46 protein-coding genes are annotated in these 41913 nt (G+C 65.2%); 13 read left to right on the forward strand and 33 right to left on the reverse strand.

Annotation, left to right across the window (positions count from 1 at the left end):
- On the forward strand, positions 1 to 1215 hold a 1215-nt coding region (locus Q0C59_RS06190; RefSeq protein ID WP_291213154.1), incomplete at its 5' end, for an ABC transporter ATP-binding protein/permease.
- Here the strand turns inward: Q0C59_RS06190 and queC are convergent.
- From queC to flgB, 13 genes are all read right to left on the reverse strand, one after another.
- A complete protein-coding gene (gene queC / locus Q0C59_RS06195) occupies positions 1188 to 1925 on the reverse strand; it encodes a 7-cyano-7-deazaguanine synthase QueC (RefSeq protein ID WP_291213157.1) in 738 nt (245 codons plus the stop codon). The genes Q0C59_RS06190 and queC overlap by 28 nt on opposite strands.
- Before the next feature lie 69 nt (positions 1926 to 1994).
- Positions 1995 to 3236 (reverse strand): HDOD domain-containing protein, encoded by a 1242-nt coding sequence (locus tag Q0C59_RS06200; protein ID WP_291213158.1) that lies wholly within the window; start codon positions 3234 to 3236, stop codon positions 1995 to 1997.
- A gap of 10 nt (positions 3237 to 3246) precedes the next feature.
- The gene (flgL, locus tag Q0C59_RS06205; RefSeq protein WP_291213160.1) at positions 3247 to 4467 is read right to left on the reverse strand and encodes a flagellar hook-associated protein FlgL; all 1221 of its coding nucleotides are present in this window, start codon (positions 4465 to 4467) and stop codon (positions 3247 to 3249) included.
- Between the two features lie 34 nt (positions 4468 to 4501).
- Positions 4502 to 6421: a flagellar hook-associated protein FlgK gene (gene flgK, locus Q0C59_RS06210; RefSeq protein ID WP_291213163.1), complete on the reverse strand. Its 1920-nt coding sequence runs from the start codon at positions 6419 to 6421 to the stop codon at positions 4502 to 4504.
- 10 nt (positions 6422 to 6431) lie between these two features.
- Positions 6432 to 7301 (reverse strand): flagellar assembly peptidoglycan hydrolase FlgJ, encoded by an 870-nt coding sequence (gene flgJ, locus Q0C59_RS06215; RefSeq protein ID WP_291213166.1) that lies wholly within the window; start codon positions 7299 to 7301, stop codon positions 6432 to 6434.
- Position 7302: 1 nt separating this feature from the next.
- Positions 7303 to 8460 carry a flagellar basal body P-ring protein FlgI gene (locus Q0C59_RS06220; RefSeq protein WP_370654249.1) on the reverse strand — a complete coding sequence of 386 codons (1158 nt, stop codon included), beginning with the start codon at positions 8458 to 8460 and terminating at the stop codon, positions 7303 to 7305.
- Positions 8461 to 8472: 12 nt separating this feature from the next.
- On the reverse strand, positions 8473 to 9162 hold the full coding sequence (locus Q0C59_RS06225) for a flagellar basal body L-ring protein FlgH (RefSeq protein WP_291213169.1): 690 nt from the start codon (positions 9160 to 9162) through the stop codon (positions 8473 to 8475).
- Positions 9163 to 9182: 20 nt separating this feature from the next.
- On the reverse strand, positions 9183 to 9965 hold the full coding sequence (gene flgG, locus Q0C59_RS06230) for a flagellar basal-body rod protein FlgG (RefSeq protein WP_069047602.1): 783 nt from the start codon (positions 9963 to 9965) through the stop codon (positions 9183 to 9185).
- 24 nt (positions 9966 to 9989) lie between these two features.
- On the reverse strand, positions 9990 to 10727 hold the full coding sequence (flgF, locus tag Q0C59_RS06235; protein WP_291213172.1) for a flagellar basal-body rod protein FlgF: 738 nt from the start codon (positions 10725 to 10727) through the stop codon (positions 9990 to 9992).
- 32 nt (positions 10728 to 10759) lie between these two features.
- Entirely contained in the window at positions 10760 to 11983 is a 1224-nt protein-coding gene (gene flgE / locus Q0C59_RS06240) for a flagellar hook protein FlgE (RefSeq protein ID WP_291213176.1), read from the reverse strand.
- Positions 11984 to 12038: 55 nt separating this feature from the next.
- On the reverse strand, positions 12039 to 12701 hold the full coding sequence (locus tag Q0C59_RS06245; protein ID WP_291213178.1) for a flagellar hook assembly protein FlgD: 663 nt from the start codon (positions 12699 to 12701) through the stop codon (positions 12039 to 12041).
- Between the two features lie 26 nt (positions 12702 to 12727).
- Complete coding sequence (gene flgC, locus Q0C59_RS06250; RefSeq protein WP_069047606.1) at positions 12728 to 13132, reverse strand: flagellar basal body rod protein FlgC; 405 nt, start codon at positions 13130 to 13132, stop codon at positions 12728 to 12730.
- A gap of 17 nt (positions 13133 to 13149) precedes the next feature.
- Positions 13150 to 13551, reverse strand: a complete 402-nt coding sequence (gene flgB, locus Q0C59_RS06255) for a flagellar basal body rod protein FlgB (RefSeq protein ID WP_291213183.1) — start codon at positions 13549 to 13551, stop codon at positions 13150 to 13152.
- 176 nt (positions 13552 to 13727) lie between these two features.
- On the opposite strand from flgB, the gene flgA reads away from it, so the two are divergent.
- The 4 genes from flgA (at position 13728) to Q0C59_RS06275 (ending at position 15684) form a co-directional block, all read left to right on the forward strand.
- Positions 13728 to 14465 carry a flagellar basal body P-ring formation chaperone FlgA gene (flgA, locus tag Q0C59_RS06260; RefSeq protein WP_291213186.1) on the forward strand — a complete coding sequence of 246 codons (738 nt, stop codon included), beginning with the start codon at positions 13728 to 13730 and terminating at the stop codon, positions 14463 to 14465.
- Positions 14466 to 14591: 126 nt separating this feature from the next.
- Positions 14592 to 14915: a flagellar biosynthesis anti-sigma factor FlgM gene (gene flgM, locus Q0C59_RS06265; RefSeq protein ID WP_069047608.1), complete on the forward strand. Its 324-nt coding sequence runs from the start codon at positions 14592 to 14594 to the stop codon at positions 14913 to 14915.
- A gap of 26 nt (positions 14916 to 14941) precedes the next feature.
- Positions 14942 to 15310, forward strand: a complete 369-nt coding sequence (locus Q0C59_RS06270) for a hypothetical protein (RefSeq protein WP_291213191.1) — start codon at positions 14942 to 14944, stop codon at positions 15308 to 15310.
- A gap of 155 nt (positions 15311 to 15465) precedes the next feature.
- Positions 15466 to 15684, forward strand: a complete 219-nt coding sequence (locus Q0C59_RS06275) for a bacterioferritin-associated ferredoxin (RefSeq protein ID WP_291213194.1) — start codon at positions 15466 to 15468, stop codon at positions 15682 to 15684.
- Positions 15685 to 15747: 63 nt separating this feature from the next.
- On the opposite strand, the gene Q0C59_RS06280 is transcribed toward Q0C59_RS06275, so the two are convergent.
- The 7 genes from Q0C59_RS06280 to Q0C59_RS06310 form a co-directional block, all read right to left on the reverse strand.
- Positions 15748 to 16674 carry a branched-chain amino acid ABC transporter permease gene (locus Q0C59_RS06280; RefSeq protein WP_291213196.1) on the reverse strand — a complete coding sequence of 309 codons (927 nt, stop codon included), beginning with the start codon at positions 16672 to 16674 and terminating at the stop codon, positions 15748 to 15750.
- Positions 16674 to 17561, reverse strand: a complete 888-nt coding sequence (locus tag Q0C59_RS06285; protein WP_291213199.1) for a branched-chain amino acid ABC transporter permease — start codon at positions 17559 to 17561, stop codon at positions 16674 to 16676. Before Q0C59_RS06285 ends, Q0C59_RS06280 begins: the two co-directional genes overlap by 1 nt.
- A gap of 72 nt (positions 17562 to 17633) precedes the next feature.
- Entirely contained in the window at positions 17634 to 18869 is a 1236-nt protein-coding gene (locus Q0C59_RS06290; protein WP_291213202.1) for an ABC transporter substrate-binding protein, read from the reverse strand.
- A gap of 29 nt (positions 18870 to 18898) precedes the next feature.
- Positions 18899 to 19603, reverse strand: coding sequence for an ABC transporter ATP-binding protein (locus Q0C59_RS06295; RefSeq protein ID WP_291213204.1), 705 nt, complete (start codon positions 19601 to 19603; stop codon positions 18899 to 18901).
- 61 nt (positions 19604 to 19664) lie between these two features.
- On the reverse strand, positions 19665 to 20426 hold the full coding sequence (locus Q0C59_RS06300) for an ABC transporter ATP-binding protein (protein ID WP_291213207.1): 762 nt from the start codon (positions 20424 to 20426) through the stop codon (positions 19665 to 19667).
- A gap of 226 nt (positions 20427 to 20652) precedes the next feature.
- Complete coding sequence (locus tag Q0C59_RS06305; RefSeq protein WP_291213210.1) at positions 20653 to 21627, reverse strand: tripartite tricarboxylate transporter substrate binding protein; 975 nt, start codon at positions 21625 to 21627, stop codon at positions 20653 to 20655.
- Positions 21628 to 21656: 29 nt separating this feature from the next.
- On the reverse strand, positions 21657 to 22526 hold the full coding sequence (locus tag Q0C59_RS06310; RefSeq protein ID WP_291213213.1) for a fumarylacetoacetate hydrolase family protein: 870 nt from the start codon (positions 22524 to 22526) through the stop codon (positions 21657 to 21659).
- A gap of 158 nt (positions 22527 to 22684) precedes the next feature.
- Between Q0C59_RS06310 and Q0C59_RS06315 the strand changes: the two genes are divergently transcribed.
- The 3 genes from Q0C59_RS06315 to Q0C59_RS06325 are packed head-to-tail and all read left to right on the forward strand — an operon-like array spanning position 22685 to position 24594.
- Complete coding sequence (locus Q0C59_RS06315; RefSeq protein ID WP_291213216.1) at positions 22685 to 23356, forward strand: FadR/GntR family transcriptional regulator; 672 nt, start codon at positions 22685 to 22687, stop codon at positions 23354 to 23356.
- Positions 23357 to 23389: 33 nt separating this feature from the next.
- Positions 23390 to 24142, forward strand: coding sequence for a YoaK family protein (locus tag Q0C59_RS06320; RefSeq protein WP_291213218.1), 753 nt, complete (start codon positions 23390 to 23392; stop codon positions 24140 to 24142).
- Positions 24143 to 24174: 32 nt separating this feature from the next.
- A complete protein-coding gene (locus Q0C59_RS06325) occupies positions 24175 to 24594 on the forward strand; it encodes a VOC family protein (RefSeq protein ID WP_291213221.1) in 420 nt (139 codons plus the stop codon).
- A 45-nt stretch (positions 24595 to 24639) separates the two neighbouring features.
- On the opposite strand, the gene Q0C59_RS06330 is transcribed toward Q0C59_RS06325, so the two are convergent.
- The 12 genes from Q0C59_RS06330 to flhD all read right to left on the reverse strand — a co-directional run bounded on the left by Q0C59_RS06330 (position 24640) and on the right by flhD (position 35714).
- A complete protein-coding gene (locus Q0C59_RS06330) occupies positions 24640 to 25269 on the reverse strand; it encodes a DUF6891 domain-containing protein (protein WP_291213223.1) in 630 nt (209 codons plus the stop codon).
- A gap of 109 nt (positions 25270 to 25378) precedes the next feature.
- Complete coding sequence (locus Q0C59_RS06335; protein WP_291213226.1) at positions 25379 to 26095, reverse strand: RNA polymerase sigma factor FliA; 717 nt, start codon at positions 26093 to 26095, stop codon at positions 25379 to 25381.
- Between the two features lie 2 nt (positions 26096 to 26097).
- Complete coding sequence (locus tag Q0C59_RS06340; RefSeq protein WP_291213229.1) at positions 26098 to 26871, reverse strand: hypothetical protein; 774 nt, start codon at positions 26869 to 26871, stop codon at positions 26098 to 26100.
- Complete coding sequence (gene flhF / locus Q0C59_RS06345) at positions 26864 to 28402, reverse strand: flagellar biosynthesis protein FlhF (protein WP_291213231.1); 1539 nt, start codon at positions 28400 to 28402, stop codon at positions 26864 to 26866. The genes Q0C59_RS06340 and flhF overlap by 8 nt, the downstream gene beginning before the upstream one ends.
- Positions 28399 to 30474 carry a flagellar biosynthesis protein FlhA gene (gene flhA / locus Q0C59_RS06350; RefSeq protein ID WP_291213234.1) on the reverse strand — a complete coding sequence of 692 codons (2076 nt, stop codon included), beginning with the start codon at positions 30472 to 30474 and terminating at the stop codon, positions 28399 to 28401. The genes flhF and flhA overlap by 4 nt, the downstream gene beginning before the upstream one ends.
- Positions 30471 to 31628, reverse strand: coding sequence for a flagellar biosynthesis protein FlhB (locus tag Q0C59_RS06355; protein ID WP_291213237.1), 1158 nt, complete (start codon positions 31626 to 31628; stop codon positions 30471 to 30473). The genes flhA and Q0C59_RS06355 overlap by 4 nt, the downstream gene beginning before the upstream one ends.
- Positions 31629 to 31724: 96 nt before the next feature.
- On the reverse strand, positions 31725 to 32336 hold the full coding sequence (locus Q0C59_RS06360; RefSeq protein WP_291213240.1) for a protein phosphatase CheZ: 612 nt from the start codon (positions 32334 to 32336) through the stop codon (positions 31725 to 31727).
- Positions 32337 to 32348: 12 nt separating this feature from the next.
- Complete coding sequence (gene cheY, locus Q0C59_RS06365; protein WP_056268580.1) at positions 32349 to 32735, reverse strand: chemotaxis response regulator CheY; 387 nt, start codon at positions 32733 to 32735, stop codon at positions 32349 to 32351.
- Positions 32736 to 32783: 48 nt separating this feature from the next.
- On the reverse strand, positions 32784 to 33761 hold the full coding sequence (motB, locus tag Q0C59_RS06370; RefSeq protein WP_291213245.1) for a flagellar motor protein MotB: 978 nt from the start codon (positions 33759 to 33761) through the stop codon (positions 32784 to 32786).
- An 18-nt stretch (positions 33762 to 33779) separates the two neighbouring features.
- Positions 33780 to 34640 carry a flagellar motor stator protein MotA gene (gene motA, locus Q0C59_RS06375; protein WP_291213248.1) on the reverse strand — a complete coding sequence of 287 codons (861 nt, stop codon included), beginning with the start codon at positions 34638 to 34640 and terminating at the stop codon, positions 33780 to 33782.
- Between the two features lie 154 nt (positions 34641 to 34794).
- Positions 34795 to 35331, reverse strand: coding sequence for a flagellar transcriptional regulator FlhC (gene flhC, locus Q0C59_RS06380; RefSeq protein ID WP_056268592.1), 537 nt, complete (start codon positions 35329 to 35331; stop codon positions 34795 to 34797).
- A 47-nt stretch (positions 35332 to 35378) separates the two neighbouring features.
- Positions 35379 to 35714, reverse strand: coding sequence for a flagellar transcriptional regulator FlhD (gene flhD / locus Q0C59_RS06385; protein WP_056268595.1), 336 nt, complete (start codon positions 35712 to 35714; stop codon positions 35379 to 35381).
- Positions 35715 to 36191: 477 nt separating this feature from the next.
- Here flhD and Q0C59_RS06390 point away from each other — a divergent pair, with 477 nt between their 5' ends.
- From Q0C59_RS06390 to Q0C59_RS06410, 5 genes are all read left to right on the forward strand, one after another.
- Positions 36192 to 37379, forward strand: coding sequence for a flagellin (locus Q0C59_RS06390; protein ID WP_291213252.1), 1188 nt, complete (start codon positions 36192 to 36194; stop codon positions 37377 to 37379).
- A gap of 165 nt (positions 37380 to 37544) precedes the next feature.
- A complete protein-coding gene (gene fliD / locus Q0C59_RS06395; RefSeq protein ID WP_291213255.1) occupies positions 37545 to 38954 on the forward strand; it encodes a flagellar filament capping protein FliD in 1410 nt (469 codons plus the stop codon).
- A 202-nt stretch (positions 38955 to 39156) separates the two neighbouring features.
- Complete coding sequence (locus tag Q0C59_RS06400) at positions 39157 to 40338, forward strand: flagellin (RefSeq protein ID WP_291213258.1); 1182 nt, start codon at positions 39157 to 39159, stop codon at positions 40336 to 40338.
- A 253-nt stretch (positions 40339 to 40591) separates the two neighbouring features.
- Positions 40592 to 41002 (forward strand): flagellar export chaperone FliS, encoded by a 411-nt coding sequence (gene fliS, locus Q0C59_RS06405; protein ID WP_291213261.1) that lies wholly within the window; start codon positions 40592 to 40594, stop codon positions 41000 to 41002.
- A 1-nt stretch (position 41003) separates the two neighbouring features.
- Complete coding sequence (locus tag Q0C59_RS06410) at positions 41004 to 41306, forward strand: flagellar protein FliT (protein ID WP_291213264.1); 303 nt, start codon at positions 41004 to 41006, stop codon at positions 41304 to 41306.
- Positions 41307 to 41316: 10 nt separating this feature from the next.
- Here Q0C59_RS06410 and fliE read toward each other — a convergent pair whose 3' ends face one another.
- Positions 41317 to 41631, reverse strand: coding sequence for a flagellar hook-basal body complex protein FliE (fliE, locus tag Q0C59_RS06415; RefSeq protein ID WP_291213266.1), 315 nt, complete (start codon positions 41629 to 41631; stop codon positions 41317 to 41319).
- Between the last annotated feature and the right edge of the window lie 282 nt (positions 41632 to 41913).

Genomic DNA, 41913 nt, shown 5'->3' on the forward strand with positions numbered 1-41913 from the left:
TTCAACGGCAGCGACTACACCATCCCCGGCTTCATGGTGTGGATGGCGGTGCTCTACTGCGCGTTCGGCAGCGTGATCACCCACTACATCGGCCGCCCGCAGATCGCGCTCAACTTCAAGCAGCAGCGCTATGAAGCCGACTTCCGCCACCACCTGGTGAGGGTGCGCGAGTACAGCGAATCGATCGCGCTCGACAAAGGAGAGCCGGTGGAACGCCAGCAGCTCGGCCTTCGTTTTGCCGACGTGCTGGCCAACTACTTCAAGCTCATCAACGCCCAGAAACGCCTGACCTGGTTCACCGTGGGCTTCGGCCAGGCCGCCGTGGTGTTCCCCTTTGTCGTGGCCGCGCCGCGTTTTTTCAGTGGCGCCATCCAGCTCGGCGAACTGATCCAGATCTCGTCGGCCTTCGGCCGTGTTCAGGACTCCCTGTCCTGGTTCGTCGACAACTACAGCAGCCTGGCCGCCTGGCGCGCCACCACCGACCGCATCACCAGCTTTGAGGAAAGCTTTCAGGCCCTGCAAGCCCCCGAAGCCGCCACCGCCGCCCAGACCAACACACAGGACGCGCTGGCCATCGACGACCTGCAGCTCGCGCTGCCCGGTGGCGTTGCCTTGCTCGCAGTGCACGGTCTGCAGGTGTCGCCGGGCGACACGGTGCTGGTCAAAGGCCCGTCGGGCAGTGGCAAGTCCACCCTATTCCGTGGTCTGGCGGGCATCTGGCCTTGGGCAGAGCGCAGCCTGCGCACGCCGGCGGGTTTTGCCGACAAGGTCATGTTCCTGCCGCAGCGGCCCTACTTCCCGCAAGGCTCGCTGCGCGACGCCCTGGCCTACCCCGAACCGGCCGACCGCTACAGCGACGCCGACCTGCAACAGGCTTTGCGACAAGCGTTGCTGCCCGCGCTGGCTGAGCGGCTCGATGAGCTCGACACCTGGGGCCAGAAGCTCTCGGGCGGCGAACAACAACGCCTGGCCATTGCCCGCGCCCTGCTCAAGAAACCGCGCTGGCTGTTCGTGGACGAAGCCACCAGCGCACTGGACGAAGCGGCAGAGGCCACGCTGTATGCACGGCTGCAGGAACTGGTGAAAGAGAGCAATGGCGCGCTGGTGTCCATCGCGCACCGGCCGGGGGTGGCTGCGTTTCACGAAACGCTTTGGACGTTCACGCCCGATGCGACGGGGCAGGCGCGCTACAGGTTGGCGGTTTCGCCCACGTAACCCACCCATCCCCGCGCCCGCAACTCACAAGCCGGGCAGCTTCCACACCCATAGCCCCACGCATGCCGGTGCTCGCGGTCGCCGAGGTAGCAGGTGTGGGTGTGTTCCACGATCAGGTCCACCAGCGTTTGGCCGCCCAGACTTTCGGCCAGGCGCCAGGTGGCGGCTTTGTCGATCCACATGAGCGGGGTGTCGATCAGGAAGCGGTGGTCCATGCCGAGGGAGAGCGCCACCTGCAGCGCTTTCATGGTGTCGTCGCGGCAGTCGGGGTAGCCTGAAAAATCGGTTTCGCAGACGCCGGTGACGATGACCTGGATGCCGCGGCGGTAGGCCAGCGCGGCGGCGAGCGTGAGGAACAGCAGGTTGCGACCAGGCACGAAGGTGTTGGGCACGCCGTTTTCTTCCATGCGAAAGGCCATGTCGCGCGTCAAGGAGGTTTCGCTCACCTTGCCGAGCACCGCGAGGTCGAGCACGTGGTCTTCGCCCAGGCGATCGGCCCAGACCGGAAAACGTTCGCGCAGTTCGCGCAGCACCACGGGGCGGGCCACCATTTCCACGCTGTGGCGCTGGCCGTAGTCGAAGCCCAGGGTTTCGACGCGCGGGAAGCGTTCGAGTGCGTGGGCGAGGCAGGTGGTGGAGTCTTGCCCGCCGGAGAACAGCACCAAGGCGCTGGTGTGGTGGGGGGTGTTGTGAGCGGTGGCGGTGGTCATGGCCGGCATCGTAGCGCGCGGGCCCTCACCCCTGCCCTCTCCCAGAGGGAGAGGGAGCAAACCCACGCCTCAGATCATGCGTTCCGAACGCACGCCCGCGTGATCGCGGCTGGTGGCCAGCATGCGGATGAGCGCGCGGTTGGCCTGCTCCAGGCTCACGTCGTTGCGGTCGCACACCGCGCTCAGGCGGTGCAGCTGGTTGGGTTCGCCCTGGGCGCGTGCCACGTCGAGCAGCGGGTGGTAGGGCCCGTCGTGGCGCAGCACCGCGTCGTACAAACGGCCCGAGAGCGGCAGCTTGTGCAGCAGTTCGGCCAGCGGTGCGTGCAGCAGTTTGTCGAGCTGGGCGAACAGCGCGGTGGTGTAGACCTCCAGCCGCAGGTTGTCTTCAGAGCCGGTGGCCAGCAGGTGCTGCGCCAGGCGCGCGCGCATGACCATGGCGGCTCGCACGGGCTGCAGGTCGTTGTCGGTTTCGCTGCCGGGCGCTTGTTCGAACAGCCAGCGACCGAGTTCGCGAAAGCCCAGCATCATGAGGGCGTGGCGCAGCGATCCGATTTCGTGGCGGCCACCATAAGCGGCCGAGTTCACCAGCAGCAGGATGCGGTAGACCAGCACCGGGTCTTGCCGCACGAGACGTTCCAGGCGTTCGAGCGAGCAGTCGTCGTTGATGGCCTGCAGGATCTGGCGGATCACGCGCGGGTCGCACGAGACGGGATGGTGGCGGTGAGCGAGCAACACGTCGGCGTCGGGCCAGCCGAGCAGGCCCCAGGCGCCGGCGTCGTCCAGCAGGTGGCGGGCCAGGGTCTGGGTCTGCACGCCCTGGTAAAGCTGCGCGGGCGGCAAGCCCTGGCTGCGCTGGTGCAGGCCGGGGGTGGATTGGGCCTGCAGGAGCTCGGTGGCCTCTTGCGGGCTGAGCTGCAGCAGGTTGCGCACATCGAACCCGACAGAGGGACCTTGCCGCAGCGTTTGCAGGTCGGTGCGACGGACCAGCCGGTGCCCGAGCCGGTTGGCCACCGACAGGGCGGCCAGGGTTTCGGGGGCTTCAAACGGCGCGGCGGGCACTTCCAGCCAGGTGTTGTGCACCGGGGCGCAAGACAGCGCCTGTTGCAGCAGCCGCGGGGAATCGATGGCGATGACGAGCACCGGCGCGCTTTCGGGCCAGTCGTCGCCCAGCGCCTGCATGAGGTGGGCGGCGTCGACTGCGGCGGCGTGGATGGGGTGCACACACAGGCGCACGGCGGCCAGCTGGCGCTCGCGGTTCCACACCGGCTCGTAGCCGAGGGCCAGGCTGTCCAGAACGGTATGGCTCAACATGGGGTTGCGTTCAATTGATCACCTGGAACAGGGACAGACGCTGCACCTGCGCGTACGACTTGAGCGCAGCCTCCAGGCCGAGCTGCTGGGCCTGGAAGTCCGAAATTCCCTTGACCATGTCGAGGTCCTCCAGGCGGGATTTTTCGGTCTTGAGGTCGACACTGCGGTCTTCCATCAAGGTGTCCAGCGAGTCGCCGCGGTTGAGCCATTCGCCCGCGCGACCACGGGCCAGCAACACGCGGTCGTGCCCGGCGTCGATTTCGGTGATGGTGCGCGCGAGCTCCTGGGTGCGGTGGGCGCCGTTGTTCGCGCCGGTGTAGCGCAGGGCCGCTATGGCGTCCTGCACCACGCTGAAGATGTCGGTGTTGGTGCTGGGCACCAGGTCGATCTGGTCGCCCGCGGCGGGTTGGCCATTCATCTGCAGCGACTGGCCGTCGAATTCGATGGTCATGCCGTTGGTGTACGGCACGCCGGTCTGGCCGGGCATGGGGTTGGCGGCGGGCGTGGTGACGTTGGTCACGGTGTATTGCATGGCCCCGGCCACCTGGGCAAAGTCGATGCGGTATTCGTCGCCGGTGAGCACGGTCGGGTTGGTGACTTCGCCCACGCTGGTGCTCACGCTGCCGGTGTTGCCGCCGTCCAGGCTGAGCGTGAAGTTGCCGTTGCCCTGGGGCACACGCATCCAGATGGCGTTGCCATCAAGCGCCTGCGGCAGCGAGGTGTTGCCGGCGGCGGCCTGGCCGCGCTGGCCGTTGAACTGAACGCCGTTGCCGCTGGGGTCGTAGAGGTCCACAAACGGGGTGGCCGAACCGCCCAGGCCACCAAAGAGCGTGCGCCCGGAGTTGTCCTTGAGGTTGGCCACGCCAATCATCTGTTCGCGCAAACCTTCGAGCTGGCGCGCAATGTCTTCGCGTTCGCTCGGCCCGTAGGTGGCGTTGCCCGCACCCACCAGCAGGTCGCGCACCTTCTGGATGAGTTCGCCCGATTCGGCCAGGCCGCTTTCGGCCTGCTGCAGGCTGCTGCGGGCAGTGTCGAGCGAACGCAGGTCGGCCTGCGTGCGCGAGAGGCGGTTCTGCGCGGTTTCGGCCAGCGTGGCAGCCACCGGGTCGTCGCTGGCCTTCTGCACGCGCTTGCCGGTGGCGATTTTTTCCTGCTGGGACGCCAGTTCGGCCTGGCGGCGCGCGAGCAGGCTCACGGTGTTGTCGTAGCTGTTGGCGGTGGCAATGCGCATGGGGAGCTCCAGTCAGGTCGGGTCGGCGCAGGGCTCAGCGGCCGACCGTGGCCAGCAGGCTGTCGAAGGTGCTTTGGGCAATCTGGAGAAACTTGGCCGAGGCCTGGTAGGCCTGCTGGTACTGCAGCAGGCGCGCGGCCTCTTCGTCCAGGTTCACGCCCGACACGTTGGTGCGCGCGGTCTCGGCCGAGGTGGCGATCTGCGCAGAGAACTCGGTGGCGAACTTCGCGCCCTGCACACGGGTGCCGACGTCGGAGAACAGGCTCACATAACCGTCGGCCAGGGCCACCCCTTCAAAGGTCGGGCGGTCGCGCAGGGCCAGCACGGCGGCGGCGTTGCCCGCGTTCTGCGCGATGGAGCCCGGAGGTGCCGGGTCGATGTTGAAGCTGTCGCCTGCGCCGGGGCTGCCGCGCAAGGTGAGGCTCCAGCCGTTGAGCACGATGGCCTCACCGGGTTTGAAGTTGTAGCTCGCGGGCGGGCCCACGTTGTCGGGCGGCGGGTTGCCCGGGCCCAGGCCGGTGGCGACATAGGTGCCGTCGGCCTGGAAGGTGATGCTCACCGGGTCGGTGAGGTTGGCCGAGTTGGACACGGCATACAGGCTCTCCACGCTCAGGCCACCGCCGTTGCTCACACCCGGTGTCACCATCACCGGGCTGGCCGCGGCCAGGCGGTCGGGCGAGCCGATGGCCACCTGCAGGTTGCGCGCGGCAGCCTCGAACGGCCGGATCAGGATGCGGTCGCCCACGGCGGCAGCGCCGGCGTCGATGTTGAACGTGAGACCGTCCTTGTTGAATGCGGTGGGCGGTACGGCAAACGAGGTGCTGTCGCCGTCGGACAAACGCACCACGCTCACGCTGCCAGCGGAGAAACGCATCTCGTAGTCCGACGCCATCAGGGCGGTGGGGTCGTTCACGCTGGCGCTCACCTGCGCGGTGCCGGTGTTGGCCGGGTTCGTCTTGCCCAGTGCCGCCGCCGGTGGAATGAAAAAGTCCTGGCCCGGGTTGCCTTGCAGGTCCACACCGAGCGCGTGCTGGTTGTTGACCGTGGTGGCCGAGGCCAGCGCCAGGCGGCCCAGCTGGTTCTGCACCGCGACGAGGTCCTTGGTCAGGAAGGTCATCAGACCCGACAGCTCACCGCCGCCCAGCGTGGCTTCCGACAACGGTGTGGCCACACCGCCCTGCACGAAAGACAAGGCGATGCGCGAGTTGTCGATGGGGTCGGGATTCACCGCGAGCCGGTTGGCGCTCTGACCCAGCACCAGCGGCTGGCTGCCGGCCACGAACACGCTCACCGAGCCGTCCTTGTTGGTCACCGGACTGGTCTGGATGTGTTTGCTGAGTTCGCCCAGCAACTGGTCGCGCTGGTCGAACAGGTCGTTGGGCGTGTGCGTGCTGCCGCTCGATTCGATGATCTTCTGGTTCACCTTGGCCAGGTCTTGCGCGAGACCGTTGACCACGTCGACCGAACCCTTCACCTGCTGCTGCGTGCTGAGCGCCAGTGCGTCGAGCTGGCTGGCGGTGTTGCGCAGGCGGCTGGCAAATTCTTCGCCCTTGGCGATCACCACCACGCGGGCGGTGAGGTTGCTGGGCGACGAAGAAACGTCGGCCCAGGCGTTGAGGGTGTCGTTGAGCGCGGCGCCGAGGCCGGTGGTGCCGAGCGGAAACGCGCCTTCCAGCGCTTGCAGGCGCGAGTAACGCAGGGCGTCGGCCGCCGCCACGGAGCCCGCCATCTGCGCCTCGCGCGTGAGATAGGCGTTGTGCGAGCGTTCGACGGTGGCGATCTCCATGCCCTTGCCGAAGAAGCCATTGCCCATCTGCTGGTAGCCCGAGGTCTGCTGCAGCACGTTCTGGCGCGAATAGCCGGGCGTGTTGACGTTGGCAATGTTGTTGCCGATGACCTGCAGGGCCGCCAGGTTGGCGTTGAGGGCGCGGGCGCCGATGTTGAGTGCAGACATGGGTGGGTCCTCAGCCCTGAGCGCGTTGCAGGCTCAGCGTGGTGTTGATGGCGCGGCTGAGTTTGGCGGCGTACTGGGGGTCGGTGGCGTAGCCGGCTTTCTGCAGGCCGGCGGCAAAGCCCTGCACCGAACCGAGCTGGTCCATGACCTTGTCGTAGCGCGGGCTGTTGCCGATGAGGCTGGCGTAGTCGCGGAACGAATCGGCGTAAGAGTCGTAGGCGCGGAACTTCGCGGTGACCTTGCGCGGCTCGCCGTTGATGTATTCGGTGGTGGTGATCTCGGCGACCTTGCCCTTCCAGCCGCCGGTGGCCTTGATGCCGAAGAGGTTGTGCGACGGCGTGCCGTCGGCGTGGCGGATCTCGCTCCTGCCCCAGCCGGTCTCGTGGCCGGCCTGGCCGATCATGTAGCTGGCCGGAATGCCGGACTCGCGCGCCACGGCGGCGGCGGCCTGGCTGTGCTGCTCCACAAAGCCCGCCTGGCGCGGGCCGGCGCTGGCGCGGCCCACCGTGCTGACGTCGCTGGTGCCTGGCAGTGCATCGGTTGCACCCGCCTTCTCGGCTGCGTTGTTCTGCATCTGTTTGCCGAGCTGGCGCTCGATGGCTTCGGACAAACCTCCGGGCAGGCCCGAGAGCTGCACCGCAAACTGCTGGTCCAGCAGATCGGTGCCGAGGTCGCTGCCCTCGCCGTCCATGAGACCCGACTTCTGCGTGGCCTCGCGCATGCTCTTGATGAGCTCGCGCATGAACAGCGATTCAAACTGCTTGGCCGCCTCCTTGAGCGCGGCCTTGTCGTTGCCCTTGCCCGCGCCGTACCGAAGCGCGTTGAGCGCTGTGGGGTCGGCCGCGAGGCCGTTGCTGGACAGGGCGCTGGTCGGGTTCACGTCAGATCACCTCGAGCTCGGCGTTCATGGCACCGGAAGCCTTGATGGCCTGCAGGATGGCCAGCAGGTCTTGCGGCGTGGCGCCGAGCGAATTGAGTGCGCGCACCACGTCGGCGAGCTGCGGCGCGGTGTCGAGCTTGATCAGCGATCCCTTGTCCTGGCTGATCTGGATGTTGGCCTGCTCGGTCACCACGGTCTGGCCGCCGGTGGACAAGGCATTGGGCTGGCTGATCACCGGCGTGGAGCTGATGCTCACCGAGAGGTTGCCGTGCGACACGGCACAAGCGCCCAGGCTCACGGCCTGGTTCATCACGATGGAGCCGGTGCGCGAATTGATGATCACGCGGGCCATGGGGATGGCGGCGTCCAGGCGGATCTCTTCCACCTTGGCGAGAAAACCCACGCGGGCACCTGGATCTGCCGGCGCGCGCAGGCGCACCACCCGGCCGTCGACCGCGCTGGCCACACCGGCGCCCATGGTGCGGTTGATCGCGTCGGTCACACGGCTGGCGGTCTGGAAGTCGCTCGAATTCAAGCCCAGGTCGATGGTCTCGCCCAGCGCAAACGGCGTGGCCACGGCACGCTCCACCTGCGCGCCACCGGGCACTCGGCCGGCGCTCAGGTGGTTGATCTGCACCTTGCTGCCGCCGGCGGAAGCACCCGCGCCACCCACCAGCAGGTTGCCCTGGGCGAGTGCGTAGATTTCACCGTCGGCACCCTTGAGCGGCGTGGTGATCAGCGTGCCGCCGCGCAGCGATTTGGAATTGCCGATGGAGGACACCGTGACGTCGATGGTCTGACCGGGCTGGGCAAAGGCGGGCAGCTGTGCTGTGACCAGCACGGCTGCCACGTTCTTCAGCTGCATGTTGGAGCCCGGCGGCAGCGAAAGACCGAGCTGCTGCAGGTAGTTGTTCATGCTCTGCGCGGTGTAGGGCATCTGCGTGGTCTGGTCGCCCGTGCCGTCCAGGCCCACCACAAGGCCGTAGCCGGTGAGCTGGTTGCTGCGCACGCCCTGCACCGCCGCGATCTCCTTGATGCGGATCGACTGGGCGGCGGCGGGCCAGGCCATGGTGAGTGAAACCAGGGCCAGGGCCAACAAACGCAAGGGGGAGAGAGATGACTTCACCGCAAATTCCTCAGTGGGCAGAACGAGACCCATTGTGGTCAGAGGTCAGAAAGGGATAACGCTCAAAAAGAACCGTGCCAACCAGCCAATTGCCATCGCTTCACCCTGCGCGCCGCGTCCACGCGACTCCACGCGCACGTTGGCCATCTGGGTCGAGGCCACGGTGTTGCCCGATCGGATGTGACGCGGATCGACCGTGCCCGAGAAACGCAACACGTCCACGTTCTGGTTCACGCCGATCTGCTTCTCGCCCACGACCACCAGGTGGCCGTTGGGCAGGACTTCCTGCACCGTGGTGGTGATGGAGCCCGAGAAGTTGTTGTTGTTCTGGTTCTTGCCGTCGCCGGAGAAGCTGTTGTCCGACTGCGCGCCGATGTTGAGCTTGTCGAGCAGCGGGGTCTTGAGGAACGGGAAGGCCGAGACGCCGCCCGAGATCTCGCCGCTGCGGTCGATCGAGGCCGACGAGGTCTGGCTGGCGTTGAGCCGCTCGGTGATCTGCACCGTGAGCGTGTCGCCGGGCAGGCGCGCGCGTGGGTCTTCGAACGCAGGCCGGTAGTTGGCGGCGCGGAACAGGCTGCCGCTGGGTGCGGTGCTCGCCGTGTTCACCGGGTTGGCCGTGGGCGCCACCTGGGTGTAGGTCACGGGTTTGGCCGGCTCGAGGTCGACCCTGGTGCTCATGGTTTCGCAACCGGTGGCGAGCACGGCCAGGGTCAGCACACAGGCAAGACGGAACATGGTGGTTTCTCCGTTCAGGATCAGAGCTGGCTCAGGCGCTGCAGCATCTGGTCGGATGTCTGGATGGCCTTGGAATTCATCTCGTAGGCGCGCTGGGTCTGGATCATGGTCACCAGCTCCTGCACCACGTTGACGTTGGAGGTTTCCACAAAGCCCTGCATCACGGTGCCGGTGCCGGCGGTGCCGGGTGCGGCTGCGATCGGCGCGCCCGAGGCCAGGCTCTCGGTGTAGAGGTTCTGCCCCATGGGCTCCAGGCCGGCCGGGTTGATGAAGGTGGCCAGTTCGATGTTGCCCACCTGCTGCGGCGCAGGGTTGCCCGGCAGCTTGACGGTGACCACACCGTCGCTGGAAATGGTGATGCTCTGCGCTTCGGCGGGCACGGTGATGCCGGCGGTCAGCGGGTAACCGCTGGAGGTGACGATGCGGCCCTGCGCGTCGGGCTTGAAGCTGCCGTCGCGCGTGTAGCCGGTGGTGCCGTCGGGCAGCTCCACCTGGAAGAAGCCGTTGCCGTTGACCGCGATGTCCAGCGGGTTGTCCGACTGCTGCATGCTGCCCTGCGAGAAGTTGCGCGAGGTGGCCACGGTGCGCACACCCAGGCCCACTTGCAGGCCGGTGGGTAGCTCGGCCTGCTCGGCCGTATTGGCACCCACCTGGCGCAGGTTCTGGTACATCAGGTCTTCGAACACCGCCGTGGCGCGCTTGAAGCCGTTGGTGGACACGTTGGCCAGGTTGTTCGAAATCACGTCCAGCTGCATCTGCTGTGCCTGCATGCCGGTCTTGGAAATCATCAGCGAATTGATCATGGTGTGCTCCGCGAGGAAAAGGGGTTATCCATTCATGCTCAGCAACTGGCTGGCGGTCTTGTCGTTGGTTTCGCCGTTCTGCAGCATGCGCATCTGCACCTCGAACTGGCGGGCCACGGCGATCATTCCGACCATGGCCTCCATGGGATTCACGTTGGAGCCTTCGAGCGCACCGTCCTGCAGACGGGCCACGTCGCTGGCCGGCAGCGGGTCGCCCTGCGGGCCGCGGAACAGGCCGTCCTCGCTGCGGCGCAGCGGGTTGTCCGCGTCGGGCAGCACCATCTTGAGCTTGCCCACGTTCTGCGAGGGCTGGTTGCCCACACGCGTGCTCACCGTGCCGTCGCCGGCGATGTCCACGCGCGCGCCTTCGGGGATCACGATCGGGCCACCGTCGCCCAGCATGGGCAGGCCCTGGGCGTTGACCAGCGTGCCGTCCTGGTTGACTTCGAGCGCGCCGGCGCGGGTGTAGGCCTCGGTGCCGTCCAGCCCCTGCACCGCAAAGTAGGCGTTGTCGCGCGCGGCCACGTCGAGGTTGCGGCCGGTGGAGGTGATGGCGCCCGGCATGTCGGAATGGCCGGCCGTGGCTTCGAGGGCAAACACGCGGGTGCTGGCGCCGTCGCCACGCACGGGGACCGCGCGGAAGGTGGAGAGCTCGGCGCGAAAGCCCGGCGTGGACACATTGGCCAGGTTGTTGGCCAGCACCGATTGGCGATGCTGCGCGGCGTTGGCGCCGGTCATCGCGGTGTAGATCATGCGGTCCATGCGGGGCTCCTTCGTTCAGTTCAGGCGCCTGATCAGCGCATGTTGAGCAGCGTGCTCAACACCTGGTCTTGCGTCTTGATGGTCTGGGCGTTGGCCTGGTAGGCGCGCTGTGCGGTCATCATGTTCACCAGCTCGGCGGTTAGGTCGACGTTGGAGTCTTCCAGCGCACCCGAACGGATGCCGCCAAAGTTGCCGGAACCTGGTTCACCGCGCACCGGCTCGCCCGAGGCGAAAGTGGCCGACCAGTTGCCGCCGCTCGATGGCGACAGGCCTTGCGAGTTGCGGAAGTTCACCAGCGCCACCTGACCGGCTGCGCGCGTTTCGCCGTTGGAATAGCGGCCGGTGACGATGCCGGCTTCGTCGATGCTCAGGCCCACGAACTCGCCGGGGAAATAACCGTCCTGGTCGAGGTCGAACACCGCAAAGTCGGTGCCGAACTGGCTGGCTGCGCTGAGGTCGAGCGTCACCGGGAAGGTCACCGCGGGGTCGTTCGGCGAGGCCAGCGTGATGGTGGGTGGGGGCGTGATCGAAGCCGGGTTGATGGTGCCGTCCGCGTTGAAGTTCAGGTTCACGGGCGGGGCCAGCGGCGCGGGCGTGCCGCCGTTCACGCTGGCATACACCTCCCAGGTGTTGTTGGCCGTCTTGGTGAAGGCCAGCGCCACCGGCACTTCCATGCCTTGCGGGTCGTAGGCCACCACCGACGTGCCGTAGGTGGTGATCGGCGTGGGCGGCGTGACGCTGGCGGCCACGGGCGCGCGGGCGTCCAGGTTGAACTGGGCCACGATGGAGCTGGTCTGGCGCGCGGGGATCGGTGCGCTGGTGGGCAGCGACAGCGGCTGGCTGTCGAAGCTCAGGCGGTTGCCGTCATCGTCGGTGGGGTAGCCCATGAGCTGGCCGCCCTGCTGGTTGACGATGTTGCCGTCGCGGTCGAGCTTGAACATGCCGGCGCGGGTGTAGGCCTGGGTGCCGTTGGGCTGGGTGACTTCAAAGAAGCCGTTGCCGTTGATGGCCAGGTCCAGGTCGTTGCCCGTGACCGTGATGTTGCCTTGCGTGAACATCTGCGACACCGTGGCCACGGTCACGCCGATGCCCTTGTTGGCGCCGCCGGCGGCATTGACCGAGCTGGCGTAGAGCTCGGCGAACTCGGCGCGCGAGCTCTTCATGCCGACCGTGTTGGCGTTGGCGATGTTGTGGCCGATCACGTCGAGGTTGCGGCTGGCGCTGTTCAGACCGGAGAGTCCTTGCTGGAATGCCATGGTGATGTCCTTGGGGTGGGGAGTGAAGTTCAGGAAGAAGTGGTGCGCCGTCGGTTCACATGAACGCGAGCACGTCGTTGTAGGCGCGGGTGCTGCCGTCCTGCAGCAGCATGTAGATGGAGCCACCGGAGAAGCTCACCGAGTCGACCGACAGACGCTGCAGCGACACGGTGTCCACGCGTTCGTTGCCGCTGTAGGCGCGCACCTGGAAGCCCTTGACCGAGGCCGGGTCCACGCCCTCGGCGTCCCAGCTGAATCCGTGCAGACCACCATTGAGGGCGCCCATTTCGATGGTGTCGATGACCTCGCCATTGGTGCCCATGACATCCACCTTCACGTCGGTGGCCTTGCCGTCGAGCGAAAACGCCGCCTTGCCCTGGCCGTTCTTGAAAGCCAGCGACTCGCCGGGCAACAAAGCCTCGCGACCGATCAGCGAGGTGCCTTGCAGCGCCGTGGTGGACGAGAACTGCGCCGCCATGCCCTTGAGCGTGGCGTTGAGTTCCTGGATGCCGCTGACCGTGTTGATCTGCGCCATCTGGGTCGTCATCTGCGCGTTGTCCATCGGGTTCAGCGGGTCCTGGTTGTTGAGCTGCGCGACCAGGAGTTTGAGAAACCGGTCCTGCGAAGCCGCCGGGTCCATGTTGTTCTGGGCTGCGGTGCCGGTGGTGCTGCCCACGGTGTTGCCGAGGCTGGTGGTGTCGATGGGCTGGATGAACATGGGTCAGGTCCTGAAGTTCGACGGGCTCACTGGCCCATCTGGAGGGTCTTGAGCAGCAACGACTTGGCCGTGTTCATCACCTCGACGTTGTTCTGGTACGAGCGCGAGGCCGAGATCATGTTGACCATCTCTTCCACCGGGTTCACGTTGGAGTGGTTCACATAGCCTTCGGCGTCTGCGCTGGGGTGCGTGGGGTTGTGCACGCGCCGGCCCGGGTCCTGGCTTTCGACGATGTCCTTGACCTTCACACCCGCGTTGCCCGAACCACCCATGGGCACGGTCTGGAACTGGATGTGGCGCGCCTTGTAGGTCTGGCCGTCCGGCCCGGCCACTGCGTCCGCGTTGGCCAGGTTGCTGGCCACCACGTTGAGGCGCTGGGACTGCGCGCTGACCGCACTGCCCGACACGTTGAAGATGGAAAACATCGACATGATCGATTCCTTTCAGCTCATTGGCCTTGAATGGCGCTGAGCATGGTCTTGACGTGGGAATTGATGAAACGCAGCGTCGATTCGTAGCGCACGCTGTTGTCCACGAAGCTGGCGCGTTCGCGGTCGAGGTCGACCGAGTTGCCATCCTGGCTGGGCTGGGTCTGCACCGTGTAGGCCAGCCGGGGGTCTTGCGCGCTGGTGGTGCCGAGCACCATGTGGCCGGCGCTGGTCAGGCTCACATCGGCGCGGGCGGTGCCGCCCGAGACGTTCTTGAGCGCGGCGGCAAAGTCGAAATCGCGCGCCACGTAGCCAGGGGTGTCGGCATTGGCGATGTTGCTGGCAATGACCTGCTGGCGCTGTGAGCGCAGCAGCAGGGCGTTGGCATGGAAGTCCAGCCGGGCGGTCATCTGTTCAAGCATGTTCACCTCAGGGCACAGGTTGCGGGGCGGGTGAGCGGCCTTCCTCAGAGGGCGCGGACACCGGGGCGTTGGACGAATTATGGAAATCTTGAGGGTCTTCAATGGCCGGAACAAAGACCCCTTAGGCGGCCTTTTCCCGGCTTTCCCGCCAGCATCCGCGGCCTACAGTGCAGGCCATGCCCAAGCCCCTGTCCTCCTTGTTGTCACTCCTGAACGCCCGTCTGCTCGCCTGGGCAGCACTGGTCCTGTGCAGCGGGCAGACGCTGGCGAGCGACGCCGCCGCGCTGGAGAAGATGGCGCACGACTTCCTGACACCCGCCCTGGCCGAAGCACTCCCGAAAGACGGTGCCTCACCGCTGCGCGCCGAGGTGGTGATGGGCTCGCTGGACGCGCGCCTCAAGCTCGCGCCCTGCAACCGGGTCGAAGCCCACCTGCCCAAAGGCTCACGCCTGTGGGGCCGCAGCCGCATCGGTCTGCGCTGTGTCGACGGCCCCAGCCGCTGGAATGTGTTTGTGCCGGTCACGGTGAAAGCCTGGGGACCGGCCTGGGTGCTCAAGCGCGCGGTGTCCGCAGGCGACACCCTGGCTCAAGAAGACGCCGAAATCGCCGAAATCGATTGGGCTGAACAACGCTCCGGCGTGCTGGCCGTGCCCGAGCGCTGGGTGGGCCAACTCGCTGCGTTCCCCCTCACACCGGGCCTCGCGCTGCGCGAGAACATGGTGCGTGCGCCCCAGGCGTTCGCGCCGGGCGCCCAGGTTCGGGTGATTGGTGAAGGCGGCGGTTTCAGCATTTCCGCCACCGGCCGGTCACTCACAGCCGGCCTGGTGGGTGAAACCGCCCGCGTCAAACTGCCTGGTGGACGCGTGGTCACCGGCGTGGTGCGGGACGCGCAGACGGTTGAAATGGCGCTGTGAAAACCCCGTTGGGGGACCAGACGGTGGCAAATTCGTGACGAACGCCGCACCAGAATCACTAAAGTTCGTGAAACAGCAGCCGATACAGTCAGGACAAGGCCCTGACTTCGGGGTTTGGAGCGTGACATGAAAGTCGATTCATCACCGGATTCGTACATTGGTTCTGTGGCCGGCGGCCCCCAGAAGGCCACGGCGCCTGCGGCTGCCGAAGCCGGCGCTGCCGCCTCGGCGGCCAGCGCGGCCAACAAACCCCAGGCCGGCGTGACCGTGACCCTCTCGGCGTCGACCACCGAGGCCCGCGCGGTCTCCGGCGGCAGCGAGGTGTTCAACGCCGACAAGGTGGCCGCGATGAAGGAAGCGATTGCCAATGGCAGCTTCCAGGTCAACGCTGGCGCCATTGCCGACAAGATGCTGGCCAACGCCGCCGAAATGCTCGGCCCGCGCACCTGATTCCCAACCCACCACCCGGGCCCACCATGAGCAATCTCTCGACCAACTACCACCCCTGGATCGGCTCGTTGCAAGTGGAGCTTGACGCCCTGGAAGCCGCCCTGCTGCGCGGCGATGCGCCGGCTGTGGAGCTGGCCAGTGCGGCCATGCAGAAGGTGTTGATGCAAGCCCCGCCCGTCATTGCGCTGGGCGAGCCGGGCAGCGATCAACAGCAAGCCCTGCTGTCGGCGGCCGAGCGTTTCGCGCGGCTTCGCCAGGCCGTGCTGCGCGCCAATGCGCAGAGCCAGCGCGCCGTGACCAGCCTGCTGCCCCAGCATGCGATGCAACCCACCTACGGCCGCCAGGTTGGCGCGTCGTCCATGGGCGGCGCCGGCCGGGGTTACCTCTCGGCCTGATCCCTGTTCGCTCCAGCAAAAACCGGCCCTGGCCGGTTTTTTTGCGTCTGCGGCCTCATCACCGCCCGACGGAACAGCGGTTCATCCGCTGAGCGGCATTGCGGATCTGAATGCGATTCATTATTATTCGCCCAGATTCACGGAGCCGCCACACCATGATTGTTTGCATCTGCCGCCGCATCAGCGACAAGACGATTGCCCAATGCGCCCGCTCGGGCATGGGCTTTGACGACATCCAGCTCGAACTGGGTGTGGCCACGCAATGCGGCCAATGCGAAGGTTGCGCCCGGGCGCTGTGGTCGGAATGTTCGCCCCAGCAGTCGGTGGCGCACATCTCGCGCGACGTGACGACCCAACAGGCCATGAGCGCCTGAGGTCTTTCCTCTGCCCAACAAAAAACCGGCCTGGGCCGGTTTTTTGTTGTGGCTTGCAAGGCCTCAGCCTTTCTTCGCCCCGAAACGGTGTTCGATCTCGCCCACAATGCCGCGGCGGAACATGAGCACACACACCACAAAGGTGAAGCCCATGATGATGGACACCATGGAGCCCAGACCGGAGAGGTAGTTCTGCATGGTCACGATGATGGCCGCGCCCACGGAGGGGCCAAGGATGGTGCCCATGCCGCCGAGCAGCGTCATCAACACCACCTCACCCGACATCTGCCAGCCCACGTCGGTGAGTGTGGCGATGCCGAAGGCGATCGACTTGGTGGCTCCAGCGAGGCCGGCGATGGTGCCGGAGAGCACAAAGGCGACCAGCTTGTAGCGGTCGACGTTGTAGCCCAGCGAAAGCGCGCGGGGTTCGTTCTCACGCACCGACTTGAGCACCTGGCCGAACGGCGAATGGATGATGCGGTAGATGAGCGCAAACGCGGCGACGAAGATGGCCGCCACGAAGTAGTACATCACCGTGTCGTTGCCCAGATCGATCAGGCCGAACAGCTTGCCGCGCGGAATGCTCTGGATGCCGTCTTCAGCAAAGGTGAACGGCGCCTGCACACAGATGAAATAGATCATCTGCGCCAGCGCCAGCGTGACCATGGCGAAGTAGATGCCCTGGCGGCGCACCGCCAGCCAGCCGGTGACCAGACCGATGAAGGCCGCGCTCAGCGTGCCCGCCAGAATTGCCAGTTCGGGCGTGAGGCCCCAGACCTTGGCCGCGTGGCCGGCCACGTAGGCCGCGAAACCGAAGAACATGGCGTGGCCGAACGAAAGCAGGCCGGTGAACCCGATCAGCAGGTTGAACGCGGAGGCGAACAGCGCGAAGCACAGCACCTTCATCAGGAAGATGGGGTAGCCCACGAAGGGGGCGACCAGCAGTGCCAGGAACAGCACCAGATAAACGTTGCGGGTGGCTTTGGACATTATTTCTCCCGGCCGAACAGACCTGCCGGACGGATCATCAGAACGATGACCATGATGATGAAGACCACGGTCGAGGAGAGCTCTGCGTAGAACACCTTGGTGAGGCCTTCGATGAGACCGAGCGCCAGACCGGTGAGGATGGAGCCCAGGATGGAGCCCATGCCGCCGATCACGACCACGGCGAACACCACGATGATGATGTTGGAGCCCATCAGCGGGCTCACCTGGTAGATGGGCGCGGCCATCACCCCGGCCAGACCGGCCAGGCCGACACCGAACGCGTAGGTGAGTGTCACCATCAGCGGCACGTTGATGCCGAAGGCGCGCACCATGTTGGGGTTCTCGGTGCCGGCGCGCAAATAGGCGCCGAGCTTGGTCTTCTCGATCACGTACCAGGTGAACAGACACAGGAAGATGGAGACGAACACCACCCAGGCGCGGTACTTGGGCAGATACATGAAGCCCAGGTCGAACACGCCACGGAAGATCTCGGGCAGCTCGTAGGGCTGGCCGGACGAACCGTAGAACTCGCGGAAGGCACCTTCGAACACCAGCGCCAGACCGAAGGTGAGCAGCAGGCCGTAGAGGTGGTCGAGTTGCTGCAGGCGGCGCAGCATGGTCATCTCGATCAGCGCGCCGATGGCGCCCACCCCGATGGGTGCGAGCAACAGGGCGAACCAGTAGTTCACACCCGCGTAATTGAGCAGCATCCACGCAAAGAAGGCGCCCACCATGTAGAGGGCACCGTGCGCGAAGTTGACGATGTTGAGCATGCCGAAGATCACGGCCAGGCCCAGCGAGAGAATCGCGTAAAACGAGCCGTTGACCAGCCCCAGCATGAGTTGCCCCATGAAGGCTGCGGTCGGCACACCAAATATTTCAGTCATTGCAGTCCGGGGAAAAGGGGCGGGCCGTGAATCACGGCCCGCCCGGTCGGCTCAGTTCAACTCAGTCCAGATTCACTTCTTCACGCCGGGGCACTGGCTCTGGGCGATCGGCAGGAAGGCGTCCGTGCCTTTGACGGTGCCCTTGAGGTTGTAGTAGTCCCATGCGCCCTTCGACTCCGACGGCTTCTTCACCTGGAACAGGTACATGTCGTGCACCATGCGGCCGTCTTCGCGGATCACGCCGCCCTTGGCGAACATGTCGTTGATCGGCGTGGCCTTCATCTTGGCCATCACCGCCGCGGTGTCATCGGTGCCGGCGGCTTTCACAGCATTGAGGTAGTGCATGGTCGAGGAATAGACCGACGCATGGTTGGAGTTCGGCTTGCGGCCGTTCATGACCTTGCTGTACTTGTCGGCCCAGGCGCGGGTCTCGGGGTTCAGATCCCAGTACCAGGCTTCGGTGAGGTACAGGCCTTGCGCCGTGGGCAGGCCGATGGCGTGCACGTCGGTGATCAGCATCAGCAGCGCGGCCAGGCTCTGCTTCTTGGTCAGACCGAACTCGGCCGCGGCCTTGATGCTGCTCACGGTGTCGCCACCGGCGTTGGCCAGGCCCACCACCTTGGCGCCGGAGGTCTGCGCCTGCAGCAGGAAGGACGAGAAATCACCGGTGGACAGCGGGTGGCGCACGGCGCCCATCACCTTGCCGCCGGCGGCCTTCACCACGTCGCTGGTGTCTTTCTCCAGCGAGTGGCCGAACGCGTAGTCGGCGGTCAGGAAATACCAGCTGTCACCACCGTCCTTCACGATGGCCTTGCCCACCACGTTGGACAGGGCGATGGTGTCCATCAGGTAGTGAATGCCGGTGGCGGGCGCGCAGTCGGCGTTGGTCAGGCGGGCCGAAGCGGCGCCGGTGGTGATGGTGATCTTGTTCTTTTCCTTGCCGAGCGCCTGCACGGCCAGGGCCACGGCGGAGTTCAGGTTTTCCACCGAGATGTCCACGCCGTCGCGGTCGAACCAGCCCTGGGCCACGTTCTTGGCGATGTCGGGCTTGTTCTGGTGGTCGGCGCTGATCACCTCGATCGGCTTGCCGAACATGGTGCCGCCAAAGTCGGCCACGGCCATGCGGGCTGCGGCCACGGCGCCGGGGCCACCGTAGTCGGCGTAGAGGCCCGACATGTCGGTGAGCACGCCGATCTTCACCGCATCACCGGTGAGCTTGCCCTGCTGGGCCATGGCGAGCGATGCACCGCCGGCCAGCACGGTGGCAATGGCGGTGGTCACGGCGGTCGAAATCAGTTTGTGTTTCATGGTGGAAGTCTCCTCTTGGTGGAAGGGCGTCAGACGCCCAGATACTCATTGAGCATGTCGGACTTGCTCTCGAGCTCGTTCTTGTTGACCGTGGCCACGATCTGGCCGTGCTCGATCACGTAGTGGCGGTCGGCCAGCGGCGCGGCAAACCGGAAGTTCTGTTCAACCATGACGATGGTCAGCCCCTTGGCCTTGAGCGCACGGATCACGCGCCCCAGCGTCTGCACGATCACCGGCGCGAGGCCTTCGGTGATTTCGTCGAGCAACAGGATGCGTGCGCCCGAGCGCAGGATGCGCGCCATCGCCAGCATCTGCTGCTCACCGCCCGAGAGCCGCGTGCCCTGGCTGTGGCGGCGTTCCTTGAGGTTGGGAAACATCTCGTAGATGGCTTCCACGCTCATGCCGCCCTCGCCCACCTTGGGCGGCAGCATGAGGTTTTCCTCGCAGCTCAAGGTCGAAAAAATTCCGCGCTCTTCGGGGCAGTAGCCCAGGCCGAGACGGGCGATTTTGTTGGTCGGCATCTGGATGGTTTCCACGCCGTCGATCTGGATCGAGCCGGTGCGTTTGCCCACCAGGCCGAGGATGGACTTGACGGTGGTGGTGCGGCCCGCGCCGTTGCGCCCCAGCAGCGTGACCAGTTCACCTTCGCGGATCTCGAAGTTGATGCCGTGCAGCACATGCGATTCGCCGTACCAGGTGTGCAGGTCGGCGACCTTCAGCAGGACTTTGCTCATTTGGAAACCTCCGTGCTGCGCACTGCGGTGCGAGCTGGCTTGGGGCGGCCCGGCGCGGCGCTCATTCGATCTCCTCGACGGTGCCCACATAGGCTTCGAGCACGCGCGGATCTTTCGAGACCGTCTCGTACGGTCCTTCGGCCAGCACCGAGCCGCGCGCCAGCACCGTGATGGTGTCGGAGAGGTTGGCGATCACGTTCATGTTGTGCTCCACCATGAGCACGGTGCGGTTGGCCGCCACCTTGCGGATGAGTTCCACCACACGGCCCACGTCCTCGTGGCCCATACCCTGTGTGGGTTCGTCCAGCAGCATCAGTTCGGGGTCGAGCGCCAGCGTGGTGGCAATCTCCAGCGCGCGCTTGCGGCCGTAGGGCAGTTCAACGGTTTGTGTCTGCGCAAAGCTGCCCAGATCGACCTGCTCCAGCAGCGCCATGGCTTCGTCGTTGAGCGCGAACAGGCTGGACTCGGGCTTCCAGAAATGGTAGCTGGTGCCCAGCTTGCGCTGCAGACCGATGCGCACGTTTTCCAGCACGGTGAGGTGGGGAAACACCGCCGAGATCTGGAACGAGCGCACCATGCCCCTGCGCGCCACCTCGGCCGCCTTGCGGCTGGTGATGTCTTCACCCTTGTAGAAGATCTGGCCCGAGCTCGCAGGCAGGAACTTGGTCAGCAGGTTGAACATCGTCGTCTTGCCGGCGCCGTTGGGGCCGATCAGCGCGTGGATGGAGCCGCGCCTGACCTTGAGGTTGACCTTGTCAACCGCGACGAAACCCTTGAACTCGCGGGTCAGGTCCCGCGTTTCGAGAATGTATTCGGTGCTCATGAATGTCGATCTCCATCAAAAAACCCGCGGGCTGGGGGCTGGCGGGCCTGCTGGAAATCCGTGCTCCTGTGTCTTGCGTCGAAGGTGCCCTGCAGCACCCTTCCGCGTCTGTTTGCGTTGGCTCATTGTTAGCGAACTAACGAATTTCGCAACCTAGGGAATCCACCCCCTGTTGAGTCGCTTTCACGACAGCACACCCACACACCGGCGTGGGTGCGCATGGCCATCAGTTCACGCGTCCGATCTGTTTCACCACCTTGAGCATGGTGCTGGCGTCGTCCTTCACGAAACGGTCAAACTCGGGCGCGTCCTGGAACTGGAACGAGGTGCCGGCGGTGGTCATGACCTGGATGGTGCGTTCATCACGCGTGGCAGCGCGGGCGGCTTCGCGCAGCTTGGTCACCACGTCGGGCGGTGTGCCGGCCGGCACGAAGATGCCCGACCACTGCGAATAGCTGATCGGCACACCGAGTTCCTTGAAACTCGGCACGTCGGGCAGCAAGGCCAGGCGGCCTTCTCCCCAATGCGCCAGCGCCCGCATCTTGCCGGCCTTGATCTGGCCGGCCACGCTGGCCGGGCCGCTGGCCACGGCATCGATCTGCCCGCTGAGCAGACCCAGCAAGGCCGGGCCGGCGCCGGTGTAGGGCACGTGCAGCATGAAGGTGGACGTGGCCGACTTGAGCTGCTCCATCGGCACGTGCATGGTGCCGTAGTTGCCCGACGAACCGAAGGTGATGCGGCTGGGGTTGGCCCTGGCGTGGGCAATGAAATCGGCGTAGGTTTTCCAGGGGCTGTCGGCCCGCACCACCAGCACGGTCGGGTCGGCCGTGATGCGGGCGATCGGCAGCAGCTGGTTCAGCTCGAACATGGGCGCGCGGTTCAGGATCTTGTCGGCCTCGGGCAGCACCACCACCGACGACAACGCCATCAACATGGTGTAGCCGTCGGGCGCGGCCTTGGCCACTTGCGCCATGCCGATGCCACCACCCGCGCCACCCCGGTTCACCACCACCACGGTCTGGTTGAGGTGCTTGCCCATGGCCTCGGCCACCGGCCGGCCCACGGTGTCGGCCACGCCTCCGGGCGGGAACGGCACCACCATGGTGATGGGCTTGCTGGGATAGGCGTCTTGCGCCAGCGCAGCCACGGCGGCGGTAGCGGCCACGGCGGCCAGGCACAGGCTTCTGAGTTGTCGGTTCATGCGGTGGGTCTCCAGTTGTTTTGAGGGATTCAGACGAAGGCGTTCTGCAGGGTGCCGATGCCGTCGATCTCGATGCGCACCACGTCCCCCTTTTTCAGGAACACCGGTGGCTTCAGGCCCAGGCCCACACCGGCGGGTGTGCCGGTGGCGATCACGTCGCCGGGGTAAAGCGTGATGCCGCGCGAGATGGTTTCGATCAGCGTGGGGATGTCGAAGATCAGGTCTTCGGTGCGGCCATCCTGGCGCAGGCTGTCGTTGACCCAGCAGCGCACGCGCGTGTGCTGGCCGTCCAGCTCGTCGGCGGTGACGATCCACGGACCCATGGGACAGAAGGTGTCGAAGCTCTTGCCCATGTCCCACTGCTGGTGGCGCATCTGCACGTCGCGCGCGGTCACGTCGTTGACGATGGTGTAGCCGAACACGTGCTTCATCGCGTCTTCGCGCGTGATGTTCTTGCCACCCGTGCCGATGATCACAGCCAGCTCGGCTTCGTAGTCGATCTGTTCCGACACCGCCGCACCGGGCAACACCACATCGTCGCCGTTGGCGATCACACACTCGGGCACCTTGGTGAACACGATGGGCCAGGTGGCCGGGTTGGCGTTGTTGTCCTTGAACACCGAGGTCTGCAGCTCTTTAGCGTGTTCGTGGTAATTGCGACCCACGCACCACAGGTTGCGCCGGGGCAAGGGGAGCGGCGCCTCCAGGCGCACGGCGCTGAGGGGAATGGCCGCACCCGCCAGCGGCGGCAATGCCTCCCCCCGGGCGGCGGCCTCGATCAATGGGAGCGCTCCCTGGGCCGCCGCGCCGCTGATGCCGAACACGGTCACGCTCAGACCGTCGGCCGACACCTGGCCAACCCGCCGCTGACCTTCATGAACAAACGTAGCGATGCGCACACAGACTCCTTGAATAAATACCAATAAGTACCAATACATACCAGAATGGACCGATGTTAGACCAGACTCAGGCATGGCCACAGCGGGTTTTTACCGATGCGCATGGGCTCACTGCCCGATGGCGAAAATTGGTCTGCTTTGGTATATTTGGCGCCACCATGACCATCTCCACCTCGCTGCGCGAAACCATCCTGACCCAGCTGCGGGAAGGGCACTGGAAAAGCGGTGACCGCCTGCCCACCGAGCGCGAGCTGGCAGAGGGCTACCGCGTGAGCCGCACCACCGTGCGCCGGGCGCTCGCCGATTTGAAGCAGCAAGGCCTGATCGAGCAGACCGTGGGCAGCGGCACCTTTGTGGCGCAGCAGGCCAGCTCCAGCCTGGACCGCCAGATCCGTCAGGACTCCGCGCAGCACACCAGCCCGGCCGAGCTGATGGAAGCGCGCCTGGCGCTGGAGCCGGCCATCATCGACCTGGTGGTGCGCAACGCCACCGCCGCCGATTTCGCCCGCATGCTCGCCTGCTGCAGCAACGCCGAGAAAGCCGCCAGTCTGGAAGAGTTCGAGCACTGGGACGGCGAACTGCACGAAGCCATTGCCGACGCTGCGCACAACAGCTTTGTCTCCAGCGTGTTCAAGCTCATGAAACAGGTGCGCGCCCAGGGCGACTGGGGCCAGTTGAAAAAGAAGAGCGTCACGCCCGAGCGCCGTCTGGCCTACCAGCGCGAACACCGCCAGTTGGTGGACGCCCTGCGTGACCGGGACGCGGCACGCGCCAAGGCCGGCACGCTGGACCACCTGCTGCACGTGCGACACAACCTGCTCGGGCACTGAACGCCCGGGCTGGCGCAGGTGTAACGTCGCACCATGCCAGCCAACTACGCCCGCTACCTCATCGGCACCCAGCGCACCGCCGAGTCCAACCGCGAACTCGGCTTTGTGCTGGCCTTTGTGGCGGGTGCCATCAACGCCGGTGGTTTCCTCGCGGTGCAGCAGTACACCTCGCACGTCACCGGCATGGTGTCCTCGCTGGCCGACAACCTGGCGCTGGGCCAGCTCGGTCTGGTGGTCGACGCGGCCGTGGGCGTGCTCTCGTTCCTGCTCGGGGCCATGTGCTGCGCCATCATGGTGAACTTCGCGCGGCGCCGGCAACTCTCCAGCGAATACGCCCTGCCCCTGCTGCTGGAGGCCGCGCTCATCCTGTGCTTCGGCCTGCTGGGTGCGCAGCTGTCCACGTTCGAAGGTCTGTTGATCCCCTTCACCGTGGTGCTGTTGTGTTTCATCATGGGCCTGCAGAACGCCATCGCCACCAAGCTGTCCAGCGCGGTGATCCGCACCACCCACATGACGGGCATCGTGACCGACCTGGGCATCGAGCTGGGCAAGCTCGTGTACTGGAACGGCAAGGGCGACCACCCGCTGAAGGTGCGCGCCGACCGCAAACGCATGGCAGTGCTGGGCGGGCTGCTGGCGGCCTTCACCGTCGGCGGCGTGGCCGGTGCCTACGGTTTCAAGCAGGTGGGCTACGGCTTCACCGTGCCGCTGGCGCTGCTGCTGGCCGTGCTGGCGCTGGTGCCTGCGGTGGACGATCTGCTGCGCCCCCGAAAAGCCGGCGACTGACAAGGTTTTGCAACACGGGTCCAATCGGCGTCATGAAATACCTGCACACCATGGTCCGCGTGACCGACCTCGAAGCTTCCCTGAAGTTTTACCGCGACGCCCTCGGCCTGGAGGTCGTTCGCATCCGCGAGGTGCCCCAAGGCCGCTTCACGCTGGCCTTTCTGGCCGCCCCCGGCGACCACAGCGCGCAGATCGAACTCACGCACAACTGGGACCCCGAGAGCTACACCGGCGGACGCAACTTCGGCCACCTGGCCTATCTGGTGGACGACATCTACGCCACTTGCGAACGCCTGCAGGCCCACGGCGTGGCCATCCTGCGCCCACCGCGCGACGGCCACATGGCTTTTGTGCGTTCGCCCGACAACATCTCCATCGAGCTGCTGCAAAAAGGTGATGCCCTGCCCCCGGCCCAGCCCTGGGTGGACATGGCGAACAGCGGGAGTTGGTGAGGGCCGGCGCCAGTCCCACACTGGCCCAGCACAAGCCCTGCGCACTCAGCCCGGCGTGCGCCGCTGCCAGCTCAATTGGGGCAAGGCGATGCGGCACCTGGACGAACCGTTCCAGGCGACTTCAAGGCCCTCTTGCCGCAGCGCCTCGCAGACCAACTGCCCCGCGGCGACATGCTCCGTCTCCTTCGCTTCGCTGCGGCCAAGGTGGCCGAAGGCCAGCAACAGGCCCTCGTCGTCCAGGGCGTGGTCAATGTCCTGGCTCACGTAGAAGCAATAGCCGTGGTACCGGTCTTCCGGCACACCATCGGCACTCAGCGCTTCGATGACGGCTTCAAAGCCGTCATCCTGGGTATCACCCGTGCAATGCAGGGCGCAGATGCCCTGCTCGTGCAGGCGGGCAAAGGCGCGGTCGAGCTTGTCGCAATCGGTGGTCTCTGACCACGTGGCTTCGGTGCTTCGCTTTTTCGCAATGGTCGATGCAGCGAAGGCCTTGACCGCTGGGACGTCGAAGCCGTCGCCAGCGGCAACACCTTCGTCGATCAGCGCATCGATCTCGTCGGCCGGGTGGAAGCCATACCAGATCCAGTTTTCAACCTGCGCCGCCATGTCGTCGGTGGCCTCATCGGCTGCGCGGTGGGGGTTTTCGTCGATCGGGTGGTGTTGGGCGTCGGTCATGGTGCGGCGGTGTCGGGTTGGGCTGTCGATGCTAGCCACGCCCCTCCTATCGCACCAGCAGCCGTTGCCGTTCGCCAACGGCTACTGCCCCTGCGGTATTGCGTCCGCTTCAGTGCTCGCGCAGCTTCGAACGCAACCGCGCAATCGACTGGCTGTGCAGCTGGCAGATGCGCGATTCGGTCACGCCCAGCACCGCGGCAATTTCCTTCAGGTTCATGTCGTGCTCGTAGTACATCGACATGATCTGCTGCTCGCGCTCGGGCAGCACGTTGATGGCGGCCACCAGCGCGGTGCGCATGCGGTGGTCCTGCAGTTTGGCTGACGGGTCGGCTTCGCTGTCGCCCATGTGGCGGTCCAGAAAACCGTCGTCGTCGTCGTTGCCGCCGCTGATGTCTTCCAGGTACACCAGCTGGGTGCCGCGCACCTTGGCCAGCAGGTGCTGGTAGTCGGCCAGTTCCATGCCCAGCTCGGCGGCAATTTCGGACTCCTTGGGCACGCGTTGCAGCTTCTGCTGCAAGCGGCTCACGGCCTGTTCAATGTCTTTCTGGCTTTTGCGCGAACCGCGCGACATCCAGTCGCCTTCGCGCAGCTCGTCGATCATCGCGCCGCGGATGCGCTGGCTGGCGAAGGTCTCGAACTGCACGCCCTGCGTGGGCTCGAAGCGCGCGATGGCTTCGGTCAACCCGATCATGCCGACCTGGATCAGGTCGTCGAGTTCCACGCTGGGGGGCAGCTTGGCGATCATGTGGTGGGCCAGCCGGCGCACCAGCGGGCTGTATTTGCGCAGCTGGTCGTCGCGGTTGAGCGTGCCTTTGGCGGTGTACATCTTCAGCTCCAGAGGGGTTTCGTCGGGGCCACGCGGGCCAGGCCCTGATACCCATGCAGGCCGGCGTCGGCCATGGGGGTGATGGCGCTGACCTGGGCACGCTGGCCCCAGGTGTGGGCGGGCCAGCTCTCCAGCTTCAGGCCCAGGTGTTTGGCCGCGCAGTCGGTGACCGAGGCCACGAGCGGCTGCAGCGCTTGTGCACCGCCCGAGGCCAGCGGTGCCAGCACGGGCGCAAGGCCCGCGGCGTGCAGCAGCTTGACGGCGCCGTAGGCATCGATGCTGGCCTGCGGCTGGTCGATCACCGGCACCATGGCACGGGCGTTCAGACCAGGCAGCAGACTGGCCAGCCCGAAGGCGGGCGCGAACAGCAACACGATCACGCCCGGGGCGAACGGTGCCAGCAAGCGCGAAAGCGCCACCGATGCGCCCGCCACCTGCGCGGTTTCCTGCAAGGCCTGCAGGCCACGCGCGCCGGGCATCACCAGCCAGTCGGCCATGTCGTTGGGGTGTTCGAGGTGCCCGATGGAGGGGTCTTGCAGCGCGCGCAACAAGCCCAGGTGGCTGCCGCTCTCGCGCTGGAAGCTGGTGGACTCGTTGGCCGTGCCGTCCACGATGACGACCGAGCGCCCCTGGTTGGCCAGGCAGCCGGCCAGCATGTAGAGCCACTCGTGGCCGCGTGCGGGCTGGGCCGGGCTCGCCACCGGCAGCAGCGCAGGCCCGCCGCTGCGGCTCTCGCCGCGCAGACCGGCGGCCTGGTCAAAGCCGTGTTCAAACATGCGAAGCCCCCAGATTCACGCCGCGTGCGTTGGTCGGTGCGAAGTAGAAGCCCATGTCGGTGGCGACCGGGTCGTAGGCCGATTTGCCGGCGGTACCCATGGACATGCGCACCAGGGTCGAGGCGTCGGGGTTCTGCCAGTCCTCGGGCACGCGCTGGCCGTTGGCCACGCCGCGCAGCGTCACCTGGTGGCGGATCAGTGCGTCCAGCGCCGGGCCGAGCTTCACGGCCTCGTCCACCTTGGAAAGCACCACGCCGTGCAGCGTGCTGGCCTTGAACGAGGTCAGGGTCTCGTCCAGCGTGTCGCCGTGCGAGCCGGCGTTGAGCACCAGGGTCTTCTTGACCTTGGGCATGTCCAGCACGTCGAGCATGTCCTGGATGCGCTGGTCGCGCTGGCCGAGGCCGGCGGTGTCGATGATCACCAGGCGCTTGCCCGAAAGCAGGTTGAGCAGGTCTTTCAGCGCAGCGCGGTCGTGCGCCAGGTGGGCCACCACACCGAGCATGCGGCCGTAGGCGCGCAGCTGTTCGTAGCCCGAGACGCGGTAGGTGTCGAGCGTGATCATCCCCACGCTCGCAGCGCCGTACTGTTTGACGCACTGCGCGGCGAGCTTGGCGGCGGTGGTGGTCTTGCCCACACCGGTGGCGCCGATCAGCGAGACCACGCCGCCTTCGTCGCACAGGCCGGCGGTGGGCGAGCTCACCTTGAGGTTGCGGGTGATCACGTCCATGAGCCAGCGGAAGGCCTCGGGTGCACCAGCGTCCACCGGCACGCGGTCCAGCACGGCGCGGGCCATGGCGGGCGAGTAGCCGGCGCGGATCATTTTGAGCATGAGGTTGGACTGGATCGGGTTCTGCTTGGACGAACCGAGCCAGGCCAAGGTGTTGAAGCGCTCTTCGATCATGTCCTTGAGGGCGGAGAGTTCCACCGCCATGCGGGTGTCTTCGTTGCTCGCAAAGCGCACCGACGGCTGCGAGTCTTCCCAGGTGGGCTCTCCTTCGCGGGTGCGGATGGCGGGCTGACCCAGGCGGCTGCCGAAGGTGGCCTGCGCGGGCTGGTTGAAACGCTGTACCGGCACCACGATGGGCTCGGCAGCGGGCACCGGGGTGGGCGCAACCTGGACCGGCGCGGCGCGGCGAGGGGGCGGCGCCACGGCTTCTTCGGGCGCGGCGTCCTGCAGCGACTCGCGGCGCTTGCGCAGCATGCGTTCGCGCACGTATTCCTGGAACGACAGCGTGCTCATGGCCAGGGCTTCGGTGTCGCCTTCCACCGACTCGGGCTGGGCCTGCGTGGCCGTGGCCTTGGCGCGGGCAGCGAATGTGGTGGACGCTGCGGCAGGGCGGGTGGCGATCGGCGCCGGTGCGGCGTTGCTGTTGTTGGACAGGGGCGCCAGGCTTTCCTCGGCCGCGGCCATCACCTCAAAACCTTCGCTGGTGGAGCGGGTCGAAAGGATGACGGCGCTGTCACCAAAGGCCATGCGGGCCTTGGCCATGGCTTCGCGGGAGGTGGGGGCGGTAAAGCGCTGGATGTTCATGCGAGTTCTCCAAGAATCGGGCCGATGCGGATCAGGTGGGTTTCAGGAATTTCGCTGTGCGCCAGCACTTGCAGGCGCGGCGCGGCGCGGCGCAACAGGCGCGCCATGGCATTGCGGATGGCGTCGGGCACCAGCAGGCAGGCGGGCACGCCCTTCTCTTCCTGCTTGTTGGCGATGTCGGTGGCCGATTTGCTCAGCATGTCGGCCACGCCGGGGTCGAGTGCGCCGTTGGCCGAACCGCTGAGGGCCTGCATCAGCAGACGCTCGAGGCCGGGCTCGATGGCGATCACTTCGAGCTCTTTCACCGGGCCGTAGATCTGCTGCACGATGGCCGGGGCGAGCGCCATGCGCACACGGCGGGCCAGCTCTTGCGGGTCGGTGGTGGCGGTGGCGTGTTCGGCGATCGCTTCGATGATGGTGCGGATGTCGCGCACGTGCACCGACTCTTCCAGCAGCAGCTGCAGCACTTTCTGGAACGAAGCGACAGAGATCATCTTGGGCACGACTTCTTCGATCAATTTGGGGGCCAGCTTGGTGACGTGTTCAACCAGGTCCTGGGTCTCCGTCCGGCTCAGCAACTTGGCTGCCTGGACTTGCATCAAGTGTGAAAGATGCGTGGCCAGCACAGTCTCGGAATCAACCACGGTAAAACCGGCCATCTGCGCGTTTTCACGTTGCTTTTCTTCGATCCAGTGCGCGGGCAGGCCAAACGCCGGGTCGGTGGTCGGGGTGCCGATCAACGGGGTGCCCAGGCCACCGGGGTCGATGGCGAGGAACATGCCGGGGAACACCTCGCCCTCGCCCACCACCACACCACGCAGGGTGATGCGGTAGGCGCTGGGGCGCAGCTCCAGGTTGTCGCGCACGTGCACCGCGGGCGGCAGGAAACCCACCTCTTGTGCAAACTTCTTGCGCACACCCTTGATGCGGGTGAGCAGATCGCCCTGGCGGGTCTTGTCGACCATGGCGATCAGGCGGTAGCCCAGTTCGAGGCCGAGCAGGTCCACCGGCTGCAGGTCGTCCCATGTGGCTTCGCCGTCGCTCGGCGCGGCTGGCGCTTCGGGCTCGGCCACGGGGCGCGCGTCCACCCGGGTGCGCCACCAGGCGAGCGCGCCGAAGATCGCTGCAAAGCTCAGGAACACCGTGTGCGGCATGCCAGGCACGATGCCCAACAGGAACATGACCGCGGCCACGATGCCCATGACCTTGGCGGAGATGAACATCTGCTGCATCACCTGGCCACCGAGGTCTTCGTCCTTGCCCACGCGGGAGACCACCATGGCTGCGGCCACCGAGATCAGCAGCGACGGAATCTGCGCCACCAGCGCATCACCCACCGCCAGCAGCACATAGGTATCAGCCGCTTCACCCGCAGACAGTCCATGCTGCATCACCCCGATGGCGAAGCCACCCACGATGTTGATGATCAGGATCAGGATGCCGGCGATGGCGTCGCCCCGCACGAACTTGGACGCACCGTCCATGGAGCCGAAGAACTCGGCCTCGTCGCCCACTTCCTGGCGCCTCTTCTTGGCCTGTTTCTCGTCGATCAGGCCGGCGTTCAGGTCGGCGTCGATCGCCATCTGTTTGCCGGGCATGGCGTCCAGCGTGAAGCGGGCCGACACCTCGGCAATGCGCTCCGAGCCCTTGGTGATCACGATGAAGTTGATCACCACCAGGATCACGAACACGATGAAACCGACCACGAAGTTGCCACCGATCAAGAAGTGGCCAAAGGCCTCGATCACCGCGCCGGCCGCACCCGGGCCCGTGTGACCTTCGAGCAGCACCACACGGGTGGAGGCCACGTTGAGCGACAAACGCAGCAGCGTGGTGAGCAGCAGCACGGTGGGGAACACCGAGAAGTCCAGTGGGCGCCGCATGTAAGACGCCACCATCATCACCACCAGCGCGAGTGCGATGTTGAGCGTGAAGAAGGTGTCGAGCAACCAGGGCGGCAGCGGCAGCACCATCATCGACAGGATGGTGATCACCAGCATGGGCGCGGCCAGGCCACCGGCCCAGGCCGCGTTGCGGTTCATCCATTGCTGCAAGGGCGCGAGGGCGTTCATTCAGAGTCCTTGGTGGCGGATTTCTTGAAGTGCGGATCGAGTTCGGGCGGCACCACGGGGGTGGGCATCTCGCCGGGCATGACGCCCTGCCCCTTGAGCGCGGCCTTGAGCTGGTAAACGTAGGCGAGCACCTGGGCCACGGCGGTGTAGAGGGCCGAGGGCACTTCGCCGTCGAGCTCGGCATGGGCGTAAAGCGCACGCGCCAACATGGGCGACTGCAGCACCGGCACCTTGTGCGCCTTGGCCACGTCGCGGATCTTCATGGCGATGAGATCGGCGCCCTTGGCCACCACGCGCGGCGCGTTCATCGAGGTTTCGTCGTAGCGAATGGCCACGGCGTAGTGGGTGGGGTTCATCACCACCAGGTCGGCCTTGGGCACGGCACCCACGCTGTTGCGCTGCGCCATCTCGCGCTGGCGCGCCCGGCGCTGGGCCTTCACATGCGGGTCGCCTTCGGCTTCCTTGTGCTCCTGCTTCACCTCCTGGTGCGACATCTTGAGCCGCTCGCCGTGCAGGAACTTCTGCATCGGCACATCGATGAGTGCGAAGAAGCCCACCACCAGCAGCAGCAGGCCCACGCCGGTGACGGTCCAGGTGGCGAGTTGCCCGATGCCGGATTCCAGCGGCTGCATGACCAGGGTGGCGAACAGTTCGGCGTGTGCACTGATGAACTGCCAGGCCACCACGAACACCACCACGGTGACACCGAAGAGCTTGGCGGTGTCGACCAGCTGTTGTTTGGAGAACAGCCGACCAATGCCCTTGAGCGGGTTCAGCCGGCCGAGGTCGGGCACGAGGGGTTTGCTGCTGAGCGCGTATCCACCAGCGGCCACGGTGGCGGCAATGGCTGCGGCGAGCACGAGCACGCCCAGCGGCAGATACATCAGGAGACCTTGCGAGAAGCCGTCCACCAGACGTTGCAGCATCTGGCCGGGCTGCTGCAGCGATGCGTTGTCAAAGCGCAGCTGGCTTTGCAGTGCGGTGCGCAGTTTTTCGAAGCCGGTGGGTGCGAGCGCGAGCAAGATCAACGAACCGCCACCCAGCACCATGAGGTTGGACAGGTCCTTGGAATGCGGCACCTGACCGTCCGTGCGCGCCTTTTTCAGGCGTTGCGCGGTGGCGGGCAGGGTCTTGTCTTGGCTGGAGGAATCCATCGCAATGAGCTCATCGAAGTGATGAACCCATTCTGCGAGGCGGGCCGCAAAACTAAAGGCCAATAAAGCGGGGAGGAACCCCGCTTATCGAAACAGTTAAAAGCCCAGAGAGGCCAGCAGGTCGTCCACCTGCTGCTGGTCATTCACCACATCGGTGCGGCCTTCGCCGTCCACCACCGGACCGGCCAGTTCGTAGGCCTGGTCCTGGCCGGGCTGTCCCGACGGGGCCGACTGCAACAGCAGGCTGAGCAACTGCTCTTCGATCGTGCCGGCGAGCTGCACCACGCGGGCAATCACCTGGCCGGTGAGGTCGTGGAAATCCTGCGCCATCATGATGTCGGTCAGGCGCGCATCGGTCTGTTCGCTGGTCTTGATGATGTCGTTCGTCCACTCCATCAGCTCGGGCATGGCCTTGGCCAAGGCCGGCACGCGGGAAATGGTGTCGGCCAGCTGGCGGCCGCGCTCGGCGATCAGGCCTTGCTCGGTCTTGCCGAGTTCAACGTGGTTGAGCACCTTGTCGGCCGCTTCGCCGGTGAGGCGGGCGATGTAGGACAGGCGGCTTTGTGCGTCGGGCAACTGGTCGACCGTGCCCTTGAGCTTGTCGGTGTAGCCGAGCTCTTTCAGGGCGTCGTGCAACTGCCGCGTGATCGAGCCCAGCTTCTGGAACATCTGCGGAGCACCGGGGTTCGCTGCTTCATCGTGGTTCATGGCAGCGGTCCTTTAAATGCCGAGCTTCTTGAAGATGTTGGCCAGCTTGTCTTCCAGCGTCGCCTTGGTGAAAGGCTTGACGATGTAGCCGGCCGCGCCGCTCTGGGCTGCCAGCACGATGTCTTCCTTGCGGGCTTCGGCCGTGACCATGAGCACCGGCAGGTGCTTGAGCTTCTCGTCCTTCTTGATCTCGGCGAGCAGCTCGAATCCGTTCATGTTGGGCATGTTGATGTCGGACACCACGAAGTTGAACACCCCGTTGCGCAGCTTGGCCAGCGCGATGGCGCCGTCTTCGGCCTCGTCCGCGTCGGCGTGACCGATCTCCTTGAGCAGGTTGCGCACGATGCGGCGCATGGTGGAGAAGTCGTCAACGATCAGGAATTTCATCGGGGTGGACATGCGAGCCTCCGAGGGCAGATGGGAAGGTGGGGTGGAGACAGCGGCTTCTCAGCCACCGTTCCCTGTGGTTGTTTTCGTCACTTCGGCGGGAATCTGAAGTGCGGGCACGATCGATGTTTCAACATCCGTCGTGGCTGCGTCGGGCGTTGGTACGGGCAGCGACGTGGGCGCCATGCGGTCTTCGGCGGCCTGCGTCATCACCACGATGCTGATGCGCCGGTTGATCGGGTCGGTAGGGGCTTCGGGGCGCAGCAAACGGCTGGAGGCCAGGCCTTCCACGCGGCGCAACTTGTCATCGGGCAGACCGCCCGAGATCAGCTCGCGGCGCGAGGCGTTGGCCCGGTCGGCGGAGAGTTCCCAGTTGCTGTAGCCGCGCTCGCCGCTGCCGTAGGGCGTGGCGTCGGTGTGTCCAGCCAGGGCAATGCGGTTCTCCACATCACCCAACGCCTTGCCGATCTCGCGCAGGATGTCGCGCATGTAGGGCTTCACCAGCGAGCTGCCGGTGTCGAACATCGGGCGGTTTTGCTGATCCATGATCTGGATGTGCAGACCGTCGGTGGTTTTCTCCAGCTGGATCTGCGAGCCGTACTCGGACAACAGGGGATTGCTCTTGATGATCTCGGCGATTTTTTGTTCCAGCGCGTCCAGCCGTGCGGCCTCCTGGCGGGCCTTGGCTTCCTGCGCCATCTGTGCGCCCATGACCTTGGCGGCGCGCTCCTTGTCGCCGCTGTCCATCTGACCAAACGACTTGCTCAGGTCGCGCCCGCCGCCGGGCAGGATGCTGCTGCTGTTGCCGGTGCCCGGCCCACCCATGAGCGAGACCTTGACCGGCGACGCAAAGTAGCTCGCAATGCCGTCGAGCTCACCCTTGGCGGTGGAGCCCAGCAGCCACATGAGCAGAAAGAAAGCCATCATGGCCGTCACAAAGTCGGCATAGGCGATCTTCCACGCACCACCGTGAGCGGCGTGGCCGCTCTTCTTGATGCGCTTGATGATGATCGGTTGCAGTTTTTTGCCGTCAGCCATGCTGTGCTTTCCGCTGGGTTACTTCTTGCCTTTGACGTGGGCTTCGAGTTCGTTGAACGTCGGACGCACATCAGACAGCAGCACCTTGCGACCGAACTCGATGGCCGTGGCGGGTGCGTAGCCCTGCATGCTGGCCAGCAGCGTGGTCTTGATGCACTGGAATTCCTTGCTGCTCTCTTCCATCTTCTGGTCCATCAGGCCACCCAGCGGCTCGAACACGCCGTAGGCCAGCAAGATGCCCAGGAAAGTGCCCACCAGGGCGGTGGCGATCATGCCGCCAAGAATGGCGGGCGGCTGGCCCACCGAGCCCATGGTGTTGATCACACCCAGCACAGCAGCCACGATGCCGAAGGCCGGCAGGCCACCGGCCAGGCGGCCGATGGCGGCCACCGGTGCGTGGGCTTCCTGGTGGTGGGTTTCGATTTCGCTGTCCATCAGCGACTCGATCTCGTGCGCGTTGAGGTTGCCCGAGACCATCATGCGCAGGTAGTCGGTGATGAACTCGACCACGTGGTGGTCGGCGGCGATGGTGGGGTACTTCTTGAACACAGCCGATTCGTGCGGGTTCTCCACGTCCTGCTCGATGGCCATCAGGCCTTCCTTGCGCGCCTTCTGCAACAGGTCGTATTGCAGCGCCATGAGCTCCATGTAGCGCGCCTTGGTGTAGCGGCTGCCCTTGAAACAACCCCCAATCCCCTTGAGAGAAGCCTTCACCACCTTCATCTGGTTGTTGATGAGGAATGCGCCGATGGCTGCGCCCAGGATGGCCGTCATCTCGTACGGCAATGCCTTGAGCAGGATGTTGATGTTTCCGCCGTGCAGAAGAAACACCCCGAAGATGCAGAGCATCGAAAAAACAAAACCAACGATGACGAACATGTGTGTGGGCCTGAAAGAGGACGCAACACCGGGGTGGCGCGTGACTTTGGGGGGATGCCTTTTCTATCGACCAACTCTAGGTGCGATTGAAGGGACCCATAAACGCGAAATGGACCCGCATCGGGGTCCATTTCAAGTTTTGGGAAAGCTGTGATCAGTGCAAGCGGAGTCCACCTGAAGCGGCGCCTTTGCCGGCACGCGCCGGTGGCTGGCACAGGCCGCACACAAAGTGGCGGTTTTCATAGGGCTCGGTCACGAAGTTGCCACCGCAGCAGGTGCACTTGGTCAGCGTCAACATGCCGTTGTCCACAAACTTCACCAGGCGCCAGGCGCGGGTGACGGAGAGGATGGGCTCGATCGCGCTGGCCGTCATCTGGTCGTTGTACAGACGGAATGCCTTGATCACCGTGTCGATCTCTTCGAGTTCGCTGGTCTTGCTCAGGTACTCGTGGATGTTGAGGAACAGCGACGCGTGAATGTTGGGCTGCCACGTGAGGAACCAGTCGGTGGAGAAAGGCAACTGGCCTTTCGACGGGCTCTTGCCCGCCACTTCCTTGTACAGGCGCAGCAGACGCTCGTACGACAGGGAAGTTTCGTACTCCAGCACCTGCAGGCGCGCACCGAGCTGGATCAGGGCCACCGCACGTTCGATGTCGCGGGACTCGTTGAGGATGCTTTTGCCGACGGCCATGGTGTGCTCCTGGAGCGAGAGAGAAGAGAGATCTGTAACCGTGAGGTTCAGTGAGCGGCCATGGACTCGGCGAACTTGCCGGCCATCAAGATGCTGGCGTGCAGCTGCGTGGTGGTGGCGTTGTCCACCTTCTTCACGTTGTGGCTGGTCAGCAGGTTCCACACCAGGTCGTCGTCCACACGGAAGCGGCACAGCAGCATGTTGCTCGATGCGATCTTCAGCAGCTGCGCGGTGGACAGCATGCCCAGCAGGTCGGCGGCTTCTTCGGTCAGGCCGAGGCGGAACAGCGCTTCTGCACGGTCCTTGCGGATCAGGTTCTGAGCCAGCATCAGGTAGGTCAGGTTGGCTTCGCGGATTTCTGCCAGGAGTTGTTCGCTGTCCATGATGTGTTCCTTCGGTGTGGGGGTCTGGGTTGCTGGCGACTTGCTTACAACTCCTGACCCGATGTGTGTAATTGTGTCGAGCGGTAAACAAACTTGAATCGGTAAACGGCTGTACCGCGTGTCAGGTGTGCAGCACCTGCGTGTCATCCAAATTCCTACATCGTTGGTTCTCAAAACGGTCCTGCCTGTGCGGGCGCTGATCCGACCGTGAACAGCAAAGGAAGGAACAAGTGGCAAACGCTCCTTCTTTTCCGACGCTCGGTTTGCACCAAACCCTCAAGAATTCACAGCTATCACCGAAATCAACTCAACGAACTGCAAATGGGTTCGTCGTCCGGCCAGTGAAGGCGGCGAGTTTTGACGGTGGAGACCCGAAGGGGTCGACCAGCCATCGGTATCCAGCACACCCCCTGCAGAGCAGGACGCTGGCACCGGTCACGCGGGATCACTTTCAAAGTCCATTTACAGGAGTTAGTTATGACCACCATCAACACGAACACGATGTCGATGAACGCTCAGCGCAATCTGAGCACCTCGGCCGCCTCGTTGGCCACGTCCATGCAGCGCCTGTCTTCGGGCCTGCGCGTGAACAGCGCCAAAGACGATGCCGCCGGCCTCGCCATTTCCGAACGCATGAACACCCAGGTGCGGGGCCTGAACGTGGCCGCGCGCAACGCCAACGACGGCATCTCGCTGGCGCAAACCGCTGAAGGCGCGCTGGGCAAGGTCGGCGACATGCTGCAGCGCATGCGTGAGCTGGCCGTGCAGTCGGCCAACGCCTCGAACAACAGCAGCGACCGCAGCGCGCTGAACGCTGAAGTGCAGCAACTGCGCCAGGAAATCGACCGCGTGGCCAAGACCACCAGCTTCAACGGCACCAAGCTGCTCGACGGTTCGTTCGCCAACGCCACCTTCCAGGTCGGTGCCAACGCCGGTGAAGGCATCTCCATCGACAGCATCGTGAACTCGGACTCCGCATCGCTGGGTCAGACCGCGGTGCACGCCACACCCGCGATCATTCCGCCCGCCACGCCGGTGGCCCCTGCCGTGCTGCCCGCCATTCCTGCCGGCGGTGCCACGCCGCTGAGCATTGACGACGCTGGCGGCAACCCGATCAACCTCGGCCCTATCGGCGAAGCCACCACGCTCGCGCAACGCGCTGGCCAGGTGGTAGATGCGATCAACGCCAAGTCCACCGACACCGGCGTGTTTGCCCGACCCGTCTATACGGCAGGCGCAGTGACGGGCTATGAAGTTTTCTCCGACCGCGCCATCGTGGCCGCCGATTTCGGCAACTTCGCCGCGGGTACCACAGGTGCCGGCGTCAACACCGCCGCCGCAGCCGACTCGTTCGTTGAAGACATCAACGTCACGTCGTTCGGCGACTCCCAGCTCGCGCTGAAGGTGATCGACAACGCCATCAATGCCGTGAACAGCTCGCGCGCCGATCTCGGTGCACTGCAGAGCCGGTTCGAGAACGCCGTGGCCAACATCCAGATCACCGGCGAGAACATTTCTGCTGCGCGCGGCCGGATCATCGACGCCGATTTCGCCAAGGAAACCTCCAACCTCTCGCGCGCCCAGATCCTGCAGCAGGCCGGCACCGCCATGGTGGCGCAGGCCAACCAGGTGCCACAGGGGGTGCTCTCACTGCTGCGCTCCTGATCGAGCGCGCACATCCGCATGCGCCGTGTCTTCACACGCGGCCATTGCGGGATGCACAGACCGCATGCGGCTCGCGTGTGGTGCGTACATCCCGGACAGGAAAGACCATGACACATCGCTCGCCCATCCACACGCTGCCGCGCACCGACGGCGGAGAGATCTGACATGCCCATCACTTCCACGGGTCTCGCCAGCGGCGTCGACATCCAGAGCATCGTCTCGCAGTTGGTGGCGCTCGAACGCGCACCGCTGGCGCCCTTGCAGACGCAGGCCAACAAATTCCAGAGCAAGATTTCTGTCTTCGGCACCCTGAGCTCGATGATGAATTCACTGGGCGAACTGGGTACCAAACTCGCCGATCCCAACGCCTTCAAAGCCGTCAAAGGCAGTTCGTCAGCCAGCGACGCAGTGGGCATTACCGTGGCCACCGGCACCGCGCCCACGGCGATGGCGGTCGAAGTTCAGCAGTTGGCCAAGGCACAGTCCACGGCCACGCTGGCGGTGCCGAAAGACACCGCCATGGGCGAAGGCAGCCTCAAGATCACGCTGGGCGACTGGAGCACGGGCACGTTTGCCGCGGGCAGCGCACCTGCCGTGGACATCGGAATAGGCCCCGGCGAGGACACCCTCACCCAGATCGCAGCCAAGATCAATGCGGCCGACGCCGGCGTCACCGCCACCGTGCTGCGCGATGCCTCGGGCGAGCGTTTGCTCATGCGCTCCAAGGACACCGGCGAAGCCCTGGGCTTCGAGATGCAGGCCACCGACAGCGACGGCGTCGACAACACCGGTCTCTCGCGCCTGGCGGTGCAAGGCGGCGTCGCATCGGGCGTGCAGATCACGCACGGCGCCAACGCCATGGCCACCATCAACGGCATCGACATCGAGTCCGCCAGCAACACTTACAAAGACGGTCTGCCCGGCATCACGCTGCAGTTCTCCAAAGTCACCACCGGGCCGGTGGAGATTGCCGTGAGCAACGACAAGGACGCGATGACCAAAACCATCCAATCGTTTGTGGATTCGTACAACGCCATCAACGACATGCTCACCAGCACCACTGGCTACAACCCCGACACCAAGGTGGCCGGATCGCTGCAGGGCGACAGCTCGGCCGTGGGCCTGCAAAACGCCCTGCGCGGCATGATGCGCTCGGCAACACCCGGCGGCGCATTCACCACGCTGGCCGACATCGGCATCGAAATCAAGTCGGGCGGCAAGATGAGCATCAACAGCGCCAAGCTGAGCACGGCGCTGGACAACCCGGTTGGCGTACAAAATCTCTTCAATGCCGACCACACCGATCCCACGGCACAAGGTTTCGGCGAAAAACTCAAGACCTTCGCGGACGGTTTTTCAGGCGCCAGCGGCACACTGACCACCCGCACCGAATCGATGCGCGCGGCCATCACCCGCAACACACGAGAACAAGACAACGTCATCGCACGCGCGGCCCGGGCCGAGGCGCGCTACCTCAGGCAATACAACGCCATGGACGCGATGGTGGGCCAGTTCAACTCACTCAACTCGTTCGTGACGCAGCAAATTGCCCAATGGAACAAGGCGTCTTCGTAAACAGGACGACGCTGCATCCCATCAGCCCTGGCGCTCTGCGACCAGGGCTTTTTTTCGTGTATGGGCCATTGGCGTGGCCGGGTGGGGTTGAAGTCCTCAAGTAATCGGAGAAGGCACCGAAATAGAAGACAACGAACTTCTCCATGGGTTCGTGGCCCGGGCAACCGGGCAGTTAGCCCAACCACCTCAACAGGAGTTAGTTATGACCACCATCAACACCAACGTCATGTCCATGACCGCCCAGCGCAACCTGGGCACCACCTCCAGCTCGCTGGCCACCTCCATGCAGCGCCTGTCTTCGGGCCTGCGCGTCAACAGCGCCAAAGACGACGCCGCTGGCCTCGCCATCTCCGAGCGCATGAACGCCCAAGTGCGTGGCTTGAACGTGGCCGCCCGCAACGCCAACGACGGCATCTCGCTGGCGCAGACCGCTGAAGGCGCACTCGGCAAGGTCGGCGACATGCTGCAGCGCATGCGCGAACTGGCCGTGCAGTCGGCCAACGCCTCGAACAACACCAGCGACCGCACCGCCCTGCAGGCCGAAGTGACCCAGCTGCGTTCGGAAATCGACCGCGTTGCAAAAACGACCTCGTTCAACGGCACCAAGCTGCTCGACGGCTCGTTCGCCAACGCCACCTTCCAGGTCGGCGCCAACGCCGGTGAAGGCATCGCCATCGATTCGATCGTCAGCGCCAAATCCACCGCCCTGGGTCAACTGAGCGCCACCGAGCATTTTGTGGCGACGGTCGCAGCGCCCACGTTGGCGACCATGCCGGCCGATGGCGCCGCGATTCCTGCCGGCACGACCGGCTGGACCATTGCGGACGCGGCTGGCAACGCCGTTGCCCTGGGTGGCATCGGTGCCGCCACCACCGCCGCACAGCGCACCACGCAAGTGGTGGACGCGATCAACGCCAAATCCAGCGAGACCGGCGTCTTTGCCCGCGAAGCGTCTGGTGGTGGCTACGAAGTCTTTTCCAGTCGCGACCTGGTCGCCGCCAACTTCGGCGCCGCCTTCACCGCCACCACCACCGGTGATCCTGGCGACACCGCGCCTCCCGGCACGCTGGCCACCCTCTCCGGCATCAACGTCAACAGCTTCGGCGATGCCCAGCTGTCGCTGCAGGTGATCGACAAGGCCATCAACGCCATCAACAGCTCGCGCGCCGACCTCGGCGCCCTGCAGAGCCGTTTCGAGAACGCCGTGGCCAACATCCAGATCACCGGCGAGAACATCTCCGCAGCCCGGGGCCGAATCGTGGACGCCGACTTCGCCAAGGAAACCTCCAACCTGTCGCGCGCCCAGATCCTGCAGCAGGCCGGCACCGCCATGGTGGCCCAGGCCAACCAGGCACAACAGGGCGTCTTGTCCCTGCTGCGCTGATCGCGCACGCTCAAGGTATCGCCCCCGGGGCGGTTGCGCGGTAACCCCGTGCAACCGCCCTTTTCCATGATGAGCAGGCCAACACCCACCGTCTGCGCCAGGTGCGTTTCCCCCGCTGCCTTCAGTGCACACAAGCACAGTTCGTTAAAGGATGTAAAGCGTGCACTAACCCCTCCAAATGCTGCCGCTCATGCCTACAGTCCGCCCGCCCGCTGTCGATACAGATAGGTATCAGCTTTCAGGAAACCAAGCCATGTTCACCTCTGTCAACACCCGCGCAGCTTCCACCTACAAACGTGTGTCCGTCGACACCGGCGTGCAGACAGCCGACCCGCACCAGCTGGTCAGCCTGCTGTTTGACGCGTTGATCCAGAGCCTGAACCTGGCGCGCGGCGCCATGGAACGCAACGATGTGGCCAGCAAGGGCGCCGCCATCGGCAAGGCCATCCGGATCGTGGAAGAAGGCCTCAAGGCCGGCTTGAACCTGCAAGACGGCGGTGAACTCGCCGGCAACCTCAAGGGTCTGTACGAGTACAGCGTGCAGCGCCTCACCCTGGCCAACCTGCGCAACGACGTGGCGCCGATCGAAGAGGTGCTGAACCTCATTGAACCGCTGGCGGATTCCTGGAAACAGATCCGACCTGGCGCCCTGCAGGGAGCCTGACATGGAGCACAGTTTGTTGGACTACTACAAAGCCATTGAACGCACGAGCAGCCAGATGCTCGATGCGGCAAAGACGGAGAACTGGGACCAGGTGGTGCGCCTTGAAGGCGCCTGCGCGGTGCTGATTGCGCAACTGCGCTACAAGGCCAAAACCGATGCACTGGCACCGGAAGAGCGCAAGGAAAAGACGAAGATCATGCAGCGCATCCTGCGCACCGACGCAGAGATCCGCAACCTGGCCGAGCCCTGGTTGAACGATCTCTCACAACTCATCGACCGCAACCAACCGCAGCCGATGCACTGAACACAGGGGCTCAGACCCCCATGTTCATGATGTCTGTGTAGGCCTGGACCATGCGGTTGCGCACATGAAGGGTTGCCTGAAAGCCGACCTGCGACTTCTGCATCGCCAGCATGGTTTCTTCCAGGCTCACCTTGGGGTTGCCCAGTTGCACCTGGGTCTGCAGGCGCGACGCTTCGTTCTGCGCACTGCTCACACTCTTGAGGGCGTCCTTGAAGCTGGCGGCCATGCCACCTTCGGCACCGCCCACGCCACCGGGGCGCTTGAGCTGGGTTTGACCGATGCCCGTGAGGGCCTGGCTGGTCAGGGGGGAGATGCGCATGTCCATGGCGGAATCCTTCGACAAAAGTTGACGCCTTGATGCTAGGCGGCGGGCACGACCGACGCGGCGGGAATAGGGGCACAAAGCACGGCCTTTTCATGGATATGGCGCCGGGGGTGGGGCCGAATAATCGGTTGCAACGGGATGTAGCTTGTCCCGAAACCGACCGTCTACCCGAGCCCTGCACCCATGAGCACCACCCTGGCACCGATAGAACTCCAGCCCGCGAGCCGCAGCGCTTTCGGCGAAGGCCTCTCGCGCATGGACCAGGCCCAGAAGATCAAGCTG

This window comes from Hydrogenophaga sp. (assembly GCF_022844385.1).
Classification (GTDB): domain Bacteria; phylum Pseudomonadota; class Gammaproteobacteria; order Burkholderiales; family Burkholderiaceae_C; genus Hydrogenophaga.

Coding starts and splice junctions, on each gene's coding strand:
- queC (WP_291213157.1), bottom strand. CDS start 1,925: ATGACCACCGCCACCGCTCACAACACCCCCCACCACACCAGCGCCTTG.
- Q0C59_RS06200 (WP_291213158.1), bottom strand. CDS start 3,236: ATGTTGAGCCATACCGTTCTGGACAGCCTGGCCCTCGGCTACGAGCCG.
- flgL (WP_291213160.1), bottom strand. CDS start 4,467: ATGCGCATTGCCACCGCCAACAGCTACGACAACACCGTGAGCCTGCTC.
- flgK (WP_291213163.1), bottom strand. CDS start 6,421: ATGTCTGCACTCAACATCGGCGCCCGCGCCCTCAACGCCAACCTGGCG.
- Q0C59_RS06220 (WP_370654249.1), bottom strand. CDS start 8,460: ATGGGTCTCGTTCTGCCCACTGAGGAATTTGCGGTGAAGTCATCTCTC.
- Q0C59_RS06225 (WP_291213169.1), bottom strand. CDS start 9,162: ATGTTCCGTCTTGCCTGTGTGCTGACCCTGGCCGTGCTCGCCACCGGT.
- flgG (WP_069047602.1), bottom strand. CDS start 9,965: ATGATCAATTCGCTGATGATTTCCAAGACCGGCATGCAGGCACAGCAG.
- flgF (WP_291213172.1), bottom strand. CDS start 10,727: ATGGACCGCATGATCTACACCGCGATGACCGGCGCCAACGCCGCGCAG.
- flgE (WP_291213176.1), bottom strand. CDS start 11,983: ATGGCATTCCAGCAAGGACTCTCCGGTCTGAACAGCGCCAGCCGCAAC.
- Q0C59_RS06245 (WP_291213178.1), bottom strand. CDS start 12,701: ATGTTCATCCAGCCCATCGACACCACCAGCCTCGGCAACACCGTGGGC.
- flgC (WP_069047606.1), bottom strand. CDS start 13,132: ATGTCGATGTTTTCCATCTTCAACGTGTCGGGCAGTGCGGTCAGCGCG.
- flgB (WP_291213183.1), bottom strand. CDS start 13,551: ATGCTTGAACAGATGACCGCCCGGCTGGACTTCCATGCCAACGCCCTG.
- flgA (WP_291213186.1), top strand. CDS start 13,728: ATGCCCAAGCCCCTGTCCTCCTTGTTGTCACTCCTGAACGCCCGTCTG.
- flgM (WP_069047608.1), top strand. CDS start 14,592: ATGAAAGTCGATTCATCACCGGATTCGTACATTGGTTCTGTGGCCGGC.
- Q0C59_RS06270 (WP_291213191.1), top strand. CDS start 14,942: ATGAGCAATCTCTCGACCAACTACCACCCCTGGATCGGCTCGTTGCAA.
- Q0C59_RS06275 (WP_291213194.1), top strand. CDS start 15,466: ATGATTGTTTGCATCTGCCGCCGCATCAGCGACAAGACGATTGCCCAA.
- Q0C59_RS06280 (WP_291213196.1), bottom strand. CDS start 16,674: ATGTCCAAAGCCACCCGCAACGTTTATCTGGTGCTGTTCCTGGCACTG.
- Q0C59_RS06285 (WP_291213199.1), bottom strand. CDS start 17,561: ATGACTGAAATATTTGGTGTGCCGACCGCAGCCTTCATGGGGCAACTC.
- Q0C59_RS06290 (WP_291213202.1), bottom strand. CDS start 18,869: ATGAAACACAAACTGATTTCGACCGCCGTGACCACCGCCATTGCCACC.
- Q0C59_RS06295 (WP_291213204.1), bottom strand. CDS start 19,603: ATGAGCAAAGTCCTGCTGAAGGTCGCCGACCTGCACACCTGGTACGGC.
- Q0C59_RS06300 (WP_291213207.1), bottom strand. CDS start 20,426: ATGAGCACCGAATACATTCTCGAAACGCGGGACCTGACCCGCGAGTTC.
- Q0C59_RS06305 (WP_291213210.1), bottom strand. CDS start 21,627: ATGAACCGACAACTCAGAAGCCTGTGCCTGGCCGCCGTGGCCGCTACC.
- Q0C59_RS06315 (WP_291213216.1), top strand. CDS start 22,685: ATGACCATCTCCACCTCGCTGCGCGAAACCATCCTGACCCAGCTGCGG.
- Q0C59_RS06320 (WP_291213218.1), top strand. CDS start 23,390: ATGCCAGCCAACTACGCCCGCTACCTCATCGGCACCCAGCGCACCGCC.
- Q0C59_RS06325 (WP_291213221.1), top strand. CDS start 24,175: ATGAAATACCTGCACACCATGGTCCGCGTGACCGACCTCGAAGCTTCC.
- Q0C59_RS06330 (WP_291213223.1), bottom strand. CDS start 25,269: ATGACCGACGCCCAACACCACCCGATCGACGAAAACCCCCACCGCGCA.
- Q0C59_RS06335 (WP_291213226.1), bottom strand. CDS start 26,095: ATGTACACCGCCAAAGGCACGCTCAACCGCGACGACCAGCTGCGCAAA.
- Q0C59_RS06340 (WP_291213229.1), bottom strand. CDS start 26,871: ATGTTTGAACACGGCTTTGACCAGGCCGCCGGTCTGCGCGGCGAGAGC.
- flhF (WP_291213231.1), bottom strand. CDS start 28,402: ATGAACATCCAGCGCTTTACCGCCCCCACCTCCCGCGAAGCCATGGCC.
- flhA (WP_291213234.1), bottom strand. CDS start 30,474: ATGAACGCCCTCGCGCCCTTGCAGCAATGGATGAACCGCAACGCGGCC.
- Q0C59_RS06355 (WP_291213237.1), bottom strand. CDS start 31,628: ATGGATTCCTCCAGCCAAGACAAGACCCTGCCCGCCACCGCGCAACGC.
- Q0C59_RS06360 (WP_291213240.1), bottom strand. CDS start 32,336: ATGAACCACGATGAAGCAGCGAACCCCGGTGCTCCGCAGATGTTCCAG.
- cheY (WP_056268580.1), bottom strand. CDS start 32,735: ATGTCCACCCCGATGAAATTCCTGATCGTTGACGACTTCTCCACCATG.
- motB (WP_291213245.1), bottom strand. CDS start 33,761: ATGGCTGACGGCAAAAAACTGCAACCGATCATCATCAAGCGCATCAAG.
- motA (WP_291213248.1), bottom strand. CDS start 34,640: ATGTTCGTCATCGTTGGTTTTGTTTTTTCGATGCTCTGCATCTTCGGG.
- flhC (WP_056268592.1), bottom strand. CDS start 35,331: ATGGCCGTCGGCAAAAGCATCCTCAACGAGTCCCGCGACATCGAACGT.
- flhD (WP_056268595.1), bottom strand. CDS start 35,714: ATGGACAGCGAACAACTCCTGGCAGAAATCCGCGAAGCCAACCTGACC.
- Q0C59_RS06390 (WP_291213252.1), top strand. CDS start 36,192: ATGACCACCATCAACACGAACACGATGTCGATGAACGCTCAGCGCAAT.
- fliD (WP_291213255.1), top strand. CDS start 37,545: ATGCCCATCACTTCCACGGGTCTCGCCAGCGGCGTCGACATCCAGAGC.
- Q0C59_RS06400 (WP_291213258.1), top strand. CDS start 39,157: ATGACCACCATCAACACCAACGTCATGTCCATGACCGCCCAGCGCAAC.
- fliS (WP_291213261.1), top strand. CDS start 40,592: ATGTTCACCTCTGTCAACACCCGCGCAGCTTCCACCTACAAACGTGTG.
- Q0C59_RS06410 (WP_291213264.1), top strand. CDS start 41,004: ATGGAGCACAGTTTGTTGGACTACTACAAAGCCATTGAACGCACGAGC.
- fliE (WP_291213266.1), bottom strand. CDS start 41,631: ATGGACATGCGCATCTCCCCCCTGACCAGCCAGGCCCTCACGGGCATC.